We start from the raw sequence: 56535 nt of genomic DNA, 5'->3' as shown, positions 1-56535 counted from the left end.
CGCAAAACTATGCTGACCGCCGCGCTCAATCTGATCTTGTCACTTAGCCTGATCCCCACTTTCGGCGCGGCCGGGGCTGCACTCACCACCGTAGTGACTTATTGTTTTTCAGCAATAATCGGCAACGCGATTTGGAGGCAAACTCGCCCCCTGTTTTGGCTGCAGATCAGGAACATCCTTCGTCCGTTCCGATCAAAGCCACCTTCTCCGCTGAACGTATAGAGAATTCTGTGCAATACGCCCACTACGGCAAAGCCGACGCCGAGCAGTACGACGAAGTACGGCAACGAGAGGACGCGTGGAATATTGAGCATCGCTACGTTGCCCAACTTCTACACGAGCACCCCAAAGTTCCACACTTGTTGGATGCTCCAGTAGGCACTGGCCGTTTTTTTTCGCTATACCCCAAAAAAGCACTGCAAGTGACTGGGGTTGACCTTTCGGTAGCGATGCTGGAACAGGCTCGACAGCGACTACCCATACAGCAGGCAGACGCGCCGCAGATCGAACTAATACAGGCCGACCTGCTAGACCTTTCCGGCCTGCCACCGGCGCAGCTGGTCATTTCTTGGCGATTCCTACACCTCTTGGATCCGGAATTACTGACGCCTGCGCTGCGCTCACTTACTGGCTGTTTGACTGCAGATGGCTTGCTCGTTGTGCAGGCCTATCATCCACGATCAAATTGGAGGCGATTTAGCGGCCGATTGTTGCGCTTCTTCTCTACTCATCTAACAGGTCGGCGCGCAACACCAACCACGGCGGCCTGGGCTCATATCCGTTCATTTCTGCATTCGCAATCCAAGTTGCACGCCAGCTTTGTCGCAAGCGGCCTGCAGATTCGAAGCCAGACGCGTTTATTCGCCAGTTGGGACTTTGATTGCTGGGCCTACTCTCTTGAACGTGCCTGAGTCGCGTCCGTCGAAATTTCTAGGGGCCGCGCTTTACCAGCGCCGTCGAGTCGATATTGCCGCCTGTGTGCACTACTGCGGCTTCCGGTATGGCCGGGACGAATTTCATCCATACGAGCAATACGCAGTCGGCATTTCTCAACATGTGAAACGCACAGAACTACGCGCTGCATTCATTGACTTTCTGCGCCACTATCGCCCCAGGGACCTAGGCACCGCTCTCGGAGCAAAGCTCGCGCGCCATATCCCTCTTTGGCGGTTACCTTGGCGACGCCCTAGCTCCGTTCTCGGACAAGATGGTTGGTGCTCCAACGTGGAGCAGATACCGGACCTACTCACCCATTTTTGCGAGGCCGGAATTCCAATGCAGAGAATCGAGCAAGAATTCCTTTGGCTTGAGCAGGGCCACGAACGGATGTCCGAAATCGGCTATCGCCCACACCAATACGGCTATATACGGTGCATCGAACTACGCGATGGCGCTGGCAGCACTTATCTGGTGACAGATGGCAATCACCGGCTGGCGGCTTTGCACAGCCTTGGCATAAGGACTGTGGAGATTGAGGTGGCTCGATTTAGCATGGTGAATCTAGATCGTCGACACTCATGGCCCTTAGTGCGTAACGGTATGGTTGCGATCGGAGATGCTGCGGCAATTTTTGCTGCGTACCGAAGGGGCAACCTGCACCCCTACCGCGCCACAACCCCTGCCGCGTTGCTACCGTGAGGACAAAGCCTTGAGCAAGATGACTCTTGCCAGGTATTGGCTACCACCCGCGGTGCGGAATCTCCTTAATCGCCTGTCAGGCCAAACCATGCGATTCTCCGGCCCCTATGCTGACTGGGCTGAGGCGGCCCGCGAAGGGAGCTACGATGAGGCAAGCATCCTGGCCCGTGTCCTCGAAGCAACCACGCTCGCCTTACATACAGGACAGCGAGAACAGGACGGTTCTGTGCGCCCGATCGAGGAGTCAGTCAGCCCTGCATTGGCAGCCATAATGATGGCGGCGGCAGCAGAGCATGGTAGCCTCAGCGTTCTCGACTTTGGCGGTGCGCTAGGTAGCCACTGGCTTGCTTGGCAGGCTTGGCTGGGGCTACTGCCAGCCTACTCGTGGCATGTAGTAGAACAGGCCAGTTTCGCGGCGGCAGGGCGGGAGCTTTTTGCGGGTAGCGCTGATCTGCACTTCCATGACTCCGTGAACGCCGTTTGCCGTGCCGGGGTAGAGATCAATGCTGTATTGGCTTCCGCAGTATTGCCCTATCTGCAGAATCCGCACGATTGTCTTTCGGAGTTGTTATCCGTTGGCGCCCAATTTGTGGTCGTCGACCGCATGCCTTTTATAGACGGCATGCAGGATCTGATTGTGGTCCAGAAAAATCCGCGCAACATAGGTGGACACCGTTACCCCTGCTGGCTTTTCTCCGAAGAAGCCCTCATTGCCACAGCACGAGCAGCGGGCTATCGACCGGTTTTGAACTGGACAGGGAGTGATGGCCAATTCCAAGCGGGCAGTCGTCACATCCAATATCGCGGCCTGATCTTGCGCCGGCAGGAGTCCACCCGGTGATTATTCGTAAATGGCTGCATGAGCAGAGCTTCAACCCCGGAGCCTTCGGTTGGCTGGTGAATCCGTTCTGGCTAGCTCGCCGGTCCCTGCTAAGCGGCCTGTCGGAACTGGCATCCGAACTTAGCGGCAACTTGCTGGATGTCGGCTGCGGCACCCGTCCCTATGCTGCCCTTTTTAGGCACACCCATTACATCGGACTGGAATTGGATACTCCGATGGCGCGTGCGCGTGGTGGGGCAGACGTCTTTTATGGCGGCAGCGCGTTCCCTTTCGCGGACGGAAGTTTCGACTCGCTTCTGTGCAATCAGGTTTTGGAGCACGTACCTGACCCGATTCAGTTTCTTGATGAGTGCGCCAGAGTCCTGAAGCCTGACGGAAAGCTGCTTTTGTCGGTGCCATTCGTGTGGGATGAGCACGAGGCGCCGTACGACTATTTTCGCTATACCCGGTATGGCTTGCGGCAGTTGGCTATGGAATCCGGCTTCAACATTCTTGTTGAGAAGCGACTAACCACTGGGGGGAGCGCATTGACTCAACTGGCTGCGTGCAGCCTTTGGACCAGCCTGCGCCAATGGCCGAACCCGGCACGATTCCTCCTCCGGATTTTCATCTTACCCCCACTAATGCTGTTGGGACTGCTGTTGGCCCCATTTTCACCCAGCGATAGCAGTCTTTACTTGGACCATGTTCAGCTCTGGCAGAAGTCAGCACATGCACGAGGAAATAGCTGATGACAGCACAGGCTCATGGGGATTTCCGCAACCGTCGTGTCCTAGTTACTGGCGGCCTCGGCTTTATCGGCTCACACCTGACTCGTCGGCTGTTAGCGGCGGGGGCGATCGTGACTGTGGTCGATAGCCTGATCCCCGAATATGGCGGCAATCTGTACAACCTCTTGGAAGTTGCCAACAGAATCCGGATCAATATCTCCGATGTGCGCGACCCACACAGCTTCCGCAACATGCTCGATGGACAAGAGTACTTGTTCAACCTGGCCGGGCAGACCAGCCACCAGGATTCGATGGATAACCCGTTCATCGACCTGGACATCAATGCCGCAGCACAATTGTCGATTCTGGAAGCCTGTCGCCGCTACAACCCATCTGTGCGTATCGTGTTCGCCAGTACCAGACAGATCTATGGCCGCCCCGACTACCTACCTGTTGATGAGAGTCATCCTCTGCGTCCTGTAGATGTCAACGGGATTAACAAGTTGGCCGGTGAGAACTATCACCTTCTCTACCAACAGGTGTATGGCATCGCCACCTCGGCACTGCGCCTGACCAATACTTATGGCCCAGCGATGCGCATCAAAGATGCACGCCAGACATTTCTTGGGATCTGGGTGCGTCGACTGCTCGAAGGGCAGGACTTCGAAGTCTGGGGCGGAGAGCAGCTCCGTGATTTCAACTACGTCGATGATGTTGTGGACGCGCTGCTGCTTTCGGTGAGCCACCCCGAAGCAATCGGCCGCGTGTTCAATCTGGGCAGTCCCGAGGTCGTCTCTTTGAGACAACTGGCCGAGCTGCTGCTATGCGCCAATGGTGACGGCGAGTACCACATTCGGGAATTTCCGGCCGAGCGCAAAAAGATAGATATCGGCGACTACTACAGCGACTACAGCGCCTTTGCTGCGCTCGGCTGGCAGCCACAGATTCCACTAGCTGAGGGCCTGTCGCGAACCCTTACCTACTTCGCGCGCCATCTGGAGCATTACCGGTGAACTCCATACCGGTCTGCGACCCCTCAGCCGGCATCCTCAGCCGGCGCGACGCCATTGAGGCGGCGCTGCGGCGAGTACTGGAATCCAACCGATACATCCTGGGCCCCGAAGTGGAATCCTTCGAGGCCGAGTTCGCCGCCTGGTGTGGTCTCCGCCATACCGTTGGCGTTGCCAACGGTATGGATGCCCTGGTTCTGGCGTTGCGCGTACTCGATGTCGGACCAGGCGATACCGTGTTGACGGTGTCGATGACGGCCACCGCAACGGTTGCGGCGATACGCGCAGTCGGCGCCACCCCGGTTCTGGTAGACGTACACCCAGACTCGGCGCTCATGGATCCACAGCGGGTGGCAGAGGCGTTGGCGCGGTGGCCGGCCAGGCTGCCACGGCCCCGAGTGATCCTGCCGGTACACCTGTATGGACAACCTTGCGCCATGGATGAACTGGCGCAGATCGCCGCGGAATGTAATGCCGCCTTGGTGGAGGACTGCGCCCAGGCACACGGCGCTGAATATGAAGGCCGCCGCGTCGGCGGCTTCGGCCGACTGGCCGCGTTCTCCTTCTACCCAACCAAGAACCTCGGCGCCGTCGGCGACGGCGGCGCCGTGCTGACCAACGACGACGCCCTCGCCGCCCGCTTGCGACGGCTGCGCCAGTACGGCTGGAGCGCGCCGCAGTGGGCAGAGGAAGCGGGCATGAACAGCCGACTCGATGAGCTGCAAGCAGCAATCCTGCGGGTGCGCCTGCCAGCTCTGGAGGTCGATAACGCCCGCCGTCGCATGCTCGCCGCGATCTACGACACCCGCCTGGCCGCGCTACCGACGGCAAGCCTCCGGCGCCTACCACCCGATAAGCGTGCGCAGCCGGTGTACCACCAATACGTCTGCCAGACCCCAGAGCGCGAAACCCTGCGCACTTGGCTGTCTGGGCACGGCATCAGCACCGGGGTTCATTACCCGCACCCAGTGCATCTGCAGCCTGGCTACCGAGACGCCGTGCAGATAGCTGTCGGCGGCCTAACCGAAACCGAGCGCATCGCGCGCGAGACGCTGAGCCTGCCCATGTACCCGGAACTGCCGCCTGAGGCAGCCGAACGCGTGGCTCAGGCAGTGTGCGATTTTTTTGCCCGCGGCTAATGCGCCACTACTGCACCTATTTTGACGAGGGCTACCTCAGCCGCGGTTTGGTGCTGCATCGCTCGCTGTGCGCACTGGGCGAGCCATTCCGACTATGGGTTCTGGCACTGACACCAGCCTGCGCAGAAGCTCTACGCGCACTGGCGTTACCGCACCTGGAAGTGCACACGCTGGAGGCGCTGGAGGCCGCAGACCCCAAGCTGGTCGCGGTCAAGTCGGGGCGGAGCCGTGTGGAGTACTACTTCACTTGCTCACCCTGCTGGCCGCGACGCGTGCTGGCGCTGGCACCGGATGCCGACATCGTCACCTACCTTGATGCCGACCTCGCCTTCTTTGCCTCGCCGGAGCCCCTGTTTGAGGAACTCGGTGCCGGCCATGTAGCCATCGTCCCGCACCGCTTTGCGCCGCGCGTACCGGCACGCTTTCAACGCAGCGGCGTCTACAACGTCGCCTGGCTAAGCTTCCGCCGCAGCGAAGAGGGACTGGCTTGCCTCGACTGGTGGCGCGAGCGCTGCTTGGAGTGGTGCCATGATCGCTACGAGCCGGCGCGCTACGCAGACCAGAAGTATCTCGAAGGTTTTGCACCACGCTTCCCCGGCGTGGTGGTACTGAGCCACCATGGGGCCAACCTCGCGCCCTGGAATGTCGACGGCCACCGGCTCAGCCTAGGTACCGATGGCCCGCAGGTCGATGGCCAGCCACTGCTGTTCTTCCACTACCAGGGGCTCAAGGCGGTGGGCGGTGGCTGGTACGACGTCAATTTGCTGCCCTACCGGGCGCAGCTAACGCCGGAGCTGCGCGCGACGGTATACCGACCCTATCTGCGGGCGCTAACCAGTGCTGAGGCCGAGCTAAAGGCACGCGGACTTGCGCCCCAAGCCACCAGCCAGCGCCGAGCTACGGTGCCTGTGCTGCGACGCTGGGCTTCCCGGCTAGCCGGAATCGGCCTAGCCGCGGCTTTTGGCCAGCTGCTACGCGCCTGATGCGTCTGCTGTTCCTCGCCAAGCGCCACCCCCAAGGCCGCAGCCTTCTGGAGCGCCCCTACGGGCGCTTTCACTACCTGCCCACGGCACTCGCGGCGCGCGGTCACCAAGTCACCCTGGCGTTGCTCGGGCACCGCTGCGACCCGCCTGCCGAACTGCACAGGGATGGAGTCCAGGTATGCGCATTCGATATCCGCAGTCAGGGGCCACTGCCAGTCTGGCGCGGCCTTCGGCAGATGAGCCGACAGCAGCGCCCTGACTGGATCATCGGTTGCTCGGACATCTACTACGGCCTTGCTGCAACCCGCCTCGCCGCCGAACTCGGCGCACGCTCGGCCATCGACAGCTATGACGACTTCGAGGCCTACATGCCCTGGGCCTGGCCTTTGCACCGCCTCTGGCGTCGTGCGCTGCGTAAAGCCGATCTGCGTCTGGCCGCCGGGCCTCAGTTGGCGGCGCATCTGCAGTACCTCTCCGGGGCGGCTCCGGCACTAGTGGTACCGATGGCCGCCGATCCGGCATTCCAGCGGGTCGAGCGCGCGCAGGCCCGTGAGCGCATAGGCCTACCCCAGCAGCAACTGCTGGCAGGTTACCTGGGCTCGCTGGCTCGTGGACGTGATGTGGAGACTCTGTGGGCGGCGCTACCGACCGTGCAGGCAGCGCTGCCGCAAACTCGCTGGCTGGTCAGCGGCCGACGCAGCCTACCAACGCCAGCCAATGTCGAGCACCGTGGCTATCTCGCTGACGCCGAGGTGCCGCTATTGCTTTCCAGCCTGGATCTGGCGGTGGTCACCGCAGCGCCGGGGCGATTCGGCCTTGGCAGCTATCCCTCCAAGCTCTACGAGGCGATTGCCTGTGGCATCCCGATGGTCTGCGCCGACTTACCCAATTTGCGCTGGATCGCGGGCGCGCGCGCCCGCTACTATCAGCCGGGAGATGCTCAATCTCTCGCCGAGGCATTGATCGCCCAGCTGCGCTCGCCATTGCCGGTGGCACCACTGTCGGACTGGAACGCGTCGGCCGACCTTCTTGAACGAGCCCTGCTCGACGGTCTCTGAACACAACGGCCGAGTCCACAGCCCCGGTCAGCACTCCAGACGCAGGGCCGCGACCAGTTGCTCCCCAAAACGCGGCCAGGATCGCAGGCGGGTTTCCTCGATCAGACCTGCTCGCGCGGCGGGGTCTGCCACTGCCAGAACCTGGCAGATCGCATCCACCAAACGCAGGTATTGCCCGGCCGGCACCAACTGCCCTCCGGCCGTGTCGCTGAGCGCATCGGCAACACCACCCAGGTCAAAAGCCACTGTCGGTACGCCGCGCGCCGCGGCCTCCAGAACCACCATGCCAAAACCTTCCACGTCACCAGGAATCTCGACCAAAGGCAGCACATGCAGGTCGGCGCAGGCATAGAGCACAGCCAGGCGCTCATTGCTGACACTGCCCAGCAGAGACACCGTGGTCTCCAGACCGGTATGCGCGACCGCCGCCCGCAGGCGCTGCAACTGCCGGCCACCACCGCCCGGCGGCTCACCACCGACCACCAGCAGGCGCAGGCCGGGCTGACGCCGCACCAGCTCCGGCAGGGCCTGCTCGATGAACTCGACCACGCCTTTGCGCGCCACCAGCCGACCTACCGACAGCAGGATTGGGCCGCCACCCAACTCCCGCCGTAGCTGTAGCGCTGCCGCTTCGACAGCAGGGTCTGCCAACGGCATCTCCACCGCCGGATTGACCACCCGGATGGCCTGCTCGGGCAAGCCCTTGGCCAGCGCCTGTCGCCTGGTATAAGCGCTGTTGACGAGAATGCGGTCCACTGCCGACAGCCGGCTGACGAACAGGCCTTGGTACAAGGCCGCCGGATACAGCAAGTCCAGGCCGTGCAGATATACCCCGGTGGGCAGTCCACGCCAGCGCGCTGCCTGCAAAGCAGGCGCCATCAGGCCGCTGCCGCCGAAGCAGAGCTGGTGTCGCGCCGGATCAGCGAACCGACAGGTCAGCAGACTGGCAGCCGGCAGGAAACGGCCGGCACCGAAAGGCAGTTCCGCCAACACCTTGCAGCCCGGCGGCGCCCGTTCGGCAATGCCCTGGGGGCCGATGAGTTCGACTGGCACCCGTTGGGAAATCGCCGTCAGCGCCCGCATCAACAGGCTCTCCATGCCCCCAACCAGTGGCGGCAGGTTGCGGGTTACCATCAGGACGGCGCGGGCGGACATGCGGCTGTGTGCTCACAACAGGGCGGAGTCCAGCTAGTATCGGTTCCGTTGTCTCCTGTCGATAGATCAAGCCCGCTGGGGAATGCCCGTGTCCGCAATCAATCCCGGTGCCCCGGTGGCACCGCAGCCCTATCTCGGTGGTCTGGCCCGGCGGCTGCTCAACGACAAGCTGATCAGCGATGATCTCGCTCGTGACCTTCAGCAGAAGGCGGTGAAACAGAGCCGCTCGTTCGTGGAACTGCTGGTGGAGAGCAAACAGCTCACCGCGGTGCAAGTCGCCGAGGTGGCGAGTGCCGAATTCGGCTCCCCCCTGCTCGACCTGAGCGCCATCGAACTCGACAGCCAGGCCGCCAAGGATGTCGGCGAGAAGCTGTTGCGCAAGCACCGCGCTCTACCGCTGTTCAAGCGCGGCAAGAAGCTGTTCGTGGCGATCTCCGACCCGATGAACGTCCAGGCTCTGGATGAGTTCAAGTTCGCCACAGGCTTCGTCACCGAGGCGATCCTGGTCGAGGACGACAAGCTGGCCAAGGCCATTGAGATCGCCGCCAGCGCGGCGGATACCTCGATGATGATGGGCAGCGAGGACAGCGACCTCGAAAATCTGGAGGTCGCCGACGAGGACGATGGCAAGGAGCCGGACATTTCCCGCTCCGACGCCGACGACGCCCCCATCGTCCGCTACGTGAACAAGATCCTGGTCGATGCCATCAGCCGCGGCGCCTCGGACATCCACTTCGAGCCCTACGAAAAGTTCTACCGCATCCGCTACCGTCAGGACGGCGAGCTGAAGACCATCGCCCAGCCGCCGGTGAGCCAGGGCAGCCGCATCGCCGCCCGCGTCAAGGTGATGAGCCGCATGGACCTGGCCGAACGCCGGGTGCCGCAGGACGGCCGCATCAAGCTCAACCTATCCAAGTCGAAATCCATCGACTTCCGCGTCAACAGCTGCCCGACACTCTGGGGCGAGAAGATCTGCGCCCGCATCCTCGACGCCTCCAGCGCCATGCTGGGCATTGACGTGCTGGGCTACGAGGCGGAGCAGAAGGCCGCCTACATGAAGGCGCTGGAGCAGCCGCAGGGCATGATCCTGGTCACCGGCCCCACCGGCTCCGGCAAGACTGTGTCGCTCTACACCGGCTTGAACATCCTCAACACCGACGACATCAACATCTCCACCGCCGAGGATCCGGCGGAAATCAATCTGCCCGGCATCAACCAGGTCAACGTCAACCCGAAGACCGGACTGACCTTCGCGGCGGCGCTGAAAGCCTTCCTGCGCCAGGATCCGGACGTGATCATGGTCGGCGAAATCCGCGACCTGGAAACGGCGGAAATCGCCATCAAGGCGGCGCAGACCGGCCACTTGGTGCTCTCCACCCTGCACACCAATGACGCGCCCCAGACCATCGTCCGCCTGATGAACATGGGCGTGCCTGGCTACAACATCGCCAGCACGCTGTCACTGGTGATCGCCCAGCGTCTGGCGCGGCGGCTATGCAAGAGCTGCAAGCGGCCGGCCAACATTCCGCGTGCCGAGCTGATCCGCAATGGCTTCAAGCCGGAGCAGCTGGATTCGCCCGGCGCGCAGATCATGGAGGCGGTGGGCTGCGACCAGTGCGACCGCGGCTACAAGGGCCGCACCGGCATCTACCAGGTGATGCCCTTCTCGGACGCCATGGGTCGCATCGTGATGGAGGGCGGCAACGCCATGGACATCGCTGACCAGGCCCGCAAGGAAGGCATCAAGGATCTGCGCGAATCGGCCCTGAAAAAGGTGCTCGATGGCCAGATCGACCTGCTCGAGGCCAACCGCTGCACGGTTTCGGAATAAGCTGTAGGCACAGTCAGCACACCCCATTCGGAACAGGCTCATGGCAACCGCAGCGAATCCCGCCAAAGCAAGCATCAAGCCGGCAGTCAAGGACCACATCTTTACCTGGGAGGGCACCGACCGCAAAGGCAACAAGCTGAAGGGCCAGATGGTCGGCCCTACAGATGGCTATGTGAAATTCCAGCTGCGCAAGCAGGGCATCAACCCGATCCGGGTCAACAAGAGGCTGGAGTTTTTCGGCAGCGGCAAGAAGCCGATCACCGGCCAGGACATCGCCATCTTCAGCCGCCAGATGGCGACCATGATGAAGGCCGGCGTGCCGCTGGTGCAGGCACTGGAACTGGTCGGCCGCGGCAATGAGAACAAGTCGATGGCCGAGATGATCATGCAGGTCAAGGCCGGCATCGAGGGCGGCCTGTCCTTGTCGGAAAGCCTGGCGAAGTTCCCGGCCCACTTCGACGACCTGTTCGTCAACCTGGTCGAGGCCGGTGAAAAATCGGGCGCGCTGGAGTCGCTGCTCGACAAGATCGCCACCTACAAGGAAAAAACCGAGCAGATCAAGAAGAAGGTCAAGAAGGCGCTCACCTACCCGGCGGCGGTGGTGGTGGTGGCCTTCGTGGTCACCGGCATCCTGCTGTACTTTGTGATTCCGCAGTTCGAAGACCTGTTCAAGGGCTTCGGCGCCGATCTGCCGGCGTTCACCCAGATGGTGGTGCAGCTGTCGAAGTTCGTGCAGGCCTACTGGTGGGTGGTGATCGGCGTGGTCGCCGGCGTGGTCATCGCCTTCAAGCAGGCGCATCTGCGCTCCGAGAACTTCCGGCGCTTCCTCGACCGCGCCTTCCTGAAGGCGCCGCTGTTCGGCGACATCCTCTACAAGTCGGCGGTGGCGCGCTTCGCCCGCACGCTCTCGACCATGTTCGCCGCCGGCGTGCCGCTGGTGGACGCCATGGACTCGGTGGCCAAGGCCGCAGGCAATATCGTCTACACCGAGGGCATCCAGCGCATGAAGGACCAGGTGTCCACCGGCACCCAGCTGCAGCTGACCATGGCGCAGTCCAACCTGTTTCCGGCGATGGCGATCCAGATGATCGGCATCGGCGAGGAGTCCGGCTCGCTGGACGCGATGTGCGCCAAGGTCGCCGACTTCTACGAGGAGGAGGTCGACAACATGGTCGACAACCTCTCCAGCCTGATGGAGCCGATGATCATGGCGATCCTGGGTGTCCTAGTCGGTGGCCTGGTGGTGGCCATGTACCTGCCCATCTTCAAGCTCGGCCAAGCCATCTAAGTAGGGGTTCCTCGTCCATGCTCGCGGTCCTGGCGGCACAGCCGTCGCTGTTGATCGGCCTCTGCGCCGTGCTCGGCCTGCTGGTCGGCAGCTTTCTCAACGTGGTGATCTACCGCCTGCCGGTGATGATGGAGCGCCGCTGGCAGCGCGAGAGCCGCGAGATTCTGGGCCTGGAGCCGACCGCTGAGTTACCCAGCCTGAGCCTGGCTAGGCCGGCCTCCCGTTGTGGCGCCTGCGGCACCCCGATCCGCGCCTGGCAGAACGTCCCGGTGCTGTCCTGGCTGCTGCTGCGTGGCAAGGCCGGCTGCTGCGGCGCGCCGATCGCCCTGCGCTACCCACTGGTGGAGCTGCTCAGCGGCCTCATCAGCGGCATCTGCGCCTGGCACTTCGGCTACGGTGCCGCCCTGCCCGGCGCGCTGCTGCTGAGCTGGGCGTTGATCGCTCTCGCCTTCATCGATCTCGACACCCAGCTGCTGCCGGACGACCTCACCCTGCCGCTGCTCTGGCTGGGTCTGCTGCTGGTACTGGCTGGGGTGCCGGTGGCAAGCGTCGACCTCCCCTCCGCGGTGATCGGCGCCATCGCCGGCTATCTGGTGCTCTGGTCGGTGTTCTGGGCTTTCAAGCTCATCACCGGCAAGGAAGGCCTGGGCTATGGCGATTTCAAGCTCCTGGCCGCGCTCGGCGCCTGGCTGGGCTGGCAGGCGCTGCCGCAGATCATCCTGCTGTCTTCGCTGGTGGGCGCGGTAACTGGCATCGCCATGATCGCGCTCAAGCGCCAGCAGCGCAGCGCGCCCATGCCCTTCGGCCCCTATCTGGCCGCTGCCGGCTGGCTGGCGCTGATCGGCGTCGACGTGCTCTCGCTGTTTACGCCATGAGCCTGGCCATCGGCCTGACCGGTGGCGTCGCCAGCGGCAAGAGTTATGTGCAGGGCCTGTTCGCGGCGCTGGGCGTGCCGATCATCGAGGCCGATGACGTTGGCCGTGCCGTGGTGCAGCCGGGCGAGCCGGCGCTGGCCGAGATCGCTGCCCAGTTCGGCGCCGAAATGCTGCTGCCAGATGGCGGCCTGAACCGCCCGCGCATGCGTGAAAAGGTGTTTCAGGACGCCGCCGCGCTGCGTCAGCTCGAAGCGATCACCCATCCCCACATCCGCGCCCGGCTCAAGGCCTGGCGTGACGCCCAGACCGCGCCCTATTGCCTGCTTTCGGCGGCCATCCTGTTGGAGAGTGGCATGTCCGCCCTGGTCTCGCGGGTCTTGGTGGTGGACGCCCCCGAGCAGGATCAGCTGAGCCGGCTGATGCGCCGCGACGGCATCGCCGAACCTTTGGCGCGCGCCATGCTGGCGCGGCAATGGAGCCGCGCCGAGCGCCTGGCACGCGCCGACGACGTGATCGACAACCCGGAGCCGCCGCGCGATCTGAGCGCCGTCGTGCAGGCCCTGCACCGGCGCTATCTGGATCTGGCGCGGTGAGCGCCGGAAAACTATCCGCGGCCAAGGCCGAAAAGCGGTTGGCGCGAGGGCGCGCATCGGCCAGAATGCGAACTGGTTCTCAGTAGCGCACGCGTGTCCGAGTTCACCGACGCCATTGTTTTCGAGCAGCCCCTGAGCGAGCGGGTACGCACCCTGCTGCGCCTGGAATTCCTGTTCCAGCAGCGCCGTCACCACACGCTCGACTCCTCGCCCTGGAGTCTGCGCGCCAGCCTGCAGGCGCTGCTCGACATCATCGCCCTGACCGCCCGCTCCGATCTGAAGAGCGAGGTCATCAAGGAGATCCAGGACCAGCAGACCGCGCTGGGCCGCCTGCCCGGCGTGCTGATCGGCTTCGAGGCACAGGCGGCGCTGCAACAGCTGCACGACGCTCTGCGCGGGGTGCAGCGGCTGTCCACCCATTTCGCCGGCTCGGTGCTGCGCAGCCATGAATTCCTCGACGCGGTGGCCAAGCGCAGTGCCATCCCCGGCGGTGCGGCGCCTTTCGACCTGCCGGCGGTGCACCGCTGGCTGGCGGAGCCGCCGCTGCGGGTGCGCGAGGACTTGAGTCGCTGGTTTGCGCACTTCGCACCCTACGAGACTGCCATCGAAGTCTGCCTGAAGGTGCTGCGTCACTCCGGCCGCACCCAGAATCTCACCGCCCAGGGCGGCGTGCACCTGCACATGCCGCAGAGCGCGCACCAGCTGCTGCGGGTGTCTGTGGTCGCCGACGGCGCGCTGTATCCCGAGATCAGCGCTGGCCGCCATCGCTACAGCCTGCGCTTCATGCAGCAGAGCGATGTCGATACCCGCGCGCAGCAGGCCAGCCGCGACGTCCCCTTTCGCCTGCAGTGCTGCTCGCTGCTGATCCCATGAATCCGCCCCGCATCGGCGCCTGCCCGACCTGCCGCAAATCCTCCTCGCTGGAGCCCAGCAATCCCTGGCGACCGTTTTGCAGCGAGCGTTGCAAGCTGATCGACCTCGGCGCCTGGGCCAGCGGCCGCTATTCGATCCCGGCGGTGGAAAACGATGAGGACGAACCGCGTCCGCCTCAGGACGACCAGTAGGCGCTGATTCCGGCAACCCCCTGGGCGTAATGCGCCTGTGCCTGTTCAAGCTCGGCCGGCCCCAGGCCGCCCAGCGCATAGACCGGGATCGGCACCAGCCCACGCCGCTCGGCGAATCCGCTCCAGCCCAGCGCCGGGGCTCCCGGGTGACTGGCGGTGGCTTGCACCGACCCGAGGACCGCGGCATCAAAGCCCAGCGCCGCCGCGCGCTCCAGCTCGGCGGCGTCGTGCACCGAGGCGATACACAGTTCCAGACCCGGCGGCCTGGCTTGCAGCTGCATCAGCGCTCGGCTGTCGGCATGCCAGCCGGCAGCACCCAGCGCCACCGCCATGGCGGGATCGCGGTCCAGCAACAACTGCAAGCCGGAGCTGCGAGTGGCGGCGATCCACTCGGCGGCGTGGCGGGCATAGTCACCATCGCTCAAGCCCGGCCAGCGCAGACGCAGCAGCGCGCCGGCCGGCAGCCGCGCCAGCCGCGGCAGCAGCTGGCGCGGTTCGGTCGTCGGCGGCGTGAAGACGTAGTGCGGCGCCAGGCGCAACGCGCTGGCGATCGGCGCCACCGTCGGCAGCGCCGGCTCCTGCGCCGCCAGCCGCGCCGGCGGCAACCAGGCGAAAGCCTGTTGCTCGCGCGACTGCGGTTGGCCGTCGAAGGCGGTGACCAGCCAGGTATCGAGCAGCACCCGCCGGTTGCTGTAGTCGTGGGCGAAGCGGATCAGCGGCCGCGCCGCGCGCAGCTCCACGCCCAGTTCCTCGTGCAGCTCGCGCTTGAGCGCCTGCAAGGGCGTTTCGCCGACTTCGATCTTGCCGCCGGGGAACTCCCACCAGCCGGCGGCGATCTTGCCCGCCGGTCGCTGCGCCATCAGCACCTGGCCATCCGGGCGACAGAGCACACCGCAGGCGACGTGGATGCTGGGCCTCTCGGGAGGCGTGTGGGGGGAGGAGTGAGGCGCAGAAGCGCCCTCCTGTTTCGCCTCCCGCCTCACCCCTTACACCTCACGTTCTGTACTCGGCGTTGATCTTCACGTAGTCGTAACTGAAGTCGCAGGTCCAGACCGTGGCGCTGGCGGCACCGCGCGCGAGCCCGACGCGAATACAGAATTCGTCCTGCGCCACCACCGCCGCGCCCTTGGCCTCGACGTAATCAGGATGCGGCTGACCGCCGACGATCACCGGCACCGCGTCGAGCGAGATGTCGACGCGGCTGACGTCCAGGCCCTCGACGCCGGCCTTGCCGATCGCCATGGCGATGCGGCCCCAGTTGGCATCGCTGGCGAACAGGGCGGTCTTCACCAGCGGCGAATGGGCGATGGACAGCGCCACCGCGCGCGCCTCGGCGCGGCTGCGGGCGCCGCCCACTTCGATGCTCACGAACTTGGTGGCGCCCTCGCCGTCGCGGACGATGGCATGCGCCAGTTCCAGGCAGACCGCCTCGACGGCGGCGGCGATCAGCGGATAGTCGGGATGGCCGGCATCCACTTCCGCGCTACCCACCTGGGCGGTGGCGAACAGCACGCAGGCGTCGTTGGTGGAGGTGTCGCCATCGACGGTCACGCAGTTGAAGCTGCGCTCGGCGACCTCGGCGATCAGCGCCTGGGTCGCGGCCGGGGTGAGGCGCGCGTCGGTGCCGATGTAGGCCAGCATGGTCGCCATGTTCGGGTGGATCATGCCCACGCCCTTGGCGATGCCGGTGACGGTCACCTCGCCCTGACTGGTGGCGACGCGACGGCTGGCGCCCTTGCCGACGGTGTCGGTGGTCATGATCGCCCGCATCGCGTCCAGCCAGCCGGCCTCGCGCAGATCGGCGACGGCGGCGGGCGCGGCGGCGACCATGCGCGCCACCGGCAGCTGCTGGCCGATCACCCCGGTGGAGAACGGCAGCACCGCCTCGGCATTCAGCTTCAGGGCGGCGGCGACGGCGGCGGTGGTTTCGCGCGCCGACTGCAGGCCTTGTTCACCGGTCGCGGCATTGGCGTTGCCGCTGTTGACCAGCAGGGCGCGGATCGCGCCGGCGCCGAGGCGCTGGCGGCAGACCTGCACCGGCGCGGCGGCGAAGGCGTTCTGGGTGAACACGCCGCCGACGCGGCTGCCTTCGGCCAGCGCAATCACCAGCAGATCCTTGCGCCCCGGCTTCTTGATCGCCGCCTCGGCCACCCCCAGGCGGACGCCGGCAACCGGCAGCAGTTCGGTGGGTTCGCGGTAGTTGACGGGCATGGGTGCGAAAGCGAAAGAAAGAAGGGGGCAGCAAAACCGAACGCCTTCTCGGGCCGAGTCGCCTCGGCCCTCAGGCGCTCATTCCAGCTTGCCGTGGCAGAGCTTGTACTTCTTGCCGGAGCCGCAGGGGCAGGGATCGTTGCGGCCAACCTTGGGCGCGGAGCGGGTCGGCGCCAGCCTTGCCTCTGGCGGCACCGCGCGCAGATTGTTGAGGGCAGTGGCGGCCACACCAGCTTCGGCTGCAGCCGCCGGCTCGGCGCTGCCGTGCAGCATGTCGGGCGCATTGGCGTGCTGGAACTGCATGCGCTGCTCGGCGGCCTCGGCGGCGGCGCGGCGCTCGGCCTCGACCCGCTCGACCTCGGCCTCGGTCTGGATCTGCACCCGCGACAGCACACTGATGACCTCGTGCTTGAAGCGCGCCAGCATGTCGTTGAACATGTTGAAGGCCTCGCGCTTGTACTCCTGCTTGGGATCCTTCTGCGCGTAGCCACGCAGATGGATGCCCTGGCGCAGATAGTCCACCGCCGCCAGATGCTCGCGCCAGAACTGATCGATCACCTGCAGCAGGATGGCCTTCTCGAAATGCTCCAGCACCGCCGCGCCGACCTTGGCCTTCTTGTCCTGATAAGCCGCGACCAGCGCCGCCAGGATGCGGGCGCGCAGCCCCTTCTCGTCCAGGCTTGAATCCTCATCGAGCAGCTTCTTGACCGGGAAGTCGAGCGCGAAGTCCTTCTTCAGCGCCGCTTCCAGGCCGTCCGGATTCCACATCGACTCCACCGTCTGCGGCGGGATGTAGGCGTCGATCACCGCGTTGACCACGTCGGGGCGGATGTCCTCGACCATGCTGCTGACCTGGTCGGCGCCCATCAGCTCGTCGCGCAGCTCGTAGATCGCCTTGCGCTGGTCGTTAGCGACGTTGTCGTATTCGAGCAGGTTTTTGCGGATGTCGAAGTTGTGCGCCTCGACCTTGCGCTGCGCGGTCTCGATGGCGCGCGTCACCCAGCGGTGCTCGATGGCCTCGCCTTCCTCCATGCCCAGCTTCTGCAGCATCGCCCGCATCGACGGCGGGGTGAAGATGCGCATCAGGGTGTCGTCGAGCGAGAGGTAGAAACGGGTCGCGCCCGGGTCGCCCTGGCGGCCGGAGCGGCCACGCAGCTGGTTGTCGATGCGCCGCGACTCGTGACGCTCGCTGCCGATCACCAGCAGGCCGCCGGCCTCCTTCACCTGGGCGTGGCGCTTCTGCCAGTCCGAGCGCGCGGCTTCGCGGGCGGCGAGGTCGTCTTCCGGAATCGCGTGCAGCTCGGCTTCCAACGAGCCACCGAGCACGATGTCGGTGCCGCGGCCGGCCATGTTGGTGGCGATGGTTACCTTGCCGGGACGGCCGGCGTTGGCGACGATCTCCGCCTCACGCTCGTGCTGCTTGGCGTTGAGCACCTCGTGGGGGATGTTCCGCTGCGTCAGCAGGTTCGACAGCAACTCGCTGGTCTCGATGCTCGCGGTACCGACCAGCACCGGCTGCTGCTTGCCGTTGGCCTCGACGATGTCCTTGATGACGGCGTTGAACTTGTCCTTGGCGTTCATGAACACCTGGTCGCCACGGTCCTGGCGGACCATCGGCCGGTTGGTGGGGATCACCACCACCTCCAGGTTGTAGATGTTCTGGAACTCGAAGGCCTCGGTGTCGGCGGTGCCGGTCATGCCGGCCAGCTTCTTGTAGAGACGGAAGTAGTTCTGGAAGGTGATCGAAGCCAGCGTCTGGTTTTCCTGCTGGATCTTCACCCCTTCCTTGGCTTCCACCGCTTGGTGCAGGCCGTCGGACCAGCGCCGGCCCGCCATCAGGCGGCCGGTGAACTCGTCGACGATGATCACCTGGCCATTGCGGACGATGTACTCGACGTCCTTCTTGTACAGATGGTGCGCGCGCAGCAGGGCGTTGAGGTGGTGCACCAGGATGATGTGGCTGGCGTCGTAGAGCGAGTCCTCCTCGCCCAACAGACCGATCTCGCGCAACAGGTCCTCGGCCTTTTCGTGGCCGGACTCCGAGAGGTGCACCTGCTTGCCCTTCTCGTCGGCGAAGAAATCGCCCTCGCCTTCTTCTTCCTTCTGCGGCTTGAGCCGTGGAATGACGGTGTTGATCTTGCGCCACATCTCCGGATCGTCGTCGGCCGGGCCGGAGATGATCAGCGGCGTACGCGCCTCGTCGATCAGGATCGAGTCCACCTCGTCGACGATGGCGTAGTGCTGGCCACGCTGCACCTTGTCGGCCAGCGAGAAGGCCATGTTGTCGCGCAGGTAGTCGAAGCCGAATTCGTTGTTGGTGCCGTAGGTGATGTCGGCCTGGTAGGCGGCGCGCTTTTCTTCCTGGCTCTGGCCGGAGACCACCACGCCCACCGACAGGCCCAGGAAGTTGTACAGCCGCCCCATCCACTCGGCGTCACGGCGCGCCAGGTAGTCGTTGACAGTGATGACGTGCACGCCCTTGCCTTCCAGGGCGTTCAGATAGGTCGGCAGGGTGGCGACCAGGGTCTTGCCCTCGCCGGTGCGCATTTCCGCGATCTTGCCGGCGTGCAGCACCGCGCCGCCGATCAGCTGCACGTCGAAGTGGCGCATGTTCATCACCCGCTTGCCAGCCTCGCGGCAAACCGCGAAAGCCTCCGAGCGGATCGCATCCAGGCTCTCGCCCTTGGCCAGCCGCTCGCGCAGCACAGTGGTTTGCGCGGTGAGCTCGGCGTCGGAGAGCGCGGCGTACTTGGCTTCCAGCGCGTTGACGCTGTCGACCACCCCCTTGCGGAACGAGGTGACGAGACGCTGGTTGCGACTGCCGAAGACGGAGGTGAGCAGCTTGTTGATCATGGCCTGAGGGCTCTGATGCGAAAACGCCGCCCGATGGGTGGCGGCGCATCGTGTCAAAAATGGGGGTCCATTATGACTGATGGGGCGGCTGCGACCCTATTTCAAGGACCGCGGCCTGGGCAGCGCCGCCTGGCGGCGCGCGCCTTCAGCGGGCCGCCTGGATGTACTGCTGGGGGTTGACCACCGAGCCGTTCAGCAGCACCTCGAAATGCACATGTGGGCCGGTGGAGCGGCCGGAACTGCCCATCAGCGCCAGACGCTGACCCTTGCGCACGGTTTCGCCCGGCTTCACCAGCACCCGCTGGTTGTGGCCGTAGCGGGTGACATAGCCATTGCCGTGATTGACCTCGACCAGGGTGCCGTAGCCGGCGCGCTCGTCGGCATAGCTGACAATGCCCGCCGCCACCGCCAGCACCGGCGAGCCCTCGCGGCCGGCGAAGTCCATGCCCTCGTGATAGGCGGCGCGGCCGGTGAAAGGATCGGTGCGGTAGCCGAACAGCGAGCTGATGAAGCCGGAGGCCACCGGCCAGCCGGAGGGGCGCACTTCCTGCTGCAGACGGCCGGCGAGCAGCAGGTCTTCGAGTACGCGCAGCTGGCGCTCGCGGTCGCTGAGCTTGGCCTCGAAACGGTCCAGGGCCAGCAGCAGGGGATCGCCCGCGGTAGCGCTCTCGATCTCCTCGGTCTCCGGGCCGCCAACCGCCGGCAACTGACCAAAATTGAATTCGTCGGCGTCGAGATCGGCAACCTTGACCATGCGTTCGCCGGCAGCGTCCAGGCGCATCATCTGGGCATTGAGCTGGGCGATGCGGCGCGCCAGCGCGCGGGTGTTTTCCTCGGCAGCGTTGCGGGCGGCGGCCAGCTCGCTGCGCTGGGTCTGAATCTCCTGGCTCCAGGTCTTGGCCAGCGAGGTCGGCATCAGGCCGGTGTGCCCGTTGGCCAGGTAACCGGCACCGAACCCCAGACCGAGCAGGGCCAGCACCACCGCCAGCGCCGGCAGCCAGGAAAACACCTGGGTCAGACCCAGGCGTATCCGCCAGGTCCGGCCCCGCTTGTGACTGACTAGTATGATGTCCATCGACTACCGCAATCCTTAAAAACCTTCGTGAGCGCCGAGCGCCTAGACGCCCATCTGCATCGTTCTGCCGTGCTGCAGCGGGGGCTACTTGCCCGCGCCGCCCGGCTGGCGGACCTGGATCGCGCCTTCCGACAATGGCTGTCCCCGCTGGGCCCCTGGGCCCGGCAGGTCCGCTTGGCCAACCTGGAGGGCGAGCGGGTGGCCTTGATGGTCACTTCCGCAGCGGCCCTGACACCCTTGCGCTACCGCCAGGCGGAACTGCTGGCCTGGTTCAGCGAACGCACCGGCACGTCTTGCACCCGGCTGAACATCACCGTCCGATCGTCAGCGACAACCGGACGGCTTGGAGTGTAAAAGCAAATTTTGGGCCGTGGCAAGCAAACGACCGTTCGTCGGGCCAAAAAATCAAGACTAGTCGGTCACATTTCAGTAACCGAAGACCAGCAAGTTTCAGGCCGCGAGGGCGCGCATCGACGTAACTGCGGGGGCGGCAGCGGTAGCGTCTTCAAAGCTCGCGAATTCCCAGGCCTTGCGATCATTGAGCAGCGCGCAAGCCAACTGATTGTTCAGCGCATGCCCTGATTTGTAGGCGCTGTAGGCGCCCAGCAGCGGGTGGCCGGCGAGGTAGAGATCGCCCACCGCGTCGAGAATCTTGTGGCGCACGAACTCGTCGTCGTAGCGCAGGCCGTCGGGATTGACCACCCGGTAGTCGTCCAGCGCCACGGCATTGTCCAGCGAGGCGCCCAGCGCCAGATTGCGGGAGCGCATCAGCTCGAACTCGCGCATGAAGCCGAAGGTGCGCGCGCGCGAGACTTCCTTGATGTAGTTGGCGGTGGTGAATTCCAGCGTCGCGGTCTGCGCCGAGGTCTTGAACGCCGGATGCTTGAACTCGATGCCGAACGACAGGCGGAAGCCCTCGTAGGGCTCCAGGCGCGCGTACTTGTCGCCCTCGCCGACCTGTACCGGTTGCAGGATGCGGATGAACTTGCGGGCGGCGTTCTGTTCGACCACGCCGGCCGATTGCAGCAGGTACATGAACGGCGCTGCGGAGCCGTCCATGATCGGAATTTCCGGGCTGGAGAGTTCCACCAGCACGTTGTCGATGCCCATGCCGGCCAAGGCCGACATGATGTGTTCGACCGTCGCCACCTTCACTCCATCGCGCACCAGGGTGCTGCACAGCGTGGTCTCGCCGATCAGCAGGGCGCTGGCGGGGATGTCCACCGCCGGCGAGAGATCGACACGCCGGAAGACGATGCCGTGATTGACCGGCGCCGGCAGGATCGAGATGTAGACCTTGCGTCCGCCGTGCAAGCCGATGCCGCTGGCACGTATCGGGGACTTGAGGCTGCGTTGACGGATCATGGGGACTAGTTGCGAGTGGCGCGCGCTCATTCAAGAGTCGCGCGCTGTACGCAGTCTGAATCGGAAGGATAGGGGCAGTTTATCACGCTGCCCCTAAGCCCTCCGCGGGTCCGGGCGGCGGTCGGCGACCGCCAGCGTCCAGGGCAAGACGCTGGCAGCACAGCCTAGGGCGGGGCTGCTTGCCAGCCCGCCATGGACCCGCCATCCGATCTTCTAGTCCGCCTGCGCGCGCAGGAAGGCCGGGATGTCGATCACATCGTCGGACAACTCCTGCAGCCAATGCGCGCCACTGGCGGCACCGGCCGCGGCCGCGGCGGGACGGCTGTAGCTGCCCATCTCCGGCATCGGCCGCAGACCCGGCACCCGCGGCGGCAGGTTCATCTGCGGCGACGCGTGGTGATTGGTCGGCGCGCCGTAGGAGCTGGCGGCGTAGGACGGCGTCGCCACCCGGCGCGGCTCAAAGCGCGCGACATGCGGCGGCAGCTCTTCGCGCTTGCTGCTGTTGAGACCGGTGGCCACCACCGTCACCCGCAGCTCGCCGTTGAGGCTGGGGTCGATGGAGGTGCCGCACTTGATGTCGGCCTCCTCGCTCGCCACATCGCCGACGTGCTGCATGATGTAGTCGTGCTCGTCCAAGGTCAGCGACTCGTCGCAGGTGATGTTGACCAGGATGCCGCGGGCGCCGCGGATCTCGATGTCGTCGAGCAGCGGGCTGGACAGCGCCGCTTCCACCGCCTTCTTGGCGCGGTCTTCACCGGTGGCCTTGCCGATACCCATCATCGCCATGCCGCGGGCGCCCATGACCGTGCGCACGTCGGCGAAGTCGAGGTTGATCTCGCCCGGCCGGGTGATGAGGTCGCTGATGCCCAGCACCGCGTTCTGCAGCACGTCGTTGGCGGCCTTGAAGGCGTTCATCAGGCTCACCGAGCCGCCGAGCACGAGCTTGAGCTTTTCGTTGGGAATCACGATCAGCGAGTCGACGTGCTGCTGCAGCTGGGTGATGCCGTGCATGGCCTGCGCCATGCGCTTCTTGCCTTCGCTGGGGAAGGGCTTGGTCACCACCGCGACGGTGAGGATCTTCAGCTCCTTCGCCACCTCGGCGATCACCGGTGCCGCGCCGGTGCCGGTGCCACCACCCATGCCGCTGGTGATGAACAGCAGATCGGTGCCTTCCAGCATCTCGGCGATGCGCTCGCGGTCCTCTTCCGCCGCCTGGCGACCGATTTCCGGATTGCTGCCGGCACCGAGGCCGCGGGTGATCTCCAAGCCCAGCTGCAGCTGGTTGTTGGGGATGCACTTCTCCAGATGGTCGCGATCGGTATTGGCGCAGATGAACTCCACGCCGTTGATCCCGCTCTGGGACATCTGGTTGACGGTATTGCAACCACCGCCGCCGACGCCCATGACGCGAATCACTGCCGTGGTTCGCAGACCATCCACCAGTTCAAACGTTTCTTGCATTACCCCTGCCATGACGACCTCCTCGTATTGCCCTACTGCTGTTCATGACGGCCTCGTGCCGTCGCCCTGAAACCAAACCCGCAAACCAGAAACCTTTGAGACTCAAAAACTGCCCTTGAACCAGGCCTTCACCCGCGACAGCACATCGCTGCCGTCGCCACTGCCGACAGCGCCGCGCGCCAACTCCGGCTTCATCCGCTTGGCGTAGAGCAACAAGCCCACGCCGGTGGCCAGCCCCGGATCACGGGACGCCGCCTCGATTCCTTCGACGCCGTGCGGCAGGCCCAGTCGCACCGGCACCTCCAGCACTTCCTCCGCCAGCTCGACCACGCCCGGCATCTGCGCCGAGCCGCCGGTGATGACCACGCCGCCGGGAATGCGGCCGAACATGTCGGCGCGGTGCAGCTCCTTGGCGACGTAGCGGAACAGCTCCTCGTAGCGCGGCCGGATCACCTCGGCCAGCATGTGCCGTGAGAAGGCGCGCGGCGGGTTGTCGCCCACGCTCGGCGCCTCGATCACTTCCTCGGCCTGCACCATCCAGGGCTGCGCGCAGCCGTAGTGGACCTTGATGTCCTCGGCGTTCTGGGTCGGCGTGCGGAAGGCCACCGCGATGTCGTTGGTCACCTGGTCGCCGGCGATCGGCAGCACCGCGGTATGGCGGATCGCGCCGCCCTGGTAGACGGCGATGTCGCTGGTGCCGCCGCCGATGTCGATGCAGCAGATGCCGAGATCCTTCTCGTCCTCGGTGAGCACCGCGTCGGCGCTGGCGAGATGGCTGATCACCAGCTTCTCGACACCCAGGCCGCACTTCTCCACGCACTTCTGCAGGTTCTGCGCCGCCGACACCGAGCCGGTGATGATGTGCACGTTGACGTCCAGTCGCACCGCCGACATGCCGACCGGATCCTGGATGCCCTCCTGGCCATCGACGATGAACTCCTGCGGCAGCACATGCAGGATCTGCTGGTCGGCCGGCACCGGCACCGCCGAGCCGTTCTCGATCACCGAATCGACATCCTTGTGGCTGACCTCGCGGTGCTTGATCGCCACCACGCCGGACTTGGTCTGGCTCTTGATGTGGGCGCCGGTGATCGCCACGTGCGCCATGCGCGCGCGGCAGTTGGCCATGTGCTCGGCGTTCTCCACCGCGCGCTGGATCGCCTGCACGGTGGCGTCGATATTGGTGACCACGCCCTTCTTCAGGCCGCGCGCCGCCTGCTGGCCGATGCCGACCACCTGCAGCTTGCCCTCGGGGCTCACCTCGCCCACCAGCGCCGCCACCTTGGAGGTGCCGACGTCCAACGCAAAGAGATAACTGGGTTCGGGACGGCGACTCATGGCAAAACTCCGGGAACAGCGGTTGCGGTCGACATGGCGCCGACCGTGGACTTCGCAGGCGCGGCATCGGGCGCGGGGCGCCAGCTGACCGCGAAGCCATTGAGATAGCGCAGGTCCACGGTGTGGACCTCGCTGAGGCGGCTGGCCAGGGTCGGCAGCACCGTGGTTTTCAGGCGCTCGACCGAATCCAGCGGCGAGGCACGGCCAAAACGCAGATTGACGCCGCCGTGGCTGCTGGCCACCCAGTCACCGCGCGCGTCCTGGCTCAGGCTGGCCAGCGCGAACGGAGTTTCCGCCAGGCGGTCGGCGAGCTGGCGGTACATCTCCATCACCTCGCGCTCGCGACCGGGCGCGCCGGACAGGCGCGGCAGGCTCTCGGGCAGTGTCTCGCTGCCGGGCGCGAAGACGATGCCCTCGGTGGACAAGGCCTCGGCCTCGCCCCAGCGCGCGAACGGCACGCGCTCCCAGATGCGCACCACCAGCCGCGCCGGCCACTGGCGATCGACGCGGGCATGCGCCACCCAGGGCAGGCGCTCGACGGCCAGACGCACGGCATCGAGATCCACTTCGAACAGCTGGCCGTCGATGGCGCTGGCGGCGGCGGCGCGGACTTCGTCGGCGCGCACATGCTGCAACAGGCCCTGCACCGCCAGCTCACGGGCGGGCGCATCGACCCGCGCCAGCAGCAGGCGGCCGGCGACCAGGGTCGCGGCCAGCGCGCCCAGGCTCAGCAAGGCATTGCGCAGCAGCGGCGGCAGGCCGGCGCCGCTGCCCGGGCTGGGATCGAGGCGCTTGGTATAGGGAGCGGACATGGGCAGGGCGAGCGCGCTCACAGCGTCGCTTCCAATAGCCGCCAGCACAGCTCGGCGTAATCGATGCCCACCGCCTTGGCCGCCATCGGCACCAGCGAGTGCGAGGTCATGCCCGGCAGGGTGTTGAGTTCCAGGAGCTGCGGCCGGCCGTCCTCACCCATCAGGAAGTCCACCCGGCCCCAGTGCCGGCAGCCGGCGAGCGCGAAGGCCTTCAGGCAGAGCGCCTGCACCTCGGCCTCGAAACCGGCGTCCAGCCCGGCCGGGCAGTGGTAGCGGGTGTCGTCGCTCAGATACTTGGCGTGGTAGTCGTAGAACTCGCCGGGCGGCTCGATGCGGATCACCGGCAGCGCGCGACCGAGCAGGATCGGGCAGGTGAATTCGTCGTTCTTGCCGGCGCGGCCGATGAACTGCTCGGCCATCACCACCCGCTCGTCGTCATCGCCGCGCGCCAGCTGCCAGGCGGCCTCGACCTGATCGGCGCTCTTGACCTTGCTGACACCGACGCTGGAACCATCCGCCGCCGGCTTGATGATGCAGGGATAGCCGAAGGCGGCGGCGGCGGCCTGGGCGTCGGCCAGCGATTCCAGCACCCGGAAGTCGGGCGTCGGCAGGCCCTCGGCCTTCCACACCCGCTTGGTGGTGAGCTTGTCCATCGCCAGCGCCGAGGCCAGCACGCCGGAGCCCGGATAGCGCAGGCCCTGGAGATCGAGCAGGGCCTGCACGGTGCCGTCTTCGCCGCCGGTGCCGTGCAGGATGTTGAACACCCGCGCATAGCCTTCGGCCTTGAGCGTGAACAGCTGCTCGGGCGAGGAGACATCCACGCCGTGGGCATCGACGCCACGCGACTGCAAGGCCTTGACGATGCCCTCGCCGCTCCACAGCGAGACCTGGCGCTCGGCGCTCCAGCCGCCCATCAGCACGGCAACCTTGCCGAAGTCTTCTGGCCGGGAGGCGTGAGGGGTGAGGGGTAAAGCGTTCACAGCGGCTCTCCGACCATCTTCACTTCGGGATGCAGATCCACACCGGTCTGCTGCTTGACGGTGGCGCGGATGTGGGCGATCAGCGCCTCGACATCGGCGGCGGTGGCGCCGTCTTCGGTGATCAGGAAGTTGGCGTGCAGCTGCGACACGTAGGCGCCGCCGATGCGATGGCCCTTGAGGCCGCAGGCCTCGATCAGCCGCGCGGCGTGATCGCCGGGCGGATTGCGGAAGGTGCTGCCGGCCGAGGGCTTGCCCACCGGCTGGCTGGCCTTGCGCTGGGCCAGACTGTCCTTGGTGGCACGGGCATAGCTGCCGTCGGTGTCGACGGTGACCGCGAAGCGAGCGGCGAGATAGCCGAGCAGCTGCGCCGGCGCCTCGACATGCCGGTAGCCGGTGACGAAGGCGGCCGGCGTCAGCCAGTGGGTCGTGCCGTCGCGCAGCACCACCTCCACCTCGCGGACCACCGGCCAGGTCTCGCCGCCCCAGGCGCCGGCGTTCATCGCCAAGGCGCCACCGACCGTGCCGGGGATGCCGGCCATGAAGCCCAGGCCGGCCTTCTTCTGGGCGCCGGCGAACTTGGCGAGGCGCGCGCAGTGGGCGCCGGCCTCGGCATAGATACTATCCTCGGCTTCCAGGCGGATCGCCTCGAGCGCGCCATGCAGGCAGATCACGGTGCCGCGGAAACCGCCGTCACGCACCAGCAGATTGCTGCCCAGGCCGATCCACAGCACTGGCTCTTCGGCCGGCAGGGCGCGGATGAAGCGGAGCAGATCCTCGCGGTCGGCCGGCTCGAAATAGGTGTCGGCCGGGCCACCGACGCGCCAGCTGGTACGCGACGCCAGGCGCTCCTGGTGGCGCAGCAGGCCACGCACGGCGGGCAGCTTCAGCGCGGCGCTCATGGCGCGCTCCCGAAGGTCTGGAGCATCAGCGCCGGCGCTGTGCCGATGTCGCCAGCCCCGACCGTGAGCAGGACGTCGCCGTCCTGCACCAGGCCGCGCAGAGCTTCCGGTAACTCGGCGACCGCCTTGACGTACACCGGCTCGACGCGGCCACGGGCACGGATGCCGCGCGCAAGCGCTTTGCCGTCGTAGCCGGCGATGGCGGTCTCGCCGGCGGCATAGACCTCCAGCAGCAGCAGGGCATCGCAGTGCGAAAGCACCTCGCAGAACTCGTCAAACAGATCCCGCGTGCGGCTATAGCGGTGCGGCTGGAAGGCCACCACGACGCGCCGGCCGGGATGCGCGGTGCGCACCGCCTCGAAGGTCGCCGCCAGCTCGCGCGGGTGGTGACCGTAGTCGTCGATCAGCTTCAGGCGCCTGCCCTCGACCAGCACCTCGCCGTGCGACTCGCAGCGGCGGCCGACGCCGGCGAACTCGGCGAAGGCCTTGCGGATGGCGTCGAAGGAAACCCCCAGCTCGCGGGCGATCGCCACCGCCACCAGCGCGTTCTGCACGTTGTGGCGGCCCGGCAGGTTCAGGTGCAGCTCTTCGCGAGCCAAGCCGATCTGCACGGTGAAGCGGCTGCCGCCACGCTCCGGCACCACGTCCACGGCGCGCACGTCGGCGTCTTCGGCAAAGCCATAGGTCAGCAGCGGCCGGCCGACCGCGGGCAGGATCTCGCGCACCACCGGATCGTCGGCGCAGAGCACGGCCAGGCCATAGAACGGCAGCCGGTGCAGGAACTCGACGAAGGTGCGTTTGAGCACCTGGAAATCGCCGCCGTAGGTTTCCAGATGGTCGGCGTCGATATTGGTGACCGCCGCCATCATCGGCGACAGGTGCAGGAAGCTGGCATCGGACTCGTCGGCCTCGGCCACCAAGTACTGGCCGGCGCCGAGCCGGGCATTGGCACCCGCGCCCTTCACCTTGCCACCGACCACGAAGGTCGGGTCCAGCCCGCCTTCGGCGAGCACGCTGGCGACCAGGCTGGTGGTGGTGGTCTTGCCGTGGGTGCCGGCGATGGCGAGACCGAAGCGGAAGCGCATCAGCTCGGCCAGCATCTCGGCGCGGCGCACTACCGGAATGCGGTGCGCCTGCGCGTAGACCAGCTCCGGGTTGTCGGCCTTCACCGCCGTCGACACCACGATGGCGTCTGCACCCTGGGCGTTTTCGGCCTGGTGGCCGAAGTAGAGCTTGGCGCCGAGCTGCTCCAGGCGCTGGGTCGCCGCCGAAGGCTTGAGATCGGTGCCGCTCACCTGGTAGCCGAGGTTGATCAGAACCTCGGCGATGCCGGACATGCCGGAGCCGCCGATGCCCAGCATGTGGATGCGGCGCACACGGTGCATGGGCGCCTTGGCCATTTCGCCGGGATTCATCATGAGCGCGCTCCTGCGGCGAGCAGGCGCTCGACGATGTCTTCGGTGGCGCGCGGATGCGCCGCCGCACGCGCGCGTTCGGCCCGGGCCAGGCAGTCGGCGCGGGTGGCACCACGCAGCACCGCGGCCAGTCGCTCGGCGCTGAGTTCGCGCTCCTGGATCAGCTCGGCGGCGCCGACCTTCACCAGCGCGCCGGCATTGGCGGTCTGGTGGTCGTCCACCGCGTAGGGGAAGGGCACCAGCAGGCTGGCGACACCGGCGGTCGCGAGTTCGGCGACGGTGGAGGCGCCGGCGCGGCAGACCACCAGATCGGCCCAGGCGTAGGCGTCGGCCATGTCCTGGATGAAAGTCGTCACCTCGGCCTGCACGCCGTGCCGGGCGTAGGCGGCCTGAGCCACCTCGACGGTGCGACCGCCCTGGTGGCGGACGTTCGGGCGCTGTTCCACCGGAATCAGCGCCAGCGCCGCCGGCAGCTTCTCGTTGAGCGCCTTCGCACCCTGGCTACCACCGACCACCAGCAGATTCAGCGCACCGTGGCGCGCGGCGTAACGCTGCGCCGGCGGCGGTAGCGCGGCGACTTCCGCCCGCACCGGATTGCCGACGGTGATGCCGCCGGCCAGTGCGCCGTCGAAGCCCTGCAGGGCCTGCCGCGCCAGCTTCGCAAGCTGGCGGTTGGTGAAGCCGGCAGTGGCGTTCTGCTCGTGCACGAACAGCGGGATGCGCTTCAGCCAAGCGGCGACGCCACCCGGGCCGGCGGCAAAGCCGCCCATGCCCAGCACCGCGTCCGGCCGCACCCGTGACAGCACGCCCAGCGCCTGGCGGATCGCCCGCAGGATCAGCAGCGGCGCCGTCAGCAGCTTGCGCAGACCCTTGCCGCGCAGGCCGCTGACCTGCACGTATTCCATGGCGATGCCCTGCGCCGGCACCGTGCGCGACTCAAAACTCTCCGGCGCGCCCAGCCAGACCACCTCGTGGCCGCGCGCGCGCAGCGCATGGGCGACGGCGAGGCCGGGGTAGACGTGGCCGCCTGTTCCGCCCGCCATGATCAGAATCTTCATAGCGCGCCCTCGCCGTCCGTGGCGCGACTTCGCACTTGTTGGAGAGCCCTGGGCGCACATCCGTGTGCGCCCACGCGCCGGGGCCGATTGCCATTCAAGGCAATCGTCCTGTTTCCGTCGCGCCCCGCCATCACTAGGATCTTCATGCGCCTGCCCTCCCGGCACCCAGGCTGCGGCGCAGGCCGGCCAGCCAGTCGCGCAGGCCCAGCGGCGCGGTCTGCACCGCCTTGCCGGACAGGGTGCGGCCGCGCGGCTTGGGCAGCATCGCCAGCGCCGCGCGGTTCTCGTAGTCGACGCGCAGGATCAGGCCCAGCATCAGGCTCACCGTCACCAGCGAGCTGCCGCCGTAGCTGATCAGCGGCAGGGTCAGCCCCTTGGTCGGCAGGGCGCCCATGTTCACCGCCATGTTGATCAGCGCCTGCAGGCCCAGCCATCCGGCCAGGCCGTAGCAGAGGTAGGCGGCGAAGCGGCGGTCGAGCTGCTCGGCCTGCTGGCCGATCTTGAAGCCACGCCAGACCACCACGCCGAACAGGGCGATCAGGCTCAGCACGCCAAGCAGACCAAACTCCTCGGCGAGGATCGCGAAGATGAAGTCGGTGTGCATTTCCGGCAGGTACATGAGCTTCTGTACGCTGTTGCCCAGGCCGACGCCGAACCACTCGCCCCGGCCGACGGCGATCAGCGACTGGGTGAGCTGAAAGCCCGAGCCCAGCGCGTCTTCCCAGGGATTGGTGAATGACAGCACCCGCTTCATGCGATAGCTGACCGTCATCACCAGCAGGCTCAGCACGCCGGCGGCAAGCAGTCCCAGGCCGGCGACATAGAGCAGCCGGGCGCCGCCCAGGAACAGCATCAGGAAGGTGACCGCGAGCAGGATCACCGTCGCTCCGAGGTCCGGCTCCAGCAGGAACAGCACCAGGATCGGGAACAGGAACACCAGCGGATTCAGGAAGCCGGCCAGCGAGGTCTGCAGTTCCAGCTGCCGCTTCACGATGTAGCCGGCCAGCCAGACGATGAAGGCCAGACGCACCGGCTCGGAAGCCTGCAGGCGGAAGAAGCCGGCAATGTCCAGCCAGCGCTTGGCGCCGTTCACCCGCACGCCGGCGAGCAGCACGGTCAGCAGCAGCAGCATGGCGCCCAGCAGCAGCCACCAGCGCTGCTTTTCCCAGAAGCCGGTGGGCACGCAGAACATGCCCCAGCAGGCGACCAGGCCGACGCCGATGAACACCAGCTGGCGCCAGAAGAAGTACATCGAGGAACCGCCCAGCTTCTCGCCCACCGCGACGCTTGCCGAGGCCACCATCACCAGGCCCCAGGCCAAGAGCGCCGCGACGGCGCCGCAGAACAGGCCGTCGAGGCCGTACCTGGGATTGGGCAGTTCGAGGTTCACGGACTCGCTCCCGCCGCCAGTTCGCGCACCGCCGCCTCGAACTGCTGGCCGCGATCCACATAGCTCTTGAACTGATCGAAGCTGGCGCAGGCCGGCGACAGCAGCACTGAGGCGCCGGGCAGGCTCAGCGCGCGCGCGCGCCGCAACGCGGCTTGCAGATCGGCCTCGCGATACACCGGCAGGGCGCCGTCGATGGCGGTCTCGATCTTGTCGGCGTCTTCGCCGAACAGCACCGCGGCGCTGCCCTTGGCGGCGAGTGCGGCGGCCAGCGGCGAGAAATCCTGGCCCTTGCCCTGGCCGCCGCCCAGCCAGATCAGCGGTGAAGGCAGGCCGCGCACCGCCGCCAGCGTCGAGCCGACGTTGGTGCCCTTGCTGTCGTTGTAGTAGCGCGCGCTGTCGATCTCGGCGACGAAGGCGCAGCGGTGCGGCAGACCGCGGAAGTCCTGCAAGGCGCGCAGCACGGTGGCGCGCGGGATGTCGGCGGCCTCCACCAGCGCCAGCGCCGCCAGCACATTGGCGGCGTTGTGCAGGCCGGCGATCTTCAGCGCCGACAGCGGCAGGATGCGGTCGCGGGCGGTGGCCAGCCAGAGCTCGCCGCGCTGCTCGATCAGACCGTACTCGCCGGGCGCGCGCGGCGCGTCCAGACCAAAGCTCAGGCGGCGGCGGGCGGCATCGCTGTTGAGACGGGTGGCGACATCGTCGCGGTTGACCACCGCCACCTGGCAGCCATTGAAGATGCGCGCCTTGGCGGCGCCGTAGGCGGCCATGCTGCCATGGCGGTCGAGGTGGTCTTCCGACAGATTGAGCACCGCCGCCGCGCGGCAGCGCAGCGTGTGGGTGGTCTCCAGCTGGAAGCTCGACAGCTCCAGCACGTAGAGCTGGGCGCTGTCGGACAGCACGTCCAGCGCCGGCGGCGCCAGATTACCGCCAACGCCGACCTTGAGGCCAGCCGCCTTCGCCATCTCGCCGACCAGGGTGGTCACGGTGGACTTGCCGTTGCTGCCGGTGATGCCGATCACCGGCGCCTTGGCGTGGCGGGCGAACAGCTCGATGTCGCCGATGATCGGAATCCCGACCGCGCGCAGCGCCTGCACCAGGGGCTCGTCGAGAGAGACGCCGGGCGAGACCACCGCCTCGCTGAACTGGCTATAGGGCTCGGGCGCGGAAAAGCCGCCGAGGCGGAACTCGTAGCGGTTGAACTCGGCGGTGAGCTGCGCGTGTCCGGCCGGCTCGGCGCGCGAATCGGTGATGACCAGATCCGCACCCTCGCGCGCGAGGTAGCGCAGCGCCGAGACTCCGGAGAGCCCCAACCCCACCACCAGCATGCGCTTGCCAGAGTAGCGACTCATTGGTCGCTCCCTCCGGTCGCTGTGAGGGCGTGCGCTACGCGCCCTGTGAGGGCGCGCCTGCGGCGCTGTGAGGGAGAAGCGTCGAAAGTGCCGGCGGCGACATCGCGCTTCTCCCTCACAGCGAGCGCGTCAGCGCGAGCGCCCTCACAGCGAGTGCGAAGCGCGAGCGCCCTCACAGGGCGCGTAGCGCCCGCCCTCACCCCGAAGAGCGCGCTCATCAGCGGATCTTCAAGGTGGAAAGGCCGATCAGCACGAGAATCAGCGTGATGATCCAGAAGCGAACGATGATCTTCGGCTCGGCCCAGCCTTTCAGTTCGTAGTGGTGGTGCAGCGGCGCCATGCGGAAGATGCGCTTGCCGCCCGAGTACTTGAAGTAGCCGACCTGCAGCGCGACCGAGACGGTCTCGACCACGAACACGCCGCCCATGATCGCCAGCACCAGCTCCTGGCGGACCAACACCGCCACCACGCCCAGCGCCGCGCCCAGCGCCAGCGCGCCGACATCGCCCATGAACACCTGCGCCGGGTAGGCGTTGAACCACAGAAAGCCCAGGCCGGCACCGGCGATCGCGGTGCAGAACACCGCCAGCTCGCCGACGCCGGCGATGTAGGGGATGCCCAGGTACTGCGCGAACTTCACATTGCCGGTGCAGTAGGCGAACACCGCCAGCGCCGAGGCGACCAGCACGGTCGGCATGATCGCCAGGCCATCGAGGCCGTCGGTGAGGTTGACGGCATTGGAGCTGCCGACGATGACCAGATAGGTCCAGACCACGAAGAACACCCCGAGCGGGATCGACACGTCCTTCAAAAAGGGCACGATCAGCGCGGTCTCGACCGGCGTCTTGGCGGTGAGGTAGATCGCCAGCGACACCGAGAAGCCGGTCAGCGACAGCCAGAAGTACTTCTTGCGCGCGATCAGGCCCTTGGGGTTCTTGTGCTTGATCTTGATGTAGTCGTCGGCGAAGCCCACCGCGCCGAAGGCCAGGGTCACCGCCAGCGCGAACCAGACGAACTTGTTGGTCAGATTGGCCCAGAGCAGGGTCGCCACCGTGATCGCCGCCAGGATCAAGAGGCCACCCATGGTCGGCGTGCCGGTCTTTTTCAGATGCGAGGCCGGGCCATCGTCGCGGATCGGCTGGCCGAACTTGAACTGGTAGAGCCGCTCGATCAACAGCGGCCCGAACACGAAGCTGAAGATCAGCGCGGTGAGGATGCCCAGCACCGCCCGCACGGTGAGGTAGTTGAACAGCCGCAGGAAGGAGTAGTCCGCCTGCAGCCATTGCGCGAGGTGATAGAGCATTTAGTGCGTCTCCGCGGCGTTCTTGGCGCCGCTGTTGTCTTGTTCCAAGAGGGCGGCGACCACCCGCTCCATGCGGGCTGAGCGGGAGCCTTTGATCAGGGCGGTGCTGCCGGCGCCAAGCCGGCCGCGCAGCGCGGCAATGAGAGCGTCGAGGTCGTTGTAGGCCTGCGCGCCGGTGCCATAGGCCTTGGCCGCCTCGGCCGACAGCGGCCCCAGCGTCAGCAGGCCGTCCAGGCCCAGCGCACGGGCGCGGCGACCCGCCTCGGCATGCAGGCGCGCGGCCTCCGGGCCCAGCTCGGCCATGTCGCCCAGCACCAGCAGGCGCTCGCCCGGCTCGCGCGCCAGCAGCTCCATCGCCGCGTTCAGCGAGGTGGGGTTGGCGTTGTAGGTGTCGTCGATCAGCCGGGCGCCACTGGCGTGGCGCTTGATCACCACCCGGCCCTTCGGCGCCTCGACCCCGGCCAGCCCGGCGGCGATGACCGCCGGCTCGAGGCCCAGCGCGTAGCCAGCGGCGGCGGCGGCCAGCGCGTTGGCGACGTTGTGGCGACCGGGCAAGGGCAGTGTCACCGGCGCCGCGCCGGCGGGCGTCAGCAGGGTGAAGCGGCTGCCTTCGGGGCCGGCGACCAGGTCCTCGGCGCGTACATCGGCGTGGCCGGCAAAGCCGAAGCTGACGATGCGGTTGTCGCCCGCCATCCGGCCCCAGAGCTGCGCGTAGGCATCGTCGGCGTTGATGATGGCGATGCCGGCATTGAGCGCGGCGAACATCTCGCCCTTGGCGCGCGCCACCCCCTCGCGGGAGCCAAAACCTTCCAGATGGGCGTCGCCAGCCTGGGTGACGATGCCGACGCCAGGACGCGCGAGCTTGGCCAGCGCGGCGATCTCGCCGGCGTGGTTGGCGCCCATCTCGATCACCGCCGTGCGGTGCTCGCGGCTTAGCCGGCACAGCGTCAGCGGCACGCCGATGTGGTTGTTGAGATTGCCCTCGGTGTAGAGCACCGGGCCGCGTGCCGCGAACACCGCCGCCAGCAGCTGCTTGGTGGTGGTCTTGCCATTGCTGCCGGTGACGCCGATCACTGGCCCACCGAAGTGCCGCCGCCAGCTGGCGGCATAGCGCTGCAGCGCCGCCAGGGTGTCGGGCACCAGCAGTTGCGCGATGGGCACATCGACCGGCCGCGACACCAACGCGCCGACCGCGCCCTTGGCGGCGGCTTCGGCGAGGAAGTCATGGGCATCGTGATGTTCGCCGACCAGGGCCACGAACAGATCGCCCGGCTTGAGCGCGCGGGTATCGGTGACCACGCGGGAGAACAGCGCGTCTTCGCCCTGCAAGGGCACGCCGAGGCGGCGGGCGGCGTCGGAGAGGCGCTCCATGCTCATGGCGCCACCCCGACAAGTTGCGCGACGAAGGCGCGGTCGCTGAACACGCGCACGTCCCGGCCGTAGGTCTGGGTGGTCTCGTGGCCCTTGCCGGCGACCACCACCACGTCTTCGGCGCCGGCTTCGGCAACGGCGGCGCGGATTGCGTCGGCGCGGTCGTGGATCACCGCCCTGAGGCGTGCGGCGTAAGGCGTAAGGCGAGTGCCGGCGAGGATGTCTTCGACGATGGCCGCCGGGTCCTCGCTGCGCGGATTGTCGTCGGTGACGATCACGAGGTCGGCGCCACGCACGGCGGCGGCACCCATCAACGGCCGCTTGCCGCGATCACGGTCGCCGCCGCAGCCGAACACGCAGATCAGCCGGCCGGCAGTGTGGGCGCGTACCGCCTTGAGGATCTGTTCCAGCGCTTCCGGCGTGTGGGCGTAGTCGACCACCACCAGCGGCTTGGCGGCCGGGCCGCGATAGCCCTCGATGCGGCCGGGCACGGTGTGCACCTTCGCCATCGCCTTCAGCGCATCCGGCAGGCTCGCGCCGCGATGCAGCAGCGCGGCGAGCGCGGCCAGCAGGTTGTAGGCATTGAAGCGGCCGAGCAGGCGCGTCTCCAGCCGGCCTTTGCCCCAGCTGCTATCGATGTCCATCGCCAGCCCCTGGCTGGACAGCTGCAGCGCGCGGCCGAGCAGGTAATGGCCCGCCTTGGGTGTCTCGCCTTCCAGCCCATAGACCATCACCGCACGACCCTCGGCGAGCAGTTCGGCCGCCCAGGCGGCGCCGCTGGCGTCGTCGCGGTTGAGTACGGCCATGCCGCGGCAGTAGTCGCTGAACAGCCGGCGCTTGGCCGTCGCGTAGGCCTCGACGGTGCCGTGGTAGTCGAGATGGTCGCGAGTGACATTGGTGAGGATGGCGACGTCGTAGCCGATGCCGGAGACGCGCGCCTGATCCAGCGCGTGGCTGGAAACTTCCATCGCGCAGGCCTGGACACCCTCGGCGACGAAGCCGGCCAGCAGTTCCTGCAGGCGGATCGGGTCGGGCGTGGTGTGGCTGGCCTCGCGCAGCGCGCCCAGGCGGCCAAAACCAATCGTGCCCAGGTAGGCGCAGCTGTCAGCCAGGGCTTCCAGACCCTGCGCGACCAGATAGGCGCTGGAGGTCTTGCCGTCGGTGCCGGTGACGCCGACGGTGAACAGCCGGCGTGCCGGCTCGCGGTAGAAGCGCGCGGCGATCTCGCCAACGCGGCGCGACAGGCCGGGCACCGCCACCTGCGGCACCGGCAGCTCGGCCGGTTCGGCGATGCCGGGCGCCGGCTCCCAGACCACCGCCGTGGCGCCGCGCGCCAGCGCGGTCTCAACATGCGCCAGCCCGTGGCCGGCGACACCCTTCACCGCCAGGAAGGCATCGCCCGGCTCGACGCGACGGGAGTCGGTCTCGACGCCGGTGACTTCCAGCTCCGGATTGTCGCTAGGCGCCGGTGCCAGGCCGACCAGCAGGTCCTTCAGCAGGCGGCTCATGCGCGCGCCCCCAATGCAGCGCTCTGGCCAGCGTCCGCAGCGCCTTCGGCGCGCGGCTCGGGCGTCGCCGCGACCGGCGGCGGCAGGGCCACGGTCTGCGCCGGGACATCGGTCGCCGGCTGGTCCTGGGGGATTTGCAGCAGGCGGGCAGCACCGCCCATCACCGCCGAGAACACCGGCGCGGCCACCTTGCCGCCGTAGTACTGGCCGGCGGTGGGCTCGTCGACGAACACCAGGCCGACCAGCCGCGGCGACTGCGCCGGCAGCATTCCGACGAAGGCCGACCAGTGCCGGCGGTCTTCGTAGCCGCCGCTGGCCTTGAGCTTGCGCACGGTGCCGGTCTTGCCGGCGACGCTGTAACCGGGCACCGCCGCCTTGATGGCGGTGCCGTCGATGCTGACCACGCCGCGCAGCATCGCCAGCACCTGATCGGCGCTGCGGGCGCTGACCGCCCGGCGCGGCGGCGGCAGGTGGTCGCGCTTGAGCAGCGAGAGCTGCGGCAGCAGACCGCCATTGGCGAGGCCAGCATAGGCGCGCACCAGATGCAGGGCGCTCATCGACACGCCATAGCCATAGGCGGCGGCGGCGGTATCGGACTGCCGCCATTTCTGCGGCAGGCGCAGGGTGCCGGTGACCTCGCCGGGGAAGCCGAGCTGGATCGGCTCGCCGATGCCGAAGTTCTGGTAGCCGGTCCACAGCGCCTCCGGCCCCATCTTCAGACCCATGATCGCGGCGCCGACATTGCTGGACTTGGCGAGCAGCTTGGCGAGATCGACCACGCCCTCGGCGTGCACGTCGTGCACGGTCCAGGGGCCGACCGCCAGTTCGCCGTTGCCGGTGTCGATCAGGCTGCTGGCGGTGTAGGCGCCGGTCTCCAGCGCCTGCGCCACCATCAGTGGCTTGATGGTGGAGCCCGGCTCCAGGCGGTCGGTGATCGCGCGGTTGCGCAGGCCGACCTTGCGGTCTTCCGGATTGTTGGGGTTGTAGGCCGGCTGGGCGGCGACCGCCAGGATGTCGCCGGTCTGCACATCGGCGACCACGATCATGCCGCCGCTGGCCTTGTTGCGCTCCACCGCCGCCGCCAGCTCGCGGTAGGCGAGGTATTGCAGGCGCAGGTCCAGGGTCAGTTGCAGATCGGCACCGGCGCGCGCGGCCTTCTCGCTGCCGCCGTCCTCGACGATGCGGCCGTCGCGCGAGCGGATCACCCGACGGAAGCCCTTCTCGCCTTCCAGCATGCCGTCGTGGGCCTTCTCCAGACCCTCCAGACCATGGCCCTCGGTGCCGCAGAAGCCGACCACCTGGCCTACCACCTCGCCTGCCGGGTAATAGCGCGAATAGCCGCGCTCGGCGAACACGCCCGGCGCCTTGATCTTCAGCAGGCGGGCGACCACTTCCGGGTTCTGGTTCTTGAGCAGGTAGACGAACTTCTTCTCGCCCTGCGCCTTGAGGAACTTCTCGAACTCCCTGGGCTTGCGCTCCAGGAGCTGCGCCAGCGCCTCGCGGTAGGGCGCGGCCTCCGGCGTCAGTAGCTCCGAAGGCACCGCCCACAGCGAATCCACCGGCGCCGACAGCGCCAGCGGCTGGCCATTGCGGTCGAGGATGGCGCCGCGGTGGCCAATCAGCTCGACCGTGCGGATGTGGCGCTTGTCGCCCTCGGTGACCAGGAACTCGCGGTCCAGCACCTGCAAATAGAAGGCGCGACCGAGCACCGCCAGCGAGGCGACAGCGAGCAGGCCGAGCACCGCCTGACGGCGCCAGGGCGAGACCGGCTGCACTCCGGGCGGAGTCGAGCGCCGACTGGTGGTGGTGCTCACGGCGCGACTCCGGCGGCCGAGGCACGCGCCGGCACCATCACCGTCTCGCGCGGCTCGATCATCTTCAGCTGCTCGCGGGCGATCTGCTCGATGCGCGCGTGGCTGCTGTGCGCGGCTTCCTCCAGCTGCAGCTGCGACCACTCCACTTCCAGCCGGTCGGCCTCGTCGCGCAGGCGGCTCTGTTCGGTGGTCAGCGCGCGATTGCCGTGCTTGATCTGCACCACCCAGACCGCCGACACCAGGGCAGCGATGGTCAGCAGCAGCGGCAGCATCAGGCCGCCGCCGGCCGGGGCATTGCGCGGCGGCAGCCGCCGGGTCATCGGCGCGCTCATGCCGGCACCTCGGTGCGCTCGGCCAAGCGCAGCACGGCGCTGCGCGCGCGAGGGTTGCGGGCGCACTCGGCGGCGCTGGGGAACACCCGCTCCAGCTCGCGCAGCGGCGCGCTGGAAGCCGCCGGCGCTTCCTTCAAATGGGCGTACTTGTCGCGCGCCAGGCGCGGGCCGGCGTGGTCGCGGATGAACTGCTTGACGATGCGGTCTTCCAGCGAGTGGAAGCTGATCACCGCCAGCCGGCCGCCGGGTGCCAGCACCGCGAGGCTGGCCTGGAGCACCTGCTGCAACACCTCCAGCTCGCCGTTGATGTAGATGCGGATGGCCTGGAAGCTGCGCGTCGCCGGATTGATCTTGTGGCTGCGCGGGCCCGGCACCGAGGCGATCAGCGCTGCCAACTGGGCGGTGCGGGTGATCGGCGTCTCTACGCGGGTTTCCACCAGCTTCTTGGCAATGCGCCGGCTGTTGCGCTCCTCGCCGTAGAGAAACAGCACGTCGGCGATCTCCTCTTCCTTCGCGCGCGCCAGCCATTCGGCGGCCGACAAGCCGGCGCGCGGATTCATGCGCATGTCCAGCGGGCCGTCGTGGGAAAACGAGAAGCCGCGCTCGGCATCGTCGAACTGCGGACTGGAGACACCCAGGTCGAGCAGGATGCCGTCGACCTTGCCGACAAAGCCTTCCGCCGCCGCGACCTCGGCCAGGGCGGAAAAATTGCGGGCGTGGAAATGAAAGCCGGGACGCCCGGCGAAGTCGGCACGCGCGCAGGCCTCGGCCTCCGGATCCTGGTCAAAGGCATGCAGGCTGCCGCCGCGCAGCGCATCGAGGATGGCGCCGGAGTGGCCGCCGCGGCCGAAGGTGCCGTCCACATAAAGGCCTTGCGGACGCGCAGCGACACCGAGGCCGGTGAGCGCCTCGTCGAGCATCACCGGCCGGTGCGCGTACATATCGCTATTGGCCCCCGGCGTGGTCGCGTGGGGAAAGCTGGCTCCGTCCATGGCGCGCGCGCATCAGACGTCGAGCGCCGCGAACGCGGCAGAGTAGTCATCGGCGACCGCGCTCTTGCGCGCCGCCCAGTCGGCTTCGCTGTACAGCACGAAGTAATCGACCTGGCCCACCAGCACCGCCGAGGAGCCCAGCTCGGCGCGGTACTGGCCCGGCACCAGCACGCGGCCCTGGGCATCCATCTCGATCGCCATCGCCTCGCCGACGAAGCGCAGGCGCAGGGCGGCGCGCTGCTTCAGGTCGGGATGGGCGGGGATGACGTTCTTGGCGATGTGCTCGAACACCGGCTGCGGGTACAGCCTTACGCCTTCGGGCGTGCGGGTGATGGTCAGCTGGCCCTGCGCCTCGGACAGCAGCGGCGCACGAAAACGAGCCGGGACGGCCATGCGCCCCTTGTCGTCGATCGTCACCGCGTGGTTGCCCGAAAACATCGTCATCGCCCCGGCGGAGAGTGGAGCCCCGGTAGCTCCATTTCACTCCCTTTCATGGGCGATTATCCCACTTTCAACCACTTCCGCAAGCGATTTACAGCAAAATTTTGTTTGCCGGCAATGACTTAGCTCAAGCTCATCATTTGTTTTTCAGTCTTGTTTTAAATCAATTACTTGCAATGCATTCTTAATGTTAAAGATTAAAAACAAATCGGAATCTGAACGCCGGCTGAGCGGACTTAATTTGGATTTTGGCGACCGGCGGTAGCCGCCCGCCATCGCTCCCGATCGAGCCACGCAGCCCAGCCGCAGCTGGGCGCTTTTTGCGCAAATGACCAGCCTGGAGCCGACCCCGGCAGGGGTCGGCGCACCAGGGCAGCCAGAAAAAAGTGGGAGCCGGTCTATAAGCCGGGTTCTGTCATAACCGCCGCCGCTTGCGCGACGACGGCCGGGACAACCATTCCTCTAGACCCACCGTCACCGGTGGGTTCCAGCAGCCTACCCGGAAGGGACGTGGGCCACGCCTGCTGCCTTGCGGCAGCTCCTTCCCTATTTGGCCTTGCTCCGTGTGGGGTTTGCCGTGCCGGTCTGTTGCCAGACTCGCGGTGCGCTCTTACCGCACCGTTTCACCCTTGCCTGATCCTCTTGCGAGGCCATCGGCGGTTTGCTCTCTGTTGCACTTTCCGTCGGCTCGCGCCGCCCAGCCGTTAACTGGCACACTGCCCTGCGGAGCCCGGACTTTCCTCCCCCGTGTACATCACGGCGGCGGTTGTCTGACCGGCTCCCGCAAGCATTATCGCCCATTGGCGCAGACCAAGGGCCGACAACGATCCGGAGGAGATCCACATGGGGCAGAAGAAATCCCAGCGCAGCCTGCGCTTCAGCCGTCAATTCTCGGCGCCGCGCAGCAAGGTGTTCGCGCTGTTCGCCAGTCACGAACGCTTCGGCGCCGCAATGGGCGGCCCCACCGGCGTCAAGCTCGGCGCCCTGCGCCGGATCAAGACCAGCACCGAGCCCGGCAACCCCGATGGTGTCGGCTCGGTGCGCCGCCTTGGCTTCGGCCCCAGTGCCTTCGAGGAAACCATCGTCGGCTTCGAGCCCGGCAAGCGGATCGAATACCGCATCAGCCGCGGCAGCCCGCTGAAGAACCACCTCGGCCAGATCGAGTTCCGCGACGTGCCGGGCGGCACCCAGGTGGACTACACGATCCGCTTCGAACCGCGCATCCCCGGCACCGGCGGCGCCCTCGCCCTGCTGCTGCACAGCCTGATCTCCGGCGGCCTCAACCGCATCGAGAACGAGTTCGGCGCGCTCTGAACGCTGTCGTGCGGATCGTCTCGCACACCTGCTCGAACACCGAGATCGTCTGCGCCCTGGGGGCGGCGGAACTGCTGGTGGGCGTCGACGCCGACTCCGACCATCCCAGCAAAGTTGTCGCCGACTTGCCGAAGCTGGGTCGCGACCTGTCGCTGGACATCGCCGCCACCGTGGCGCTGAAACCCGATTTGGTGCTGACCTCGCGCACCCTGCCCGGCCACGACCCGCTGGTGCAGGCCCTGGAGGCCGCCGGGCTACGCACCCTGGTCTGCGAGCCCCTGCGCCTCGCCGATGTCTATGCCGACATCGGCCGCATCGCCGAGGCTATCGGCCGCGCCGACGACGGCCGCCGCTTGGTGGCACGTATGCACGAGGAGCTGAAGCCCCACCCGCCGCGCGGCCGCCGCCCGCGCGTGCTGCTGGAATGGTGGCCGAAGCCGGTGATCGCGCCGACGCGCGACTCCTGGGCGACCGAGCTGATCGAACTCGCCGGCGGTGACAATCCCTGGGGCCAGCGCCCCGGCAAGAGCAGCCCGCTGAGCGAGGCGGAAATCCTCGAGGCGGCGCCAGAGCTGGTGGTGATGAGCTGGTGCGGCGTGAAGGTGGAGAACTATCGCGCCGAGCTGGTGCGGCGACGCCCGGGCTGGCAGGCCGTGCCGGCGGTGCGCGACGGACAGATCCACGCCATCAGCGAGGAATTCCTCGGCCGCCCCGGGCCGCGTCTCGTCCAGGGCTACCACGCGCTGCGCCGCCTGATCGAGCAATACATCCAGTAACTCCCGAAATCATGACTATTCCCAAGCACCCTGGGGCCGGCTTCGCGTCCATGGCTTCGCCCCTGAGCTGGCATCGGCATCTGGGTCCGCTGCTGCTGGCCTCCAGCCTCTGGCTGGTCGCCTGCGACTCCGGCAACGGCGGCGCCGCTGGCGAGGGCCCCGCCGAACTCGCCGAACGCGCGGAGCCGACGCTGGAAGCCCGCGTTCCCGGCGTCCGCACCATCCCCGACCCGCTCTGCCTGGAGGAGTACGCCGGCACCACCGGCCTACTGACCCCCTCGCTACTCGACGCGGAGCAGTACAGCCCGCTAGAAGGTGGCGACGAAGCCACACCGGAAGTCGCCCGCGAACTGCCTGAGCTGGTGCATCTGCGCGGCCGCCAGCAGTCCTACGACGGCGAGCACTACTACGCCGTGCACGAAGGCCGCATCTATCTCAAGGCCAACCGCGAGACCACCGGTATCAGCGAACCCTGGCGGGCCTTGCTGCTGCCGCGCTGCCTGGACGGCCAGGTGAGCGAGATCTCCGCCGACGGCAGCGTGCTGCTGGCGCTGAATCAGGCGCGGCAGATCTACACCCTCGACTACGCCAATGGCGCCATCGGCGCCGGTGGCTGGACCCGGCGCTGGGGACCGTTCTTCTGGACCGATCTCGGCGGCTGGATCTTCGACGACGTACGCGACTGGGCCACCAGCCATTTCACCGGCAGCGACGAGTACTTCATCGACGGCGGCGGTTACCAGCAGGCGCCGGCCGGGATCCTCAATGTCTTCCTGCTGCGCGGCGATAGACTCCGCATCACCTATCTCGACCCCTGGCTGCCGATGGACGAAAGCCGCGAGGTCTGCGGCCCCGAGCGCGGCACCACGGTGATGGCGGGCCTAAGCGGCAGCGGTTCGACCGCGATGGTGGTCGCCGCCGACGGCGAGATTTACACCCGCCTCTACGAGTTCGACGTTTCCGGCGGCAACGCCGTCTTCCTCGACTACAGTTGGCAGGATCAGCGCGAGCTGGCACAGCCGAAGATCCAGTTGCCGCCGCCCGGCTGGGTACAGCATCCGCGGGTGCCGGGGCGTATCACCGACCGCATCAGCCTGCGCAAGCTGCCGCCCGGCAGCGAGCATCGCCTGATGCGCGTCGAAGGCCTGGATGCCGCCGGCAACAGCGGCTACTGGGAGAAGGACCTGGCCGATACCGAAGCCCGCGCCTGGCGCTTCGTCGCCACCGGCGAACCCCTGCAAGGGCGCCTGCTGCCCCTGCCGCAACCACATCGTGGCAAGGCGGAGGACTATCAGTATCAGGGCAGTCTCGACGGCTATTCCGCCGAACTGCTCGACTTCAACCCCTATTGCTCACCGGCCAGGCTGCGCGTGGATGTCGCCGGCGAAGCGGTGGACCTGGAACTGCACAGCACCGATGGCCTGCGCCAGGAACGCCGGGCGCGCGGCCTGGACCTCTACCCACGCTATTACCGCGCGGCGGTGAAAGTCCCCGAGCAGCTCTGGCAGACCCGCGGCCAGCGCTCGGCGGCGGTGCAGGCCTTCCTGAGCAAGCACTTCGCCGAGCGGCCGGTGCTGGAGACCGAGCTGTACGCGACGCTGGGGCAAGTCCGCATCGCCCAGGCCTGCTGGACGCTGTCGCGCGAAGTGGGAGATCTGCTGGGCGCACTCACCCAGCCACCGCTGGTCGACCCGGGCACTGTGCTGGCGATCCTGCTGGCGCAGCAGGAAGACGGCCGCCAGCCGCCGCTCTGTCTGCTCTAGGATCTAGCCGCGGTCGCGGGCGCTGGCGGCGTGCGCCTGCAGGCCCTCGGCATCGGCGAGCGCGCCAGCGATGCGCGCCAGCGGCTTGGCACCCGCGGGCGTGCAGCGGATCAGGCTGGTGCGCTTCTGGAACTCGTACACGCCCAGCGGATTGGAAAAGCGCGCGGCGCGGCTGGTCGGCAGCACGTGGTTGGGGCCGGCGCAGTAATCGCCGAAGGCTTCCGGCGTGTGCCGGCCCAGGAAGATCGCGCCGGCGTGGCGGATCAGCGGCAGCAGCGCCTCGGGCTCGGCCACCGAGAGCTCCAGATGCTCGGCGGCGACGCGGTTGGCCAGCGAGGCCGCCTCGGCGAGATCGCGCACCCGCACCAGGGCGCCGCGCTCGCGCAGGGCGGCGCGGGCAATCTCGGCGCGCGGCAACTCGGCAATGCGCGCATCCAGCGCCGCCTGCACGGCGTCGAGGAAAGCGGCGTCCGGCGACAGCAGGATGGACTGCGCGTCCTCGTCGTGCTCGGCCTGACTGAACAGGTCCATGGCGATCCAGGCCGGATCGGTCGCCCCGTCGCAGATCACTAGGATCTCCGAGGGCCCGGCGATGGCGTCGATGCCGACGCGGCCGAACACCAGGCGCTTGGCGGCAGCGACATAGGCGTTGCCGGGGCCAAAGATCTTGTCCACCGCAGGCACCGTATCGGTGCCGTAGGCCAGGGCGGCCACGGCCTGCGCGCCGCCGATGGTGAAGACGCGGTCCACGCCAGCGAGATGCGCCGCCGCCAGCACCGTGGCATTGGCTTCGCCGCCCGGCGTGGGGGTGACCATCACCAGCTCGCCGACGCCGGCGACCTTGGCCGGGATGGCGTTCATCAGCACGCTGGAGGGATATGCCGCCTTGCCGCCCGGCACGTAGAGCCCGGCGCGGTCCAGCGCGGTGACCCGCTGGCCGAGGGTATTGCCGTGCTCGTCCTCGAAGCTCCACTCGGCGATCTTCTGCCGCTCGGCATAGGCGCGGATGCGCGCGGCGGCGGCTTCCAGCGCCTGCTTCAACGTCGGCGCCAGGCCCTCCCAGGCCGCCTGCAGCGCCGCCTTCGGCAGCTCCAGCTCGGCGGCGCCGGCCAGCGCGCGGCGGTCAAAGCGGGAGGTGTATTCCACCAGTGCGGCATCACCACGCAGGCGGATCGCCTCGACGATCTCGGCAGTGCGCGCAGCGACGTCCGGCGCGGACTCGGGCGCGCGGTCGAGCAACGCCGTGAACGCCGCCTCGAAACCCGCCTCGGCGCTGTCGAGCCGGCGGATGGCGACCGCTTCAGCCACGGACCGCGGCCTCGAACTGCGCCAGCAGCTCGCGGATGCGCGCGTGCTTCATCTTCATCGAGGCCTTGTTGACCACCAGCCGCGAGGTCACCGGGCCGATCTGCTCGATCTCGACCAGGCCATTGGCGAGCAGGGTCTTGCCGGTGGCGACCAGATCGACGATCACGTCCGACAGGCCCACCAACGGCGCCAGCTCCATCGAGCCGTAGAGCTTGATGATCTCCACCTGCTCGCCGCGCGCGGCGTAGTGGCGTTTGGTGATTTCCGGATACTTGGTCGCCACCCTGAGGCGCTTGCCCGGCTGCGGCACATAGCCCTTGGGCGCGGCCACCGAGAGCCGGCAGCGGGCGATGTTGAGATCCAGCGGCTCGTAGAGCGCGGCGCCGCCGTGCTCCATCAGGATGTCCTTGCCGACGATGCCCATGTCGGCCGCGCCGTATTCCACATAGGTGGGCACATCAGTGGGGCGGATGATCAGGAACTGCACGTCCGCCGCCTTGCTCGGCACCCGCAGCAGGCGGTCGATGTCGCCGGCCGGCTCCAGGCCCAGGGCCGACAGCAGCGGCAGCGATTCCTCGAGGATGCGGCCCTTGGAGAGGGCGATGGTGACGACGTTGGCGGAGTTCATGGCGCGCGCATTTTAGGTAGCTGGCCCCGGAAAGTCTCATCACCCTGCGACGTCGCCGTCATAAACTCCGCCTATAAACCCTCGGCACGGCCCTTGCGGTCCTTACACTGAGGCCACGGCAGAGTCTGGAGTCCGGCATGAAACTGGTGATCGGCAACAAGAACTACTCGTCCTGGTCGCTGCGCCCCTGGCTGCTGATGCGGGCGCTGGATCTCCCCTTTGAGGAGGAGCTGGTCCCGCTCTACCGGGAAGACTCCAAATCCCGGCTGCTGCAGCACGCCCCCTCCGGCCGGGTGCCGGTGCTGCACGACGGCGAGCTAGTGGTATGGGACTCCCTGGCGATCATCGAATACCTCGCCGAGCAGTACCCGGGCGTCGCGGTCTGGCCGCGAGACACCGAGGCGCGCGCCCATGCGCGCAGCGTCTGCGCCGAAATGCACTCCGGCTTCACCGCCCTGCGCAGCCACATGCCGATGAACTGCCGCGCCTCGCATCCCGGCAAGGGCCAGACGCCAGCGGTGCTCGCCGACATCGCCCGCATCGATGAAATCTGGGAGGACTGCCGCCGGCGCCATGGGCTGGAAGGCCCGTATCTGTTCGGCGAGTTCAGCGCCGCCGACGCCTTTTTTGCGCCGGTGGTGACGCGCTTTGTCACCTACCAGGTGCCGCTCTCCGAAGTCAGCGACGAGTACGTGGAAACCATGCGCAGCCTGCCGGCCTTGCAGGAGTGGTACACCGCCGCGCTGCAGGAAACCGAGCGCATCGAGGCCAGCGAACCCTACGCCTGAGGCGCGGCCCGCGCGCCCACGCGCACCGCCAGCATGCTGATCGAGCCCATCTCGATGCCATCGACGACGATCTCCGCCGTCTCGCCGGGGCGCTGTGCGCCCAGCACCGGCAGCAGCGGCCAGTAGTGCTCGGTGGTGGGCACCGATAGCCGGCCGGCCTCGCCCTGACTGCGCCAGTCGATCAGCGCCGGGTGGTCCCCTGACACGATCCCTGCCCGCGCCCAGTCGTTGAACTGCGCGGCCCAGCCGTAGGCCGCACCGCCCTGCCAGTTGAGCGTGCGCAGGTTGTGCACAACGTTGCCGCTGCCAAGGATCAGCACGCCTTCTTCGCGCAGCGCAGCCAGCTTCTGGCCCAGCGCGTAGTGGAAGGCTTCCGGCTGGCTGGCGTCGAGGCTCAGTTGCAGCACTGGCACCTCGGCATCCGGGAACAGGTGCACCAGTACCGACCAAGCGCCGTGGTCCAGTCCCCAGGACTGATCCTGCGCCACGGGCAGCGGTGCCAGCAGTTCGGCCACGCGGGCCGCCAGTGCCGGCGCGCCCGGTGCCGGGTACTGCACCGCGAACAGTTCGCGCGGGAAGCCGCCGAAGTCGTGGATGGTGCGCGGCTGCGGCATGGCGGTGACCGCCAGCCCTCGGGTCAGCCAATGGGCGGAAATGCACAGCACCGCCTTCGGTCGCGGCAGCGATTCACCCAGCGCCCGCCAGGCTTCGGTGTAGGCATTGCGCTCCAGGGCATTCATCGGCGAACCGTGGCCGATGAACAGCGCGGGCATGATGGCGGCGGACTGGGACATAAGGCTTCCTCGGGATCGGACTAACCCAAGCTGGGGGCGCGCGCTCAGATTTCAGCGGCCGGCTTGCGCTCGCTATGACCCAGATCGCGTTCCGGCGCGATGCGGTCGCGCAGGCGCTGCTTGAGCACCGCCAGATCAGGGAAACCGCCATCGGCCTTGCGGTCGCAAAGCAGCTCGCCATCCAGCCGCACGCGGAACACCCCGCCCTGCCCGGGTTTCAGCGCCACCTCGCCCAGATCCTCGGCGAAGGTGGTCAGCAGCTCCTGCGCGACCCAGCCGGCGCGCAGCAGCCAGCGGCACTGGGTGCAGTACTCGATCTCGACACGAGGGCGGGGCTGGGCGAGGTCGGACATGGCCCGCTCGGCAGCCTAGAACTGCTTGCCGACCCGCTTGATCTTGGCGCCCAGGGCGCTGAACTTGCCCTCGATGTCCTCGTAGCCGCGGTCCATGTGGTAAACGCGGTCGATCACGGTTTCACCGTCGGCCATCATCGCGGCGATGACCAGCGCCGCCGAGGCACGCAGGTCGGTGGCCATGATCGGCGCGGCGGCGAGACGGTCCTTGCCGGTGGTGATCGCGGTGTGCCCGTCAATGCGGATCTCGGCGCCGAGGCGGATCAGCTCCTGCGCGTGCATGAAGCGGTTCTCGAAGATGGTTTCCTTGATCACGCCGACGCCTTCGGCCAGGCAGTTGAGCGCCATGAACTGCGCCTGCATGTCGGTAGGAAAGCCCGGGTGCGGCATGGTGTGGATGTTGACCGCCTGCGGACGCCGCCCCTGCATGTCGACCTCGATGAAGTCGGTGCCGGTGCGCACCACGGCACCGGCCTGCTGCAGCTTGACCAGCACGGCGTCGAGCATCGCCGGATCGGTGCGCGTGACCCGCACCTTGCCCCGCGTCGCCGCACCGGCGACCAGGAAGGTGCCGGTCTCGATGCGGTCGGGCAGCACCGCGTGACTCGCTTCGTGCAGCGCCTTCACGCCCTGGATGCGGATGGTGGTGGTGCCCTCGCCCTCGATCTTCGCGCCCATGGCGCGCAGGCACTTGGCGAGATCGACCACTTCCGGCTCGCGGGCGGCGTTCTCCAGCACCGTCTCGCCGTCGGCGAGGGTGGCGGCCATCATCAGGTTTTCGGTGCCGGTAACGGTAACGGTGTCGAAGACGATGCGGGCGCCCTTGAGCTTCGCCGCCTTGGCGTGCACGAAGCCACCTTCCAGGGTGATTTCGGCGCCCATGGCCTTCAAACCCATCAGGTGCAGATCCACCGGCCGCGCGCCGATGGCGCAGCCGCCGGGCAGCGAGACGTGCGCCTCGCCGCGCGCCGCCACCAGCGGCCCCAGCACCAGGATGGAGGCGCGCATGGTGCGCACCAGCTCGTAGGGCGCGATGTGGGTAGTGATCGGCTTGGCATCGAGACTGATCTCGTGCTCGCCGGTCTGTTCCACTTTCACCCCCATCTGCGACAGCAGCTTCTTGGTGGTGTTGATGTCCCAGAGCTTGGGCACGTTGCTCAAGTGCAGCGGCGCGTCCGACAGCAGGGCCGCGCAGAGGATGGGCAGGGCGGCGTTCTTGGCGCCGCTGGCGGCAACTTCGCCCATCAAGGGGCCGTTGCCGGCAACAATGAACTTGTCCATCAGGGCGTCCGGGTCTTGAGCTTGAGGGCGTGGATCTCGCGACCCATCTTGTCGCCGAGCGCGGCGTAGACCAGGCGGTGCTGCGCCACCGGCATCTTGCCGGCGAACTGGGCAGAGACCACTTCGGCCTCGAAGTGCTGGCCGTCGTCGCCGCTCACCGCCACCTGCGCGTCCGGCAGGCCGGCCTGGATCAGCGCCTGAATCTGTTCTTTGGTCATCATGGTTGGTTAGGGCTCCCGGCGGACTCTCAGCGACGCATCTTGTAGCCGGTCACCAGCATCCACAACGCCACCGAGGACACCGCCACGAAGGCGCCGGTGATCCACAGCAGGCTCTGGAAGATGGGCACGTCGGCCTGGCCGAAGAAGCCGTAGCGGAAGCCGTCGATCATGTAGAAAAAGGGATTGAAATGGCTGGCCGTGAACCAGAACGGCGGCAGCGAATGCACCGAGTAGAACACGCCGGAAAGGAAGGACAGCGGCGTGATGAAGAAATTGGTGAAGGCGGCGATGTGGTCGAACTTCTGCGCCAGGATGCCGGCGATCAGGCCCAGCGCCGCCAGGGTGGCGGCGGACAGCGTGAACACCGCCAGCAGCGCGCCCGGCTCGCGCACCGGCAGGGGCACGAAGAACCAGGTCACCGCCAGCATCGCCAGCGCCACCAGCACCGAGCGCACCAGCGCGGCGATCACGTAGGCACCGAACCAGTCCAGCGGCCCCAGCGGCGCCATCAGGGTGAACACGATGTTGCCCATCACCTTGCTCTGGATCAGCGAGGAGGAGGTGTTGGCGAAGGCGTTCTGGATCACCGTCATCATCACCAGGCCCGGCACCAAAAATTCCGTGTAGCTCAAGCCGTCGTAGCCGTTGACGCTGCGCCCCTGCAGCGCCTGCGCGAACACCAGCAGGTAGAGCAGCGCGGTGATCACCGGCGCGGTGACGGTCTGCGCCAGCACCGCCCAGAAGCGCATGATTTCCTTCTTCAGCAGGGTGCTGAAGCCACGCTGGTCAGGGCTCACCTAGTCGGCTCCGGCGACGCGTCACCACGCGTCAATTCGATGAAGATGTCTTCCAGATCCGGCTCGCGGGTGTGCACATCCTCGATGGCGAGGCCGGCATTGCGCAGGGCATCGAACACGCCGCCGATGGGGTTGGCCTTCACGTCCAGCTTCAACTCGACCACGCCCCCGGCCTCGCTGGCGACGAGGCCACGCAGGCTCTCTGGCAGCAGGCCACCGTTGGCGAGCTTGAGCCTTAGGAAGCGGAAGGGATGGCGCGCCAGCAACTGCGCGGTGGGCTCCAGCGCCTTGACCTCGCCCTTGTCGAGGATGGCGATGCGGCTGCACATCTCCTGCGCCTCTTCGAGATAGTGGGTGGTCAGCACCACGGTCGTGCCCTGCGAGTGCAGGTCGCGCATGAAGCTCCACAGGGTGCGGCGCAGCTCGACATCGACGCCGGCGGTGGGCTCGTCGAGGATCACCACCGGCGGCTTGTGCACCAGCGCCTGGGCGATCAGCACGCGGCGCTTCATGCCACCGGACAGCGCGCGCATCGAGGCGCCGCGCTTGGCCTTGAGGTCGAGCCGCTCCAGCATCTCGTCGATCCAGGGCCAGACCTCCTCGCCACAGCCGTAATAGCCGGCCTGGATGCGCAACATGTCGACAACGTTGAAGAAGGGGTCGAACACCAGCTCCTGCGGCACCACGCCGAGCTGCCGGCGGGCGGTGCGGAAGTCCGCCACGGTGTCGTGGCCCAGCACTGTGACCCGGCCGGAACTGGCGCGGGTGAGGCCGGCGATGATGCTGATCAGCGTCGACTTGCCAGCGCCGTTGGGGCCGAGCAGGCCGAAGAACTCGCCGCGCCGGATGCTGAAGCTGACGCCCTTGAGCGCCTGCAGCGAACCATAGGATTTGCGGACCTCGTCGATGACGAGCGCGTCCGGGGAGGGGGTATTCATTTCGGCGCGGATTATACGGGGCCGGGGTCCGGGACTCGCGGCGCATCCAGACCTTTTAAGCTTGCGTAGACCGTCCCTATGACCGCAACCGATACCGCCATCGTCTGGCTGCGCCGCGACCTGCGGCTGGCCGACCAGCCCGCCCTCCACGCCGCCGCCCAGCGCCACGCCCGGGTGCTGCCGCTGTATCTGCACGCCCCGGAGGAGGAGGCGCCCTGGGAACCCGGCGCGGCCAGCCGCTGGTGGCTGCACCACTCCCTGAGCTGCCTGGGCGAGCGGCTGGCGGCGCTGGGCAGCCCGTTGCTGATCCGCCGCGGACCCAGCCTGGAGGCGCTGCGGACGCTGGTCCGCGAAACCGGCGCCGGGGCGGTGTACTGGACCCGCCTCTACGAGCCCGCCGCCCTCGCCCGCGACCGGGCGGTGAAGGAGGCCCTGCGCGCCGACGGCCTGCTGGCCGAGAGCTTCAACGCCGCGCTGCTGCACGAGCCCTGGGAACTGAAGACCGGGGCCGGGGAGCCCTACCGCGTATTCACGCCGTTCTGGCGCAATGCCGAGGCCCGGCTGGACCATCTGTCTGCTCCGCTGCCGGCGCCGGAGCACCTGCGCCCGCCGGCAACCCGCCTGCGCGGCCTGGCGCTCGCCGAGCTGGAGCTACTGCCGCGCATCCCCTGGGACCAGGGCTTCCACCCGCTCTGGACGCCCGGCGAGCCCGACGCCCGGCGACGCCTGGAGCAGTTCGCCGCTGGCGCCATCGCCCGCTACACGACGCAGCGCGACCAGCCGGCCGCGAGCGCCACCTCAGGCCTGTCTCCGCACCTGCACTTCGGCGAACTGAGCCCGCGCAGCGCCCTGGCGGCGGCCCGCGAGGCCGCCCGCGCCGCCAGCCCCGGCTGGCTGGCCAGCGCCGAGCACTTTGTCCGCGAACTGGGCTGGCGCGAGTTCTCGCACCACCTGCTGTTCCACTATCCGCACACGGCGGACGCGCCGATGCACGAGCGTTTCGCCGCCTTCCCCTGGCGCGCGCCGGAGGACTACGCGGCCGATCTCGCCGCCTGGCAGCGCGGCCGTACCGGCATCCCCATCGTCGATGCCGGCCTGCGTGAGCTCTGGGACACCGGCTGGATGCACAACCGCGTGCGGATGATCTGCGCCAGCCTGCTGACCAAGAACCTGCTGATCCCCTGGCAGGAGGGCGCGCGCTGGTTCTGGGACACCTTGGTCGATGCCTCGCTGCCGCAGAACAGCCTGGGCTGGCAGTGGACCGCCGGCTGCGGCGCCGACGCCGCGCCCTACTTCCGCATCTTCAATCCCGTGCTGCAGGGCGAGAAGTTCGACGGCGACGGCGCCTACACGCGGCGCTGGGTGCCGGAGCTTGCCAAGCTGCCGGACAAGTTCCTGCATCGGCCCTGGGAGGCTCCCTCCGAGACTCGCCGCGCCGCCGGCGTCGGGCTCGACAGCGTCTACGCGAAGCCGATCGTCGACCTCGCCCGCTCACGCGACCGGGCCCTGGCCGCCTACGAACGCATCAAGGCGGCGAACTGAGCCAGGCCAGCCTGCACCCCTCGGCCCGCGCCAGGCTCCAGGCTCGCTACCCGCTGCCGGTCGATGCGGCTGAGGCCACGACGACGACCGACGCGCTGGTCTTCACCAGCATCGTCCCCAAGGCCCCGGCCATCACACACCACCAGTGCCCGAACTGCGGCTACGTCTACGACGAAGCGGTCGGCTGCGAACACGAGGGTTTTCCCGCCGGCACTCGCTGGGCGCAACTCCCCGAAAGCGGGCAGTGCCCGCAGTTCGCGGCGAGGGAGAAGCCGGATTTCAGGGCGCTGGGGTAAAACGCGGTTCGGCCAGATGATCGGCCCTTCGGAGGTCGCCCGTGGCTCAGCAACGGGCGGCTTTCTGCTTACTGCGAGAAAAGAAATCGCTCGAACCGCATCGACCAAGGGCAAAAAAGTGCCAAAAGGGGCCTGTCGCGACTGACCGCTACCAGGCCGGCTGACTGCCAGCTCTTGTCAGTGGGAGGGGAAATCCCAATGCCTGACACGACCCGGCGACACCCTTCCGCAACGCCTTGCCTCGGGCAATCTAAGCTTGCCGAAGATTCCGCCAACGCGCGTTTGCTTTCGATCATTCGTGCACAGTAGTGGTGACGGGCGGCTCTTCTGGTGGATTCCAGATGTTCTCCCAAACACCTTTCTGCTGTGCCGCTTCAAACCGCGTCTGGAACCAACGCCATTTGTCCGCAGCCTCTCTAAGTGCATTGGCTCGCTTTGGGTCAGCGTTGTCAGCTTCGGCTTCAAGGCGCGATATGGTGTTCGACGTGTGCTTCTTGATTTTTTGGAGGGCGGAGCGCACCTGACTATTGGTTCCGTTCTCTATCCCTCGAAAGTGGAAATAGTCACACCAAACTCCCTGGTGGAAGCTGAACACATCGAGGTAATGCGTACCGTCTTCCTCGTCCTGAATGATGAGTTCACGAACGTCATGTCGGATTATTGGCCGACCGTTCTGGTCCACAATGCCCAGAACATCCGGACTGATGGCTATGCGAGGCCATCTTGTGAGCTTTTCCAACTCAACGGCATCCACCATGCCCGCCCCCGCGACGACATTCGAGGCGTGATACAGGCGACCACGCGCAATCCCGCCCCGGAACAAAAGGCCCAAATGAAGCCCTTGCCAGAATGTGCTGATGCAGAGGGTGATCAGGTTGGTCATGAAGGATTCTGCCGGTTCCGTCACCTGACCCACTGGCGTTGGATACGACACTCCCCTGATAGGAATAGAGAGAACGACGTTGTCCGAAAATGTCGATACTTCCGGATTGACAACAATCTGGGCCCCGATCCCCATGTCACGAATCTTGATTCCGTGCGTACTCGAATGGCCGGTCAGTTGTTCCAACAGATGAATGGCCTTCCTGCGGATTTCCAAGTCGTCTGACTTCATGACCTCCTTGAAGCCGAGTATGTCGATGAAGGCGACAACGCAATCCCGTTCGACCGTTTCGGTCTGAATGACATATTCGGGCGCGGGTGGTGGGTCCCGCGTTTCCGGAAAGTTCGGCCAGGCATTCGCTCGCGTGCGTTGCCTCAAGTGGCTGCCTGCTCTCGCCTGTAACCATTTCATCAGAGGAGTTTCATCAGGGGCGTTGGTATAGCTCAACGTCAGAGTTTCCTTCGGGTACTCCCATTCTCCTGTCGTTGCATTGGGAACGGCCTTTGTGATCGTGTCGGGCAGCCTGTAGCGTGCGCGAGCCTGCCGCCCCCACTCGTCTACCAAGCAGATATCAAAGTGCGGCTGGTTCGAAGCACCTCGACCGGCAACCATGGATACGGCAGGTCTGATCACGTCAGTCCCAATCTCGACCATTCTGAATGGAGGGACCGCAATCGGCGTCGAGCTGGGCTTGTCTAGATCGGTGATCGAAATCACCCTTACAGTCGGAGAGCCACTCTTCATGTGGAAAACGACTGAATGTCCTTCTCTTGGGAGGTAGATGGTCCGCCAACCAAGGTTGTGGACGACTATGCTGAATGCGACCTCCTGCCATCCCCTCGATGATGTGCTTCGGGATGTGAGCCGCCACGGGGGCCTTCGGTATGTCCAGATCATTGCCGCCCACAGAACGACAGCAACAATCGCGAACAGGGACGCGGCTATCGCCGATAACCACGTCATGGCTTGGTGCCTGCATTCGCTGGACTTAAAGTGCGTGGACCTTTTTTCATACGACCGCATCCTTTGCTAAATCGCAATTTTGTAGACCGGGTACGGCGGAGAGAAACGCTGCCTTCGCATGCAGGCAGTTAGCGGTCTGATCGGTTCGCGAACGTGCCCGCCTACAATGTTCAATGCGTCATCCGCGCCAAGTCCAGAGTCCGCTTTCGCAGCTACGATTGCTCTACTGCAAATGGCAGTTCTGGGCTGAATCCGGAAAGCCCGGCAGCTCTCTAACACGGAAACTGCAAACCCGGCGTCGACTTCGAAAGCGCCAGTTCGTCAGGGGTCATATCCACCGCCACATCCGCGAACAGTGGCGTGCTGAGATAACGCTCACCGGTATCCGGCAGCATGCAGAGAATGTTGGCGCCCTTCGCGGCTTCAGCGGCCACGCGCAGCGCGCCGACAAACGTCGCGCCGCCGCTGATGCCGGTAAAGATGCCCTCCTTCTGCGCCAGCTCCTGCGAGGCCTTGATGGCTTCCGGGCCCGGGATGGCCAGCACGCGGTCGACGCGGCCGGTGGCCATGACTTCGGCGGTGATCTTGGGGATGAAGTCCGGCGTCCAGCCCTGGATGGGGTGTGGCTTAAAGGCGCCGTGCGGCGAGGACGGCGAACCATCGGCGTTGCGGGCCTGTTCCTGGCCGCTGGCGAGCAAGGGCGCGTCGGCGGGCTCGCAGACGACGATGCGGGTCTCGGGCTTTTCGCGGGCCAGCACGCGGGAAACACCATTGAGCGTGCCGCCGGTGCCGTAGCCGGTCACCCAGTAGTCGAGCTTTTCGCCAGCGAAGTCGGCAACGATCTCGCGCGCCGTGGTGCGCTCGTGCATGGCCGGGTTGGCTTCGTTTTCAAACTGGCGCGTCAGGAACCAGCCGTGCGCCTCGGCCAGCTCGATGGCCTTCTGCACCATGCCGTAGCCACGGCCGGCAGCCGGCGTGAGCACGACCTTGGCACCGAGAAAGCGCATCAGCCGGCGGCGCTCGACGCTGAACTGCTCGGCCATCGTCACCACCAGCGGGTAGCCCTTGGCGGCGCAGACCATGGCGAGGCCAATGCCGGTGTTGCCGCTGGTGGCCTCGATCACCGTCTGGCCGGGCTTGAGCGCGCCGGACTTCTCGGCCGCCTCGATCACGCCCAGCGCCAGGCGGTCCTTGACCGAGCCCAGCGGGTTGAAGGCTTCGAGCTTCGCGTACAGGTTCACGCCTTCCGGCGCGAGGCGGTTGATGCGCACGACCGGCGTGTTGCCGATCGTCTCCAGGATGTTGTTGTAGCGAGCCATGGCCAGCACCAGTGAAGAACGGGTGGCAGAGCATAGCCGGCTGTGGACCGGCGCTGGCTTTCAGCGGCCTCGCCTTGCAGGCGGCCGGACGGGCGCCGTACTTGCGTAACGCAGCTTGCGCTGCTGCTCGCTGGTTTCGTTGCGCCAGGTGGCGTAGCCAAGGCTGCCGAGCGAGACGACGAGGCTGACCAGGGCGACGCCGTATTAGCGGAGGAGGTTCATGGGGCGGAGAGCGCGTTGGCGGCTGTGGCCGTGGTGAGCGGAAAGAGTGCGGGTAGGGCCTCGCTGGCCCGCATCCGCACTTGGCGGGCGTACAGCGGCGAGGCCTCGTTGTCCTCGGGGTTGATCTCGACCATGTCGGCGCCGCTGCGCCGAGCCAGTTGCGCGAAGCCGGCCGCCGGCCAGACCGCGCCGGAAGT

The 56535-nt window shown here is 67.1% G+C and carries 54 protein-coding genes and 1 other RNA gene (2 of these 55 running past the window's edge); 21 read left to right on the top strand and 34 right to left on the bottom strand.

Going from position 1 to position 56535, the window contains the following annotated elements:
- From AC3WT6_RS04600 to AC3WT6_RS04565, 8 genes are all read left to right on the top strand, one after another.
- Positions 1–222, top strand: the 3' end of a protein-coding gene (locus tag AC3WT6_RS04600) for a flippase (protein ID WP_492652383.1). Its footprint begins 1074 nt before the window's first position; only the last 222 of its 1296 coding nucleotides appear in the window; its start codon lies off the left edge, out of view; its stop codon occupies positions 220–222.
- Positions 223–230: 8 nt separating this feature from the next.
- Positions 231–911: a class I SAM-dependent DNA methyltransferase gene (locus AC3WT6_RS04595; RefSeq protein ID WP_492652382.1), complete on the top strand. Its 681-nt coding sequence runs from the start codon at positions 231–233 to the stop codon at positions 909–911.
- A gap of 746 nt (positions 912–1657) precedes the next feature.
- Complete coding sequence (locus tag AC3WT6_RS04590; protein ID WP_492652847.1) at positions 1658–2479, top strand: methyltransferase, TIGR04325 family; 822 nt, start codon at positions 1658–1660, stop codon at positions 2477–2479.
- Positions 2476–3210 carry a class I SAM-dependent methyltransferase gene (locus tag AC3WT6_RS04585; RefSeq protein WP_492652381.1) on the top strand — a complete coding sequence of 245 codons (735 nt, stop codon included), beginning with the start codon at positions 2476–2478 and terminating at the stop codon, positions 3208–3210. The genes AC3WT6_RS04590 and AC3WT6_RS04585 overlap by 4 nt, the downstream gene beginning before the upstream one ends.
- Positions 3210–4202: an NAD-dependent epimerase/dehydratase family protein gene (locus AC3WT6_RS04580; RefSeq protein WP_492652380.1), complete on the top strand. Its 993-nt coding sequence runs from the start codon at positions 3210–3212 to the stop codon at positions 4200–4202. Before AC3WT6_RS04585 ends, AC3WT6_RS04580 begins: the two co-directional genes overlap by 1 nt.
- Positions 4199–5338: a DegT/DnrJ/EryC1/StrS family aminotransferase gene (locus tag AC3WT6_RS04575; protein ID WP_492652379.1), complete on the top strand. Its 1140-nt coding sequence runs from the start codon at positions 4199–4201 to the stop codon at positions 5336–5338. The genes AC3WT6_RS04580 and AC3WT6_RS04575 overlap by 4 nt, the downstream gene beginning before the upstream one ends.
- 161 nt (positions 5339–5499) lie before the next feature.
- Positions 5500–6321 carry a hypothetical protein gene (locus AC3WT6_RS04570; protein WP_492652378.1) on the top strand — a complete coding sequence of 274 codons (822 nt, stop codon included), beginning with the start codon at positions 5500–5502 and terminating at the stop codon, positions 6319–6321.
- Positions 6321–7379 (top strand): glycosyltransferase family 4 protein, encoded by a 1059-nt coding sequence (locus tag AC3WT6_RS04565; RefSeq protein ID WP_492652377.1) that lies wholly within the window; start codon positions 6321–6323, stop codon positions 7377–7379. Before AC3WT6_RS04570 ends, AC3WT6_RS04565 begins: the two co-directional genes overlap by 1 nt.
- 27 nt (positions 7380–7406) lie before the next feature.
- Here AC3WT6_RS04565 and AC3WT6_RS04560 read toward each other — a convergent pair whose 3' ends face one another.
- Positions 7407–8534 carry a glycosyltransferase family 4 protein gene (locus tag AC3WT6_RS04560; RefSeq protein WP_492652376.1) on the bottom strand — a complete coding sequence of 376 codons (1128 nt, stop codon included), beginning with the start codon at positions 8532–8534 and terminating at the stop codon, positions 7407–7409.
- Between the two features lie 88 nt (positions 8535–8622).
- On the opposite strand from AC3WT6_RS04560, the gene pilB reads away from it, so the two are divergent.
- The 6 genes from pilB (at position 8623) to AC3WT6_RS04530 (ending at position 14185) form a co-directional block, all read left to right on the top strand.
- Positions 8623–10365 carry a type IV-A pilus assembly ATPase PilB gene (gene pilB, locus AC3WT6_RS04555; protein ID WP_492652375.1) on the top strand — a complete coding sequence of 581 codons (1743 nt, stop codon included), beginning with the start codon at positions 8623–8625 and terminating at the stop codon, positions 10363–10365.
- 40 nt (positions 10366–10405) lie between these two features.
- On the top strand, positions 10406–11653 hold the full coding sequence (locus AC3WT6_RS04550) for a type II secretion system F family protein (protein WP_492652374.1): 1248 nt from the start codon (positions 10406–10408) through the stop codon (positions 11651–11653).
- Positions 11654–11670: 17 nt separating this feature from the next.
- Positions 11671–12528 carry a prepilin peptidase gene (locus AC3WT6_RS04545; protein ID WP_492652373.1) on the top strand — a complete coding sequence of 286 codons (858 nt, stop codon included), beginning with the start codon at positions 11671–11673 and terminating at the stop codon, positions 12526–12528.
- Complete coding sequence (coaE, locus tag AC3WT6_RS04540; RefSeq protein ID WP_492652372.1) at positions 12525–13121, top strand: dephospho-CoA kinase; 597 nt, start codon at positions 12525–12527, stop codon at positions 13119–13121. The genes AC3WT6_RS04545 and coaE overlap by 4 nt, the downstream gene beginning before the upstream one ends.
- A 93-nt stretch (positions 13122–13214) precedes the next feature.
- Complete coding sequence (gene zapD / locus AC3WT6_RS04535; RefSeq protein ID WP_492652371.1) at positions 13215–13994, top strand: cell division protein ZapD; 780 nt, start codon at positions 13215–13217, stop codon at positions 13992–13994.
- On the top strand, positions 13991–14185 hold the full coding sequence (locus AC3WT6_RS04530; RefSeq protein ID WP_492652370.1) for a DNA gyrase inhibitor YacG: 195 nt from the start codon (positions 13991–13993) through the stop codon (positions 14183–14185). Before zapD ends, AC3WT6_RS04530 begins: the two co-directional genes overlap by 4 nt.
- Here the strand turns inward: AC3WT6_RS04530 and AC3WT6_RS04525 are convergent.
- The 4 genes from AC3WT6_RS04525 to AC3WT6_RS04510 all read right to left on the bottom strand — a co-directional run bounded on the left by AC3WT6_RS04525 (position 14170) and on the right by AC3WT6_RS04510 (position 20324).
- On the bottom strand, positions 14170–15075 hold the full coding sequence (locus AC3WT6_RS04525) for a Nudix family hydrolase (RefSeq protein WP_492652369.1): 906 nt from the start codon (positions 15073–15075) through the stop codon (positions 14170–14172). The genes AC3WT6_RS04530 and AC3WT6_RS04525 overlap by 16 nt on opposite strands.
- Before the next feature lie 103 nt (positions 15076–15178).
- The gene (argJ, locus tag AC3WT6_RS04520) at positions 15179–16396 is read right to left on the bottom strand and encodes a bifunctional glutamate N-acetyltransferase/amino-acid acetyltransferase ArgJ (protein WP_492652368.1); all 1218 of its coding nucleotides are present in this window, start codon (positions 16394–16396) and stop codon (positions 15179–15181) included.
- Positions 16397–16474: 78 nt separating this feature from the next.
- Positions 16475–19249 carry a preprotein translocase subunit SecA gene (gene secA / locus AC3WT6_RS04515; RefSeq protein ID WP_492652367.1) on the bottom strand — a complete coding sequence of 925 codons (2775 nt, stop codon included), beginning with the start codon at positions 19247–19249 and terminating at the stop codon, positions 16475–16477.
- Between the two features lie 145 nt (positions 19250–19394).
- Complete coding sequence (locus AC3WT6_RS04510) at positions 19395–20324, bottom strand: M23 family metallopeptidase (protein ID WP_492652366.1); 930 nt, start codon at positions 20322–20324, stop codon at positions 19395–19397.
- A 27-nt stretch (positions 20325–20351) separates the two neighbouring features.
- On the opposite strand from AC3WT6_RS04510, the gene AC3WT6_RS04505 reads away from it, so the two are divergent.
- Complete coding sequence (locus AC3WT6_RS04505; protein ID WP_492652365.1) at positions 20352–20678, top strand: DciA family protein; 327 nt, start codon at positions 20352–20354, stop codon at positions 20676–20678.
- Between the two features lie 96 nt (positions 20679–20774).
- Here the strand turns inward: AC3WT6_RS04505 and lpxC are convergent, their stop codons facing one another.
- From lpxC to rnpB, 18 genes are all read right to left on the bottom strand, one after another.
- Complete coding sequence (gene lpxC, locus AC3WT6_RS04500; RefSeq protein WP_492652364.1) at positions 20775–21689, bottom strand: UDP-3-O-acyl-N-acetylglucosamine deacetylase; 915 nt, start codon at positions 21687–21689, stop codon at positions 20775–20777.
- Positions 21690–21902: 213 nt separating this feature from the next.
- Positions 21903–23150, bottom strand: a complete 1248-nt coding sequence (ftsZ, locus tag AC3WT6_RS04495) for a cell division protein FtsZ (RefSeq protein WP_492652363.1) — start codon at positions 23148–23150, stop codon at positions 21903–21905.
- A gap of 102 nt (positions 23151–23252) precedes the next feature.
- Complete coding sequence (gene ftsA, locus AC3WT6_RS04490) at positions 23253–24488, bottom strand: cell division protein FtsA (protein ID WP_492652362.1); 1236 nt, start codon at positions 24486–24488, stop codon at positions 23253–23255.
- Positions 24485–25300: a cell division protein FtsQ/DivIB gene (locus tag AC3WT6_RS04485; RefSeq protein WP_492652361.1), complete on the bottom strand. Its 816-nt coding sequence runs from the start codon at positions 25298–25300 to the stop codon at positions 24485–24487. The genes ftsA and AC3WT6_RS04485 overlap by 4 nt, the downstream gene beginning before the upstream one ends.
- 17 nt (positions 25301–25317) lie before the next feature.
- Positions 25318–26280: a D-alanine--D-alanine ligase gene (locus AC3WT6_RS04480; protein ID WP_492652360.1), complete on the bottom strand. Its 963-nt coding sequence runs from the start codon at positions 26278–26280 to the stop codon at positions 25318–25320.
- Positions 26277–27179, bottom strand: coding sequence for a UDP-N-acetylmuramate dehydrogenase (gene murB, locus AC3WT6_RS04475; protein ID WP_492652359.1), 903 nt, complete (start codon positions 27177–27179; stop codon positions 26277–26279). Before murB ends, AC3WT6_RS04480 begins: the two co-directional genes overlap by 4 nt.
- Entirely contained in the window at positions 27176–28597 is a 1422-nt protein-coding gene (gene murC / locus AC3WT6_RS04470) for a UDP-N-acetylmuramate--L-alanine ligase (RefSeq protein ID WP_492652358.1), read from the bottom strand. Before murC ends, murB begins: the two co-directional genes overlap by 4 nt.
- A complete protein-coding gene (gene murG, locus AC3WT6_RS04465; protein ID WP_492652357.1) occupies positions 28594–29652 on the bottom strand; it encodes an undecaprenyldiphospho-muramoylpentapeptide beta-N-acetylglucosaminyltransferase in 1059 nt (352 codons plus the stop codon). The genes murC and murG overlap by 4 nt, the downstream gene beginning before the upstream one ends.
- 142 nt (positions 29653–29794) lie before the next feature.
- On the bottom strand, positions 29795–31042 hold the full coding sequence (ftsW, locus tag AC3WT6_RS04460) for a putative lipid II flippase FtsW (RefSeq protein WP_492652356.1): 1248 nt from the start codon (positions 31040–31042) through the stop codon (positions 29795–29797).
- Complete coding sequence (gene murD / locus AC3WT6_RS04455) at positions 31039–32391, bottom strand: UDP-N-acetylmuramoyl-L-alanine--D-glutamate ligase (protein ID WP_492652355.1); 1353 nt, start codon at positions 32389–32391, stop codon at positions 31039–31041. Before murD ends, ftsW begins: the two co-directional genes overlap by 4 nt.
- A 217-nt stretch (positions 32392–32608) precedes the next feature.
- Positions 32609–33694: a phospho-N-acetylmuramoyl-pentapeptide-transferase gene (mraY, locus tag AC3WT6_RS04450; protein ID WP_492652354.1), complete on the bottom strand. Its 1086-nt coding sequence runs from the start codon at positions 33692–33694 to the stop codon at positions 32609–32611.
- Positions 33695–35071 (bottom strand): UDP-N-acetylmuramoyl-tripeptide--D-alanyl-D-alanine ligase, encoded by a 1377-nt coding sequence (locus AC3WT6_RS04445; protein WP_492652353.1) that lies wholly within the window; start codon positions 35069–35071, stop codon positions 33695–33697.
- A complete protein-coding gene (locus AC3WT6_RS04440) occupies positions 35068–36573 on the bottom strand; it encodes a UDP-N-acetylmuramoyl-L-alanyl-D-glutamate--2,6-diaminopimelate ligase (protein ID WP_492652352.1) in 1506 nt (501 codons plus the stop codon). Before AC3WT6_RS04440 ends, AC3WT6_RS04445 begins: the two co-directional genes overlap by 4 nt.
- Positions 36570–38387 (bottom strand): peptidoglycan D,D-transpeptidase FtsI family protein, encoded by a 1818-nt coding sequence (locus tag AC3WT6_RS04435; RefSeq protein ID WP_492652351.1) that lies wholly within the window; start codon positions 38385–38387, stop codon positions 36570–36572. Before AC3WT6_RS04435 ends, AC3WT6_RS04440 begins: the two co-directional genes overlap by 4 nt.
- A complete protein-coding gene (ftsL, locus tag AC3WT6_RS04430) occupies positions 38384–38719 on the bottom strand; it encodes a cell division protein FtsL (protein ID WP_492652350.1) in 336 nt (111 codons plus the stop codon). The genes AC3WT6_RS04435 and ftsL overlap by 4 nt, the downstream gene beginning before the upstream one ends.
- Positions 38716–39660 carry a 16S rRNA (cytosine(1402)-N(4))-methyltransferase RsmH gene (gene rsmH, locus AC3WT6_RS04425; protein ID WP_492652846.1) on the bottom strand — a complete coding sequence of 315 codons (945 nt, stop codon included), beginning with the start codon at positions 39658–39660 and terminating at the stop codon, positions 38716–38718. The genes ftsL and rsmH overlap by 4 nt, the downstream gene beginning before the upstream one ends.
- 63 nt (positions 39661–39723) lie before the next feature.
- Positions 39724–40155 carry a division/cell wall cluster transcriptional repressor MraZ gene (locus AC3WT6_RS04420; protein WP_492652349.1) on the bottom strand — a complete coding sequence of 144 codons (432 nt, stop codon included), beginning with the start codon at positions 40153–40155 and terminating at the stop codon, positions 39724–39726.
- Positions 40156–40537: 382 nt separating this feature from the next.
- Positions 40538–40934, bottom strand: an RNA gene (rnpB, locus tag AC3WT6_RS04415) — RNase P RNA component class A.
- A 61-nt stretch (positions 40935–40995) separates the two neighbouring features.
- On the opposite strand from rnpB, the gene AC3WT6_RS04410 reads away from it, so the two are divergent.
- From AC3WT6_RS04410 to AC3WT6_RS04400, 3 genes are read left to right on the top strand one after another with little or no spacing between them, the layout of a single operon-like run.
- On the top strand, positions 40996–41466 hold the full coding sequence (locus tag AC3WT6_RS04410) for an SRPBCC family protein (RefSeq protein WP_492652348.1): 471 nt from the start codon (positions 40996–40998) through the stop codon (positions 41464–41466).
- A gap of 8 nt (positions 41467–41474) precedes the next feature.
- Positions 41475–42242 (top strand): ABC transporter substrate-binding protein, encoded by a 768-nt coding sequence (locus tag AC3WT6_RS04405; RefSeq protein ID WP_492652347.1) that lies wholly within the window; start codon positions 41475–41477, stop codon positions 42240–42242.
- 50 nt (positions 42243–42292) lie between these two features.
- Positions 42293–44005 (top strand): hypothetical protein, encoded by a 1713-nt coding sequence (locus tag AC3WT6_RS04400; RefSeq protein ID WP_492652346.1) that lies wholly within the window; start codon positions 42293–42295, stop codon positions 44003–44005.
- A gap of 3 nt (positions 44006–44008) precedes the next feature.
- On the opposite strand, the gene hisD is transcribed toward AC3WT6_RS04400, so the two are convergent.
- Both hisD and hisG read right to left on the bottom strand, forming a co-directional pair.
- Entirely contained in the window at positions 44009–45313 is a 1305-nt protein-coding gene (gene hisD, locus AC3WT6_RS04395; RefSeq protein ID WP_492652345.1) for a histidinol dehydrogenase, read from the bottom strand.
- Positions 45306–45941 carry an ATP phosphoribosyltransferase gene (gene hisG / locus AC3WT6_RS04390; RefSeq protein ID WP_492652344.1) on the bottom strand — a complete coding sequence of 212 codons (636 nt, stop codon included), beginning with the start codon at positions 45939–45941 and terminating at the stop codon, positions 45306–45308. Before hisG ends, hisD begins: the two co-directional genes overlap by 8 nt.
- A 137-nt stretch (positions 45942–46078) precedes the next feature.
- Between hisG and AC3WT6_RS04385 the strand changes: the two genes are divergently transcribed.
- On the top strand, positions 46079–46729 hold the full coding sequence (locus tag AC3WT6_RS04385) for a glutathione S-transferase family protein (protein ID WP_492652343.1): 651 nt from the start codon (positions 46079–46081) through the stop codon (positions 46727–46729).
- Here the strand turns inward: AC3WT6_RS04385 and ygiD are convergent.
- The 6 genes from ygiD to AC3WT6_RS04355 are packed head-to-tail and all read right to left on the bottom strand — an operon-like array spanning position 46720 to position 51113.
- Complete coding sequence (gene ygiD / locus AC3WT6_RS04380) at positions 46720–47523, bottom strand: 4,5-DOPA-extradiol-dioxygenase (protein ID WP_492652342.1); 804 nt, start codon at positions 47521–47523, stop codon at positions 46720–46722. The two genes, AC3WT6_RS04385 and ygiD, sit on opposite strands and share 10 nt — an antisense overlap.
- Positions 47524–47567: 44 nt before the next feature.
- The gene (locus AC3WT6_RS04375) at positions 47568–47876 is read right to left on the bottom strand and encodes an Rdx family protein (protein ID WP_492652341.1); all 309 of its coding nucleotides are present in this window, start codon (positions 47874–47876) and stop codon (positions 47568–47570) included.
- A 15-nt stretch (positions 47877–47891) separates the two neighbouring features.
- Positions 47892–49157, bottom strand: coding sequence for a UDP-N-acetylglucosamine 1-carboxyvinyltransferase (murA, locus tag AC3WT6_RS04370; protein WP_492652340.1), 1266 nt, complete (start codon positions 49155–49157; stop codon positions 47892–47894).
- Complete coding sequence (locus AC3WT6_RS04365) at positions 49157–49375, bottom strand: BolA family protein (RefSeq protein WP_492652845.1); 219 nt, start codon at positions 49373–49375, stop codon at positions 49157–49159. Before AC3WT6_RS04365 ends, murA begins: the two co-directional genes overlap by 1 nt.
- Positions 49376–49404: 29 nt before the next feature.
- A complete protein-coding gene (locus AC3WT6_RS04360; RefSeq protein ID WP_492652339.1) occupies positions 49405–50175 on the bottom strand; it encodes an ABC transporter permease in 771 nt (256 codons plus the stop codon).
- Positions 50172–51113, bottom strand: a complete 942-nt coding sequence (locus tag AC3WT6_RS04355) for an ABC transporter ATP-binding protein (protein WP_492652338.1) — start codon at positions 51111–51113, stop codon at positions 50172–50174. Before AC3WT6_RS04355 ends, AC3WT6_RS04360 begins: the two co-directional genes overlap by 4 nt.
- Positions 51114–51191: 78 nt before the next feature.
- Here AC3WT6_RS04355 and AC3WT6_RS04350 point away from each other — a divergent pair, with 78 nt between their 5' ends.
- Together AC3WT6_RS04350 and AC3WT6_RS04345 are read left to right on the top strand one after the other, a co-directional pair.
- Positions 51192–52655 carry a cryptochrome/photolyase family protein gene (locus AC3WT6_RS04350; protein WP_492652337.1) on the top strand — a complete coding sequence of 488 codons (1464 nt, stop codon included), beginning with the start codon at positions 51192–51194 and terminating at the stop codon, positions 52653–52655.
- Positions 52652–52951: a rubredoxin gene (locus AC3WT6_RS04345; protein ID WP_492652844.1), complete on the top strand. Its 300-nt coding sequence runs from the start codon at positions 52652–52654 to the stop codon at positions 52949–52951. Before AC3WT6_RS04350 ends, AC3WT6_RS04345 begins: the two co-directional genes overlap by 4 nt.
- A gap of 292 nt (positions 52952–53243) precedes the next feature.
- On the opposite strand, the gene AC3WT6_RS04340 is transcribed toward AC3WT6_RS04345, so the two are convergent.
- The 3 genes from AC3WT6_RS04340 to AC3WT6_RS04330 form a co-directional block, all read right to left on the bottom strand.
- On the bottom strand, positions 53244–54551 hold the full coding sequence (locus tag AC3WT6_RS04340) for a hypothetical protein (protein WP_492652336.1): 1308 nt from the start codon (positions 54549–54551) through the stop codon (positions 53244–53246).
- Between the two features lie 518 nt (positions 54552–55069).
- Positions 55070–56116 carry a cysteine synthase A gene (cysK, locus tag AC3WT6_RS04335; protein WP_492652335.1) on the bottom strand — a complete coding sequence of 349 codons (1047 nt, stop codon included), beginning with the start codon at positions 56114–56116 and terminating at the stop codon, positions 55070–55072.
- A 218-nt stretch (positions 56117–56334) separates the two neighbouring features.
- Positions 56335–56535, bottom strand: the final stretch of a protein-coding gene (locus AC3WT6_RS04330; protein ID WP_492652334.1) for an SIR2 family NAD-dependent protein deacylase. It continues 537 nt past the right edge of the window; only the last 201 of its 738 coding nucleotides appear in the window; its start codon lies beyond the right edge, outside the window — the gene reads right to left on this strand; the stop codon is at positions 56335–56337.

Source organism: Stagnimonas sp. FW305-C-60, from assembly GCF_058782965.1.
The sequence above is the reverse complement of the archived record's forward strand: the minus strand, read 5'-3'. Positions and strand labels throughout refer to the sequence as shown.

Bases quoted from the DNA above. Each gene is read 5' to 3' on its own strand.
- AC3WT6_RS04590 (WP_492652847.1), top strand. From the start codon at position 1,658: ATGACTCTTGCCAGGTATTGGCTACCACCCGCGGTGCGGAATCTCCTT.
- AC3WT6_RS04580 (WP_492652380.1), top strand. From the start codon at position 3,210: ATGACAGCACAGGCTCATGGGGATTTCCGCAACCGTCGTGTCCTAGTT.
- AC3WT6_RS04565 (WP_492652377.1), top strand. From the start codon at position 6,321: ATGCGTCTGCTGTTCCTCGCCAAGCGCCACCCCCAAGGCCGCAGCCTT.
- AC3WT6_RS04560 (WP_492652376.1), bottom strand. From the start codon at position 8,534: ATGTCCGCCCGCGCCGTCCTGATGGTAACCCGCAACCTGCCGCCACTG.
- AC3WT6_RS04550 (WP_492652374.1), top strand. From the start codon at position 10,406: ATGGCAACCGCAGCGAATCCCGCCAAAGCAAGCATCAAGCCGGCAGTC.
- AC3WT6_RS04545 (WP_492652373.1), top strand. From the start codon at position 11,671: ATGCTCGCGGTCCTGGCGGCACAGCCGTCGCTGTTGATCGGCCTCTGC.
- coaE (WP_492652372.1), top strand. From the start codon at position 12,525: ATGAGCCTGGCCATCGGCCTGACCGGTGGCGTCGCCAGCGGCAAGAGT.
- AC3WT6_RS04530 (WP_492652370.1), top strand. From the start codon at position 13,991: ATGAATCCGCCCCGCATCGGCGCCTGCCCGACCTGCCGCAAATCCTCC.
- argJ (WP_492652368.1), bottom strand. From the start codon at position 16,396: ATGCCCGTCAACTACCGCGAACCCACCGAACTGCTGCCGGTTGCCGGC.
- secA (WP_492652367.1), bottom strand. From the start codon at position 19,249: ATGATCAACAAGCTGCTCACCTCCGTCTTCGGCAGTCGCAACCAGCGT.
- AC3WT6_RS04510 (WP_492652366.1), bottom strand. From the start codon at position 20,324: ATGGACATCATACTAGTCAGTCACAAGCGGGGCCGGACCTGGCGGATA.
- lpxC (WP_492652364.1), bottom strand. From the start codon at position 21,689: ATGATCCGTCAACGCAGCCTCAAGTCCCCGATACGTGCCAGCGGCATC.
- ftsZ (WP_492652363.1), bottom strand. From the start codon at position 23,150: ATGCAAGAAACGTTTGAACTGGTGGATGGTCTGCGAACCACGGCAGTG.
- ftsA (WP_492652362.1), bottom strand. From the start codon at position 24,488: ATGAGTCGCCGTCCCGAACCCAGTTATCTCTTTGCGTTGGACGTCGGC.
- AC3WT6_RS04485 (WP_492652361.1), bottom strand. From the start codon at position 25,300: ATGTCCGCTCCCTATACCAAGCGCCTCGATCCCAGCCCGGGCAGCGGC.
- murB (WP_492652359.1), bottom strand. From the start codon at position 27,179: ATGAGCGCCGCGCTGAAGCTGCCCGCCGTGCGTGGCCTGCTGCGCCAC.
- murC (WP_492652358.1), bottom strand. From the start codon at position 28,597: ATGATGAATCCCGGCGAAATGGCCAAGGCGCCCATGCACCGTGTGCGC.
- murG (WP_492652357.1), bottom strand. From the start codon at position 29,652: ATGAAGATTCTGATCATGGCGGGCGGAACAGGCGGCCACGTCTACCCC.
- murD (WP_492652355.1), bottom strand. From the start codon at position 32,391: ATGAGTCGCTACTCTGGCAAGCGCATGCTGGTGGTGGGGTTGGGGCTC.
- mraY (WP_492652354.1), bottom strand. From the start codon at position 33,694: ATGCTCTATCACCTCGCGCAATGGCTGCAGGCGGACTACTCCTTCCTG.
- AC3WT6_RS04445 (WP_492652353.1), bottom strand. From the start codon at position 35,071: ATGAGCATGGAGCGCCTCTCCGACGCCGCCCGCCGCCTCGGCGTGCCC.
- AC3WT6_RS04440 (WP_492652352.1), bottom strand. From the start codon at position 36,573: ATGAGCCGCCTGCTGAAGGACCTGCTGGTCGGCCTGGCACCGGCGCCT.
- ftsL (WP_492652350.1), bottom strand. From the start codon at position 38,719: ATGAGCGCGCCGATGACCCGGCGGCTGCCGCCGCGCAATGCCCCGGCC.
- rsmH (WP_492652846.1), bottom strand. From the start codon at position 39,660: ATGTACGCGCACCGGCCGGTGATGCTCGACGAGGCGCTCACCGGCCTC.
- AC3WT6_RS04420 (WP_492652349.1), bottom strand. From the start codon at position 40,155: ATGACGATGTTTTCGGGCAACCACGCGGTGACGATCGACGACAAGGGG.
- AC3WT6_RS04410 (WP_492652348.1), top strand. From the start codon at position 40,996: ATGGGGCAGAAGAAATCCCAGCGCAGCCTGCGCTTCAGCCGTCAATTC.
- AC3WT6_RS04400 (WP_492652346.1), top strand. From the start codon at position 42,293: ATGGCTTCGCCCCTGAGCTGGCATCGGCATCTGGGTCCGCTGCTGCTG.
- hisG (WP_492652344.1), bottom strand. From the start codon at position 45,941: ATGAACTCCGCCAACGTCGTCACCATCGCCCTCTCCAAGGGCCGCATC.
- AC3WT6_RS04385 (WP_492652343.1), top strand. From the start codon at position 46,079: ATGAAACTGGTGATCGGCAACAAGAACTACTCGTCCTGGTCGCTGCGC.
- ygiD (WP_492652342.1), bottom strand. From the start codon at position 47,523: ATGTCCCAGTCCGCCGCCATCATGCCCGCGCTGTTCATCGGCCACGGT.
- AC3WT6_RS04375 (WP_492652341.1), bottom strand. From the start codon at position 47,876: ATGTCCGACCTCGCCCAGCCCCGCCCTCGTGTCGAGATCGAGTACTGC.
- murA (WP_492652340.1), bottom strand. From the start codon at position 49,157: ATGGACAAGTTCATTGTTGCCGGCAACGGCCCCTTGATGGGCGAAGTT.
- AC3WT6_RS04365 (WP_492652845.1), bottom strand. From the start codon at position 49,375: ATGACCAAAGAACAGATTCAGGCGCTGATCCAGGCCGGCCTGCCGGAC.
- AC3WT6_RS04355 (WP_492652338.1), bottom strand. From the start codon at position 51,113: ATGAATACCCCCTCCCCGGACGCGCTCGTCATCGACGAGGTCCGCAAA.
- AC3WT6_RS04350 (WP_492652337.1), top strand. From the start codon at position 51,192: ATGACCGCAACCGATACCGCCATCGTCTGGCTGCGCCGCGACCTGCGG.
- cysK (WP_492652335.1), bottom strand. From the start codon at position 56,116: ATGGCTCGCTACAACAACATCCTGGAGACGATCGGCAACACGCCGGTC.